This window comes from Pseudomonas sp. 8O (assembly GCF_902506495.1).
GTDB classification, from domain to species: domain Bacteria; phylum Pseudomonadota; class Gammaproteobacteria; order Pseudomonadales; family Pseudomonadaceae; genus Aquipseudomonas; species Aquipseudomonas chaetocerotis.
In genome coordinates this window covers 1-55623 of the sequence record NZ_LR733264.1, presented here as the reverse complement: position 1 = coordinate 55623, position 55623 = coordinate 1, and the positions used below count along the sequence as shown (strand labels likewise).

The following is a 55623-nucleotide window of genomic DNA, read 5'->3' as shown; positions in this document are numbered from 1 at the left end:
ATCGCACTCTCGGTGTGCCTGCTGCTGGCCGTCGAACGCGTACGTACCGAGGCACGTGCCAGCTTCGCCAACACCATCAGCGGCACCGATCTGATCGTCGGTGCCCGCTCGGGCAGCGTGAACCTGCTGCTGTACTCGGTGTTTCGCATCGGCAACGCCACCAACAACATCCGCTGGGACAGCTTCGAACACTTCGCCAACCACCGTCAGGTGAAGTGGGCCATTCCCATTTCCCTTGGCGATTCGCACCGCGGCTATCGGGTAATGGGCACCAGCACCGCCTATTTCGAGCATTACCGCTACGCCCGCAGCCAGGCGCTGAAGCTGGCACAGGGCCGCGAGTTTGCCGACGATCCCTTCGAAGTGGTGTTAGGCGCGGAGGTGGCGCAGGCGCTGGGCTACGGCCTCGGCGAGAAGATCGTCCTGGCACACGGCGTCGCCACCATCAGCCTGGTCAAGCATGACGACAAGCCGTTCACCGTGGTCGGTATCCTCGAACGCACCGGGACACCGGTCGACCGCACGCTGCACATCTCCCTGGCCGGGATGGAGGCGCTGCATATCGACTGGCAGAACGGCATGCCGGCACGCGGTGCTGCTCAGATCAGCGCCGATCAAGCCCGCACCATGGACCTGCAACCCAAGCAGATCACCGCGCTCATGCTCGGTCTCAACAGCAAGATCGCCACCTTCAGCCTGCAACGGGAAATCAATGAATTCCGCGGCGAGCCGCTGCTGGCGATCCTGCCGGGCGTCGCGCTGCAGGAACTGTGGAGCCTGATGGGCACCGCCGAGCAGGCGCTGTTCGTGGTCTCGCTGTTCGTCGTGTTGACCGGTCTGATCGGCATGCTCACGGCGATCCTCACCAGCCTCAACGAGCGTCGCCGGGAAATGGCCATCCTGCGCTCGGTGGGCGCCCGTCCCTGGCATATCGCCAGCCTGTTGGTGCTGGAGGCCTTCACCCTGGCGCTGGCCGGCGTGGCCTTCGGTGTCGCGCTGCTCTATCTGGGCATAGCCAGCAGCCAGGGTTTCGTGCAGGCCAATTACGGCCTGTACCTGGCACTCAATGCGCCGTCGAGTTACGAATGGAAACTGCTGGGTGGCATTCTCGCCGCAGCCGTGGCGATGGGCAGCGTACCGGCCTGGCGGGCCTATCGGCAGTCGTTGGCCGATGGGCTGTCGATCAGGCTCTGAGAGCCTGTTCGCGATCTGCTGCGCGTCGGCGCTACTGCGTTAAAAACAAGCTCGGAATGCTCATGTACAAAAGTACACTCCGCTTCCTCCCTTGTTTTTGCCTTGTATCGCTCTAGCTCGCAAGATCGTGAACAAGGCTCTAAGGGAAAGTTGAGAGCGCCTGTCGTACACTGCGCAGGCGCTCTTACTACGAGGTTCCTCATGTCCCGCCCCCTGCTCGCCACCCTGCTGCTGACCCTGGCACTGCCGCTGGCCGCCGCTGATGTGCGCGAACTCACCTGGTCCGAGCTGATTCCGCCGGATGCTCCGCCGCAGGTCATCGACCCCGCGCCGATCCATGATCTATCGCAATTGGCCGACGCCCTGGCCGAGTCCGGCCCGGCCGCGATGCAACAATCGCCAGCCGCACCGGTGGTCAAGGAACTCAATGGCCAGCAGGTGAAACTGCCCGGCTACATCGTGCCGCTGGACGTGACCGATGAAGGCCGGGTAGTGGAGTTTTTGCTGGTGCCCTACTTCGGCGCCTGCATCCACGTGCCGCCACCACCATCGAACCAGATCGTGCATGTCACCAGCGAGCTCGGTGTACTGCTCGACGCGCTGTACCAGCCGTTCTGGGTGGAAGGACCGCTGAAAACCGAGCACGTCAGCAGCGAACTGGCCGAGGTCGGCTACCAGATGGAAGCGAACAAGATCTACGCCTACGAGCTGCCCGATAGCTGAGCCCTGCCGGGCATTCGTAGGTGTGGCTGTGGGAGCAGCTTCAGCCGCGAAATGACTCGCGGATAAATCGGAACGCCTACAGATACGCCACCCAAGAAAAAAGCCAGACCCTGGGGCCTGGCTTTTTACTTGGTGCGCGCGGCGCATCCTACGGGCGGCGGCCACCCGCGTAGGGTGAGCCGCGCGCACCGACGAACGACTCAACTGCGACTGGCGACCCGGTTCTCCCGCTCGAAACGCAACTCGCTTTCGGCCCATTGCCGCCACGAACGCACCTTGGCTCGCTCGGCACCTCCACGTTCGGCTCGCGCCAGCGCATCCAGGCCGGCCTGCCAGCGCGACTGCTCCAGCTCCAGTTGAGCGACGTACAGCCAGTGCTTGCCGTTACCGCTTCGCTCGGCCAACGGCCGCAGCACGCGCACTGCAGCGGAGCGATCACGCGCCTGCCACCAGAACAGACCCAGGCGCTCCTGGCGCGCAGCGGTGTTGGCCAGCAGGCCGCTGTCGAGCATCCCGGCGAGCAGCTTGGCGCCCTGCCAGGGCTGATCCGCAGCACCGGCGAGCAACACCAGATTGTCCAGCTCCGACTCGCTGAAGCGTAGGCCTTTGCTGTGCGCCGCACGCAAGGTCGCCAGCGCCTTGTCGTTGCTGCCAGCCATCTGCTGCAGACCGGCCAGTTGGCGCCAGCCCTTGGCATCATTCGGCTGGCGCACCAGCAGTTGACGTTGCCAGCGCTCAGCCTGGGCGTAGCGTTTCAGATCGGCGTTGGCCCCCACCAGAAACTGCAGCCAGATGTCCGCCGCATTGGGATTGGCCTGCACGTAGCGCTCGGCCAGCGGCAACGCCTTGGCCGGCTGGTTCATGCCCTGGTAGGCCTGCACCAGCATCTGCAACACCTCCTCGGAGGCGCTGGCCTGATTCGGCGCCAGCAACTCGACGACCTTGGCGTAGCGGCGCTCGCCCAGGTTGAGCTTGGCCAGATTGAGGCGCTCGCCAGCCAGCATCTCAGCGTCCAGCTTGCCGCTGCGCACGGCCTTGTCCAACCAGTCGATGGCCTGGCCGTTGTTGCCGGCGGACCAGGCCACATAGGCCTTGCTGCGCCAGACCAGCGCTTCTTCGAAACTGCCACTCTTGGCCTGGACGCCATCGAGCGCACGCCTTGCGGCGGCATAGTCACCCTTCTGCTGCGCGGCCTGCGCCGTGTTCAGTGCCTTGAACACGGCCGGGTCCACGGTCTGCTGGGCCATGCCAGGCACGGCCGCAGCACTGAGCATCACGAGCAACAACCAACGGTACATGGTCAGCTCCTTTCCAGACGGAAGTAGAGGGTTTTAACCGCTTCGCGGTCCACCGCCAGGCCACCCTCGGTACGCGGCGCGAAGCGCCAGCGAGATGCGGCACGGCGCGCTTCGCGCTCGAAAACGTTACGCGGGTTGGCCTCCAGCACGCGGATGTTCTCCACGTTGCCGGAGCGATTGATGGTGAAAGCCAGTTTGACGAAACCTTCGATGCCACGCTGCAGCGCATAACGCGGGTATTCCGGACGCACGTCGTTGAGCGGCATGACTTCGCTCTCCATGCCGCCCATCTGCCCGCCGGATTCGGCGGCCTCGCTCGGCGGCGTCGGAGCCGGAGCACCCGGAGCAAGGCCGGAAAGGCTCGGTGCCGGCGCGCTGTTGACGGCAATACCACTGGCCAGGCTGGGCAGTTGGATATCCAGCGCCGGCAGGTTGGCATTCGGCGTGGCCGTTTGCGGCGTCGGCGGCGTGGGCGGCTGCGGCGTTTGCGGCTGCGGCGGCTGCGGTGCCTGCTGACGGGTACGGGTGGCCGTCTCGCTGGCGTTACCGTCCATGCGCACAAAATTGGCCACGCTGACCGGGTCCTGGTTCACCTTGGCGCTCGGCGGCGCGACCATGTACAGCATAAGGGCGAACAGCCCCAGGGCCATCAGGCAGGCACCAAGGAAAGACAGCGGCAGGCGCATCAGTTGACTCCGCTACCGGCAGCCAGGGCAACATCCTGCACGCCGGCCAGACGCGCCTGATCCATCACCTGGACGACCAGGCCGGTACGCGCATCCTGATCGGCCTGCACCACCACGGCGCCTTCCGGCTGATCGACGCGCATGCGCTCGACGTGAGCGCGCACGCTGCGGATGTCCACTGGCTGCTTGTCCATCCAGATCTGCCCGTCAGCAGTCACGGCGATGAGGATGTTGCCCTTGTCCTGCGGGCTGGCGGTTTCCGCCTGCGGGCGCTGCACCTCGACCCCTGACTCACGAATGAAGGAGCTGGTGACGATGAAGAAGATCAGCATGATGAAGACCACGTCGAGCATCGGCGTGAGGTCGATACCGGTGTCTTCGTCCTGCTGGTGGTGACGACGCATTCTCATGTTGGGCGATCTCAGTCGTGACGCAGCTGGTCGGCCAGCCGCTCGATGGCCTGGCTGGCTTCGCGTTCGAGACGCGCCAGGCTGAACAATCCAGGAATGGCCAGAACCATGCCGGCCATGGTCGGCAGGGTCGCCTGCCAGACGCCTGCGGCCATGCCGCGTGGGTTACCGGTGCCGTTGAGGGCGAGCACATCGAACACGGCGATCATGCCGAGCACCGTGCCAAGCAACCCCAGCAGTGGATACAGCGCCACCAGGGTCTTGCCCAGGCGCAGCGGCGCCGCCAGTTGCTGACGCGCCTGCGCCAGCCAGGCCAGGCGCACGGCGCGCTGCCAGTTGCCGTTGTCATCGGCGAGCACCTGTTGCCAGGCCTCGCGGCGCTCCTGCACCCAGCGCGGAAAAATCCTGCGCATGTACCAGAAACGCTCGAACACCAGGGTCCAGAACACCACGCAGAGCACCGCCAGCGCCCACATCACCACGCCGCCGGCGCCCATGAAGTCGAGCAGTGCATAGGCACTGTCGACTGCACGCAGCCAGAAGGCGAACAGATCAGTCACGGCGCGGCGCTCCCGACAGGTGCAGGGCAATCAGACCGGCGCTCTGCTGTTCCAGAATCTGGATCAGGCCCTTGCTGCGGCTGGCCAACAGGCTGTGCAGGAACAGCAGCGGGATGGCCACCACGAGACCGAGCACGGTGGTCACCAGCGCCTGGGAAATACCGTCTGCCATCAGGCGCGAATCGCCGCCACCACTCTGGGTGATGGCCTGAAAGGTCACGATCATGCCGGTCACGGTGCCCAGCAGGCCGAGCAGCGGTGCCACGGCGGCGAGCAGCTTGAGCAGGCCCTGGCCTTTCTCCAACGGCGGCGTCTCCTGCAGGATCGCTTCGTCGAGCTTCAGCTCCAGCGTCTCCAGGTCCGCCAGTTGCGGCTTGGCGCCCAGCACACCGATCACACGGCCCAGCGGGTTGTCATTGCGTGGTGCGCTGAGGTCATGCATCTGTGCCTTGACGCCACTGCCAACGCGGCCCAGATAGACCATGCGCCACACGGCCAGAAGCAGGCCGAAAGCACCCAGCGCGACGATCACCCAGCCGACCAGACCGCCTTGCTGCAGACGATCCCACAGGGTCGGCTGTTGTTGCAGTTGCGCCAGCAGGCTGCCACGGCTCGGGTCGATGGGCAGCGTGGCGAGTGCATCGGTGCTGCTCAGGTAGTCCTTGACCTGGCCCAGGCCAGACGGTTGACGCGGCGGCGCCACCAGTTGCCCGGCATCGGCGTCGTAGCGCAGGAAGGCATCTTCGCCATATACGGCGAACGCGCCGACACGCAGCACCTGCTGCTCCTGGCGCGAACCATCGGCATTCACCACCGGCAACTGCAGGCGTTCGATACGGCCGCTGGCAGCCAGGTCTTCGAGCAGCAGCATCCAATAGCCGTCGAGGTCTTCGGCGGACGGCAGCGAGCGGCTTTCAGCCAATGCCTTGAGGCGCTTCAGACGCTCCGGATACTGAGCGTTGAGCAGGCTATCCTGCCATTGCCCGGCAACATCACCGGCACTCTGGCGCACCACACCGAACAGTTCACCGAGGTGACCGACACGCTGCGCCAGCAGTTTTTCCTGCTCGGCCAGTTCGGCCTCCTGACGATCGAACTCGGCTTTCAGACGCTCGCTTTCGGCTTTCTGGGTATTCAGCGCAGAGCGGGCAGCGGCCAGCAGTTGCGCTTGCTCACTGCGCTTGGCGAGAAACGCCTGCTCGCGCTCCTGCATGGCGCTGACTTCGGCAGCGCGCTCGCTGCGAATGCGCTGCAGCAGTTGATCAGGGTTGAGGGTTTCGGCCACTGCGGCCAGTGCCGGCAACAGGCTGAGCGCCAGTACGGCTACAACACGACGACTCATTGTGCGGCCTCCTCGGCCAGGGTCTTGATCGGCAGAGACAGCACGGCGGGCGCCTGCTGCTGACGGGCAATGGCGATGGCCTGGGTCAGCGGACGACGCGCGCTGCCGTCGAGCACTTCCCAGGCCTTGGTCTGCGGGTTCCACCAGCCGCTCTCGTGGGCATCGAGGGTCTGGTAATAGAGCATGCTGCGGCCCAGACGCAAGAACTCGACGCTACGCGAGCCGCCATCGGCCTGGTTCAGCTCGCCACGCCAGGCTTCCAGGGTACGACCGTAGTCGCTCTCGATCTGGTAGGCCTCGAGGATTCGGCGATATTTGTCGGCCAGGCTGACGTCGGCACGCGGCAACAGATCCTGCAACTGAGCCAGGCGATCCTCGCGTTCTTCAGGCAGGAACGGCAGATCCGCGGCAATGAACTCGCCCAGTACCTCGACCATCTTGACCATCTGCGGGCTCACCGCTTCCTGGGTACGTTCGATGCCATCGAGCTGCTTCTGGTAACTGGCCAACTCCTGACGCTGGGCTTCGACCAGGTCACGAAGTTGACTGTTATAACCTTTCAAAGCCTCAGCCTGCTGCAAGGCATTTCGGTACTCATTGAGCATCTCGCGGCTGGCGTCATCCAGCTGTTCGACACGGCCCTGAGAGGCTTTCGCCTCGGCGGCCAGGCGCTGGCTTTCGTCAAGCGCAGCATCCAGCGGCGCGGCAAGCAGCGAGCCGCTGCTGAGCATCAGTGCCACGGCCAGGGAACGGAGGGGGAAGCGATTCATGCGCAGAGGGTCCTCGACAGACAGGCTTGCTTCAAAAAGAGAAACATTATCATCTACAGACGCATTCGAAGCAATGGACAAAACACCGCAACAGAGCGCGCCGATCTATTGAGCCAGGTCAAAAAGTGGATTGTTGCTTGGCTTAGCATTGATTTCAGCCAAAGACACAACCGACTCGAACTGGAGCTCGCTATGTACAAATCACTGTTCACTGCCTCGCTGCTGGCCCTGGCCATCGCCGCCCCCGTCGCCCAAGCCCACCAGGCTGGCGACATCCTCATCCGTGCAGGCGCTATAACTGTCAATCCGGAGGCCGACTCGTCCAGCGTCAAGGTCGATCGTGGCGGTCTCGCCGGCACCGACCTGGGCGGCAAGGCAACCCTGAACAGTGATACTCAGCTGGGTCTGAACTTCGCCTACATGCTCACCGACAATCTGGGCATCGAGTTGCTGGCGGCAACGCCGTTCGAACACGATGTGAAGATCAAAGGCACCGTCCTCGATGCAGCCAATGGCAAGCTGGGCTCGCTCAAGCACCTGCCACCGACCCTGAGCCTGGTGTACTACCCGCTGGACGCCAAGTCGGCCTTCCAGCCCTATGTTGGCGCCGGTATCAACTACACCTGGATCTTCGACGAGCACGTCGGCAGCGCTGCCAGCGCCAATGGCTTCAACAACTTCCGCGCCAAGAACTCCTGGGGTCTCGCCTGGCAGGTAGGCGCCGACTACATGCTGACCGACAGCCTGATGATCAACGCACAGGTGCGCTATATCGATATCGACACCACCGCTTACGTCGACAACACTGCGCTTGGCGTACGGGCCAAGGTCGACGTGGACGTCGACCCCCTCATCTACATGGTCGGCCTGGGCTACAAGTTCTGACAGCCCTCGCAGAAATGAAGAAGCCGGCAGATGCCGGCTTTTTCATTTCCCCGATGCGCAGCCCGAGCTACCTTTGGTGCGCACGGCGCACCCTACGGTGCGTGCTCCGGATAGCACGCCGATAGCCCGGCTATGCGTAGGGTGCGCCGCGCGCACCGATGAAGGCGCATTTTTCGCCGCGCACAGCGCATACGGAACGGCACAACCACGGGATCTAACCGTCGCGGCGCCTCACGTTTCCGGCAGCTTACAGCCCGAGCAGTTGGCGCAATCCTTCACGCAGCGGCGTCTGCTCTGGCATGCGGTAGTGAGCCTGCAAGCGCGCATTGTCAGCACGCGAATGGCGAATATCGCCAGCGCGTGCCGGTAAGTGCGTCACCGGCGGCAAACCGCCGCAAAGCACGCCGATCTCAGCCAGCAATTGATTGAGGCTTACCGCCTGGCTCCACCCCACATTGAGCGGATCACTCACCACCTGCTCGCTGAGCAAGCCCTGCATCAACAGCACGACCAGATCACCGACATAAAAGAAATCGCGAGTCTGCTCACCATCACCGAAGACGCTGATCGGCAGCCCCTGCTGCGCGCGCTGGGTGAAGATGCTGATCACCCCGGAGTACGGCGATGATGGATCCTGGCGCGGCCCGAAGATATTGAAGAAACGAAACACCGCCGGCTCCAGAGCATGCTGGCGGCGGTAGAAATCCAGGTAGTGCTCGCCGGCCAGCTTGTCGGCCGCATAGGGCGTCAGCGGCGCCTTGGCGGTCGCTTCGTCGATGGCTACGCCCTCGCCGTTGTTGCCATAGATGGCCGCGCTGGAGGCATAGACCACGCGTCGCACGCCATGCTGGCGCATGGCCTCGCAGACATTCAGGGTGCCGATGAAATTGCTCTGGTGCGTGGACACCGGATCATCCACCGAAGCCTGCACCGACGCTACCGCTGCCAGATGCGCCACACCTGCGCAACCAGCGACCGCCTGCGCGACCACCTCGGCATCGGCGACGTCGCCCTCGATGAAGCGCAAACGCGGGTTGTCCAGCGGCAGGTTGCTGCGCTTGCCCATGGACAGATTGTCCAGCACGCGCACTCCGTGCCCAGCGGCCAGCAAGGCGTCGACCAGGTTTGAACCGATAAAGCCCGCACCACCCGTTACGAGAAATTCAGCCATGGCGATAGTAACGATCCAGTAAGCTCGGCAGAGCAGAGCGCCAAGCGCGCGGCTTGATGCCGAAGGTGTGAAGAATCTTCTTGCAGGCCAGCACGGCGTGCTGCGGCTCATCGACTGCATCCGGACGAGCGGCGTGCGCTTGCGGCGCGACATCCTCGACCAGATTGCTGCGATAGTGACGCGCCTCACTCAGTACCGCCTGCCCCAGGCTCAGCGACGTACTCGCTTCATGGCCTCCGTAGTGATAGGTGCCCCACAGGGGCGACTCGCAATCGAGCTGCTTGAGCACCGCCAGAATCACCCGCGCGGCATCGTCCACCGGCGTCGGGTTACCGCGCCGGTCATCGGCGAGATAGAGGGCATCGTCGCGCTCGGCGCGCAGCAGAAAGCGCCCCAGTAGCCCCTCACGACTGTCATCGAGCAGCCAGCCAAAGCGCAGCAGCACATGACGCGGACAGATCGCTCGCACGCTCTGCTCCAGACGCCATAACGCCTGGCCACGCAGCCCGAGGGGGATCGGCTCTTCCTTTTCACTGTAAGCAGTAACCCGCGAACCATCGAAGACCCGATAGCTGGACGGCTGAAGTAACACGATGGAATGGTGCTGGCACAGCTCTGCCAGACGCTCCACCGCGCGCTCCTGCGTATGCAGGCGCGACTCAACCACCGACTCGGCCTGGAACCAGTCGAAGTAGTAGGCCAGGTTGATCAGTGCATCCGGGCGGGTCTCGTCGAGCAGTTCGGTCAGACTGGCGGCGTCCCAACCGTCTTCCGGCGGGCGTGGCGCGAGGAAGCCGATATCTTCCTCGGCGCCAAGACGGATCAGCGCTTGCCCCAGGGCGCTACCGCCGCCCAGCAGCATCAGGCGCATTCGCATGGTGGCTCGGGTGACTCCAGAATTGTTCTGCCAGCCGGTGTGGCGGCGATGATGGCCGATATTCTGCTGGTTTTACCCGGTGTCGTCACCCTGCAATCACGCGCTGCAGTGGATCGGTAGCAGGTTCTCCGGCTTGATCGAAGGCTTGCTGCGCCCGGGCGATCTCGGCGACATTGCGCTCCACCCAGTGGTCGATGGCGCGAATCGGCTCGCTGAGCGAATGCCCCAGCGGCGTCAACGAGTACTCCACGCGAGGTGGCACCTCGGCGTAGGCCTGGCGTGCGACTAGACCAAAGCGCTCCAGGCGGCGAATCGTCTGAATCAGCATCTTCTCCGAGATGCCCTCGACACGCCGACGCAACTCGGCGGTGCGCAAGGTGCCGCCATGCGCCAGCGCGTGGATCAGCAGCAGCGACCACTTGTCAGCGATCACTGCGAGCACATGGCGCGCTGGGCAAACGCCACTGAATACATTGCCGAGGCGGACGTCATCGGGCATCGCAGTGACTCCAATACTTACCAGTAGGTGGGTACTTGCTCAAAAGAAAGCAAAGAGTAAGCTCTTTCGCGCCCACCCTCCACCCATGAACACAAGGAATCTCGCATGAAGCTTTACTACAAAGCCGGCGCCTGCTCACTCTCGCCACACATCGCCCTGCGCGAAGCCGGTATCGAATTCGAGATGGAAGCGGTTGACCTTCAAACCAAGCGCACCGAGTCGGGCGCCGATTTCACCCAGATCAACGCCAAGGGTTATATCCCCGCCCTGGTACTGGACAACGGCAAGGTACTGACCGAAGGAGCGGCTATCGCGCAGTACATCGCCGACCTCAAGCCTGAAAGCGGCCTGGCGCCAGCCAATGGCAGCGAAGCGCGCTACCAGTTGCAGAGCTGGCTGAGCTTCATCTCCACAGAACTGCACAAACCGATGGGCAGCCTGTTCAATCCGACCCAGAGCGAAGACTGGAAAGCCGCAGCAAAGACGCTGCTGAGCAAGCGTCTGAACTGGCTCGTGATGGAGATGGGGGAGCGCGAATACCTGCTGGGTGAGCATTTCACCGTAGCCGATGGCTATCTGTTCACCGTACTGGGTTGGGCCGCTCCGGTCGGATTCTCACTCGAGCCGTGGCCAAGCTTGCAGGCCTACCGTGCGCGCATCGCTGCACGCCCGAAAGTGATCGAGGCGCTCAAGGCAGAAGGCCTGATCTGAGGCCTTAAAGAAAAACCCCGAGGTTAGCCTCGGGGTTTTCGTATCAGCTCGGTATCACGCGTCAGAACGGGATATCGTCATCAAAGCTGTCGTAGTCAGGCGCTGGCTGAGCCTGCTGCGGCGCAGGACGCTCCTGACGCGGGGCCTGCTGCGGCTCGCGCTGCGGGGCCGGACGCGATTGACGCGGAGCGCCGCCTTCATCACCGCTCGGACGACCGCCCAGCAGCTGCATGGTGCCCTGCATGTCGACGATGATCTCGGTGGTGTAGCGCTTGATGCCGTCCTTTTCCCACTCGCGGGTCTGCAGCTTGCCTTCGATGTACACCTGCGAACCCTTGCGCAGGTACTCGCCGGCGATCTCGGCGACCTTGCCGAACAGGGCGACGCGGTGCCATTCGGTCTTCTCGACCTTCTGCCCGGTCTGCTTGTCGGTCCACTGCTCGCTGGTGGCCAGGCTCAGGTTGGTGACCGCGTTGCCGCTGGGCAGGTAGCGTGTTTCCGGGTCCTGGCCGCAGGTACCGACCAGAATGACTTTGTTAACCCCACGGGCCATAACGTTCTCCTAGACTCGGCACGCCGCCGGTGCCGATATGATCAGGCTTTCCAGCGTCGTGCGATCCACTTGTTGGGTATCGACTTTGATATAGATGGCCGCTTCGTCGACCACCACCACGGCGTCCGCCACTCCCGGCGTTGCCTTGAGGCGTTCGACCAGTCCGACATCGGCCAGTGCCGCGGCATCGAGCGGCAGGCGCAAACTGGTCACGTACGGCGGTTCGCGCATAGTAACAGCAATAGCCAGCCAAATTGCACAGAGCGCGGCGCAGCCGATGAACACACTGCTCAGGCCTATGTGCTGGTAAAGCCAGCCGCCGAGAATGCCGCCCAGGGCTGCGCCGAGGAACTGGCTGGTGGAATAGACGCCCATCGCAGTGCCCTTGCCGCCTGCCGGCGCCACCTTGCTGACCAGTGACGGCAGCGAGGCTTCGAGCAGGTTGAAGGCGGTGAAGAACACCACGATACCCAGTACCAGCGCCCGCAGGCTGCTGCCGAAGAAGGCGAAGTAGAGCTCGCAAGCCAACAACACGCTGACGGCACCGAGCAGCACGCGCTTCATCTGGCGCTTTTTCTCGCCATAGATGATGAACGGCACCATGCCGAAGAAACCGATCAACAGCGCGGTGAGATACACCCACCAGTGCTCTTCCTTGACCAACCCGCCCTGCTCCACCAGCGCCAGCGGCAAGGCGACGAAACTGGCCATGAGCACCGCATGCAGAGCCAGGATGGCGAAGTCCAGACGCAGCAGGTCGGTGTGCCTGAGGGTCGGCCACAGCGCCTGCGCCGCCACGCCTGATTCACGATGCTGCAGCGGGCCAGCGTCTTTCGGCACGATGCCGGCGACGATCAGAATGCCGAGCAACGCCATCGCCGCCGTCGCCCAGAACAGACCGGACAGGCCGAAGGCGCGAGTCAGCAGCGGACCAACGACCATGGCCACGGCGAACGACAGGCCAATGCTCATGCCGATCATGGCCATGGCCTTGGTGCGATGCTGCTCACGGGTCAGATCCGACAACAGCGCCATTACCGCTGCAGAAATCGCACCGGCGCCCTGCAGCACACGCCCGGCGATCACGCCCCAGATCGAATCGGCATTGGCCGCCAGCACGCTGCCTGCAGCAAAAATCAGCAAGCCGGCGTAGATCACCGGGCGCCGGCCAATACGGTCACTGAGCATGCCGAAGGGAATTTGCAGCACAGCCTGGGTCAGGCCATAGGCACCGATGGCCAGGCCGATCAGCGCAGGCGTGCTGCCCGCCAGATCCATGCCGTAGGTGGCCAGCACCGGCAGCACCATGAACATACCCAGCATACGAAACGCGAACACCATAGCCAGGCCGCCGGCCGCGCGGGTCTCGCTACTACTCATGCGCTCGCTGTGCGGATCGTGCATCGAATAAACCCTGAGGAAATCAGCCGGCGATTCTAGCAGCCGTCGTCGTTTCGGCACAGGCGCACACTTTGCCGCAGGGTAGCGCCAGGCCCTATACTCGACCGTTTTCCGCCCGCCCAGCGAGGCCGTTGTAGGGAGCCTGTAAAAGCGTTAGCGAGGCAGCTAGCGCAAGGCGAAAGTAGGCGAAGAAGCGCAGCTTACGAGCTGTAAATGAGCATTCTGAGCCGGCTTTCAACGCAGCGCTTGCAACGCAGATAGCTTTTAGAGGTTCCCTAAGTGGACAATATTCTGATTCGTGGGGCCCGTACCCACAACCTGAAGAACATCGACCTGACCCTGCCGCGCGACAAACTGATCGTGATCACCGGTCTGTCCGGCTCCGGCAAGTCCTCTCTGGCTTTCGATACCCTTTACGCGGAAGGCCAGCGCCGTTACGTCGAGTCGCTGTCGGCTTATGCCCGGCAGTTTCTGTCGATGATGGAAAAGCCCGATGTCGACACCATCGAAGGCCTGTCACCGGCGATTTCCATCGAACAGAAATCCACCTCGCACAACCCGCGCTCGACCGTCGGTACCATCACCGAAATCTACGACTACCTGCGCCTGCTCTATGCCCGCGCCGGCATTCCGCGCTGCCCGGATCACGATGTGCCACTCGAAACGCAGACCGTCAGCCAGATGGTCGACCAGGTGCTGACCCTGCCGGAAGGCCGCAAGCTGATGCTGCTGGCGCCGGTGATCCGCGAGCGCAAGGGCGAACACCTGTCGGTATTCGAGGAGCTGCGCGCCCAGGGTTTCGTCCGCGCACGGGTCAACGGCAAGCTGTTCGAACTGGACGAGCTGCCCAAGCTGGATAAGCAGAAGAAGCACTCCATCGACGTGGTGGTGGACCGTTTCAAGGTCCGTGAAGACCTGCAGCAACGCCTGGCCGAGTCCTTCGAAACCGCGCTCGGCCTGGCCGACGGTATCGCCCTGATCGCCCCCATGGATGATGAGCCGGGCGAAGAGATCATCTTCTCCGCGCGCTTCGCCTGCCCGCATTGCGGCCACTCGATCAGCGAGCTGGAACCCAAGCTGTTCTCCTTCAACAACCCGGCCGGTGCCTGTCCGACCTGCGATGGCCTGGGCGTGAAGCAGTTCTTCGACGTCAAGCGCCTGGTCAATGGCGAACTGACCCTGGCCGAAGGCGCCATACGCGGCTGGGATCGGCGCAATGTCTACTACTTCCAGATGCTCGGTTCGCTGGCCGCGCACTACGGCTTCAGCCTTGAAGAGCCCTTCGACGAGCTGGCCGCCGAACACCAGAAAGTCATTCTGTTCGGCAGCGGTTCGCAGAGTGTCGATTTCAAGTACCTCAACGACCGCGGCGACATCGTCAAACGCTCGCACCCCTTCGAGGGCATCATCCCCAATCTCGAACGGCGCTACCGCGAGACCGAGTCGGCCAGCGTGCGCGAGGAGCTGGCCAAGTTCCTCAGCACCCAGCCCTGCCCCGATTGCCGTGGCACGCGCCTGCGCCGCGAGGCGCGACATGTGTGGGTCGGCGAGAAGACCCTGCCGGCAGTGACCGGCCTGCCGGTCGGTGACGCCTGCGATTACGTCGCCAACCTGCACCTGACCGGCCGTCGCGGCGAGATCGCCGAGAAGATCCTCAAGGAAATCCGCGAACGCCTGCAGTTCCTGGTCAATGTCGGCCTCGACTACCTGACCCTGGATCGCAGCGCCGACACCCTGTCCGGCGGCGAAGCGCAGCGTATCCGCCTGGCCAGCCAGATCGGTGCCGGCTTGGTGGGCGTGATGTACATCCTCGATGAGCCATCCATCGGCCTGCACCAGCGTGACAACGAACGCCTGCTGGGCACCCTCAACCATCTGCGCAACCTGGGCAATACGGTGATCGTGGTCGAACACGACGAAGACGCCATCCGCATGGCCGATTACGTGGTCGATATCGGACCGGGCGCTGGCGTACACGGCGGACGCATCGTGGCCGAAGGCACGCCGGACGAGGTGATGAATCACCCCGACTCGCTGACCGGCAAATACCTGTCCGGCCGCGAGAAGATCCGCTATCCAGCGCAGCGCACCCCGCGCGACAAAAAGAAATTGCTCAAGCTCAAGGGCGCACGAGGCAACAACCTGCGCAATGTCGATCTTGAGATTCCGGTAGGTCTGCTTACCTGCGTCACCGGCGTGTCCGGCTCGGGCAAGTCGACGCTGATCAACAACACCCTGTTCCCGCTGACCGCCACGGCACTGAACGGTGCGACCACCCTGGAAGCGGCGCCGCACGATTCCTTCGACGGCCTGCAGCACCTGGACAAGGTGGTCGACATCGACCAGAGCCCGATCGGCCGCACGCCGCGTTCCAACCCGGCCACCTATACCGGCCTGTTCACACCGATTCGCGAGCTGTTCGCTGGCGTGCCGGAATCGCGCTCGCGCGGCTACGGCCCCGGCCGCTTTTCCTTCAACGTCAAGGGCGGGCGCTGCGAAGCGTGCCAGGGCGACGGCGTGATCAAGGTGGAGATGCACTTCCTGCCGGACATCTACGTGCCGTGCGACGTGTGCAAGGGCAAGCGCTATAACCGCGAAACCCTGGAAGTGAAGTACAAGGGCAAGAGCATCACCGAAGTGCTGGACATGACCATCGAGGAGGCCCGCACCTTCTTCGACGCTGTACCGGCCATCGCCCGCAAGCTGCAGACGCTGATGGACGTCGGCCTGTCCTATATCAAGCTGGGCCAGAGCGCGACCACCCTGTCCGGCGGCGAGGCGCAGCGGGTCAAGCTGAGTCGCGAGCTGAGCAAACGCGATACCGGCAAGACCCTGTACATCCTCGACGAACCGACCACCGGCCTGCACTTCGCGGACATCCAGCAACTGCTGGATGTGCTGCACCGTCTGCGCGACCACGGCAACACCGTGGTGGTGATCGAGCACAACCTGGACGTGATCAAGACCGCTGACTGGTTGGTGGATCTTGGCCCTGAGGGCGGTTCCAAGGGTGGCATGATCATAGCCACCGGCACACCGGAAGACGTGGCCGACAACCCGGCATCGCATACCGGGCACTTCCTCAAGCCATTGCTGGAACGCGACCGCGCCTGACACGAAAGAGCCCCGCACATGCGGGGCTCTTTCATGATGGACAACCCACCGTAGGGTGCACCGCGCGCACCTCAGCCTAAGTATCGGTGCGCACGGCGCACCCTACATTACATCTGGCTCTGCAGGTACTTCTCCAGCCCCAGTTTGTCGATCAGTTGCAGCTGAATCTCCAGCCAGTAGGCGTGGTCTTCCTCGGTATCCTTGAGCTGGACCAGGAGGATGTCGCGGGTCTGATAATCCTGGTGTTTCTCGCACAGCTCGATGCCCTTGCTCAGGGCAGCGCGTACTTCGTATTCCAGGGCCAGATCCAGCTTCAGCGCTTCGGGCACGGTCTGCCCGTACTTGAAGGGGTTGGGTGCCATGTCCGGCACGCCCTCAAGAAAGATGATGCGCTTGAGCAGGGCATCGGCGTGCTGGGTTTCCTCTTCCATCTCGTGGTTGATGCGCTCGTAGAGTTTGCTGAAGCCCCAATCCTCATACAGCCGCGAATGGATGAAGTACTGGTCGCGCGCGGCCAACTCGCCCTTGAGCAGATGCTTGAGATAGTCGATGACTTCGGTATGGCCTTTCATGCCGGCAATCCTTGTTGCGTTCGTGAGCAGAGGGCAATGCTCCGCCTGAGGCCCGGTTCGGTCAAGCAAAAGCACAACGCCTCCACGAGGGAGGCGTTGCGGTTTACTGACGCACCACCGGTGCGCCACTCAGGCTCAGGCCAGATCGAAACGATCCAGGTTCATCACCTTGGTCCAGGCGGCAACGAAGTCCTTGACCAGCTTCTCCTTGCCGTCGGCACTGGCATAGACCTCGGCGTAGGCGCGCAGCACCGAGTTGGAGCCGAACACCAGGTCGTTGCGGGTGGCGGTGTACTTCACCTGGCCATCCTTGCGTGTACGCCCTTCGAAGACTTCGTTGCTGTCATCGGCGGCCTTCCATACGGTGCCCATATCCAGCAGGTTGACGAAGAAGTCATTGGACAGCACGCCGACCTTGTCGGTGAACACGCCATGCTGACTGCCGTCGTGGTTGGCACCCAGCACACGCAGACCACCGACCAGTGCAGTCATCTCCGGTGCGGTCAGCGTCAGCAACTGCGCCTTGTCCACCAGCATCGCCTCGGTGGGCACACCCAGGCTGCCTTTACTGTAGTTGCGGAAACCATCGGCAGCAGACTCCAGTACATCGAAGGAGTCGACATCGGTCTGATCCTGGCGCGCATCGACACGCCCCGGCGCGAAGGGTACGTCTACCGTCACACCGGCAGCCTTGGCAGCCAACTCGACACCGACATTACCGGCCAGCACGATCACGTCAGCCAGGGAGGCCTTGCCGGATGCCTGCTGGATTTCCACCAGTTTCGGCAGCACCTTGATCGCCCGCTGGTTGGCGGCCCAATCCTTCTGCGGTGCCAGCGCCAGGCGCGCACCGTTGGCACCACCGCGCTTGTCGCCACCGCGGAAGGTCGAGGCCGAAGCCCAGGCCACGGACACCAGATCACCAACCGACAGCCCGGAAGCGGCGATCTTCGCTTTCAGATCGGCAATATCGGCAGCGCTCGGGTTGTGGGTGGCAGCAGGCAGCGGGTCTTGCCAGATCAGGTCCTCTTTCGGCACTTCCGGGCCCAGGTAACGGGCTTTCGGCCCCATGTCGCGGTGGGTCAGCTTGTACCAGGCACGCGCGAAAGCATCGGCGAAGGCCTGCGGATCTTCATAGAAATGCTTGGAGATCTTGCCGAACTCCGGATCGAAGCGCAGGGTCAGGTCGGTGGTGAGCATGGTCGGCTTGTGGAATTTGCCCGGCACGTGCGCGTCCGGGATGATCTCCGGCGCATCCTTGGCTACCCACTGCTTTGCGCCGGCTGGCGACTTGGTCAGCTCCCATTCGAACTTGAACAGGTTCTCGAAGAAGTTGTTGCTCCACAGTGCCGGCGTCTTCGTCCAGGTCACTTCCAGGCCACTGGAAACCGTGTCCTTGCCGAAGCCACTGCCGAAGTTGCTGGTCCAGCCCAGGCCCTGGGCTTCGATAGGTCCGGCCTCGGGCTCCGGTCCCTTGTGCGACTCCGGCGCTGCGCCGTGTGCCTTGCCAAAGGTGTGGCCGCCAGCGATCAAGGCGACGATTTCCTCGTCGTCCATCGCCATGCGATAGAAGGTGGCGCGAATGTCTTTGGCCGCCAGCATGTAGTCGCCGCTGGCATTGGGACCTTCCGGGTTCACGTAGATCAGACCCATGTGGGTGGCGCCAAAGGGTGCGGTCAGCTCGCGTTCATCATTGACGCGCTTGGGATCGACACCCAGCCAGGCGACTTCGGCGCCCCAGTTGACGTCCTGATCCGGCTCCCATACGTCTTCGCGACCGGCACCAAAGCCGAAGGTGCGGAAACCCATGGATTCCAGCGCGACGTTACCGGCGAGGATGTACAGGTCGGCCCAGGAAATGGACTGGCCATACTTCTGCTTGATCGGCCACAGCAGGCGACGCGACTTGTCGATGTTGACGTTGTCCGGCCAGGAGTTGAGCGGCGCGAAACGCTGCTGGCCACGGCCGCCGCCGCCGCGGCCATCGGTGGTGCGATAGGTACCGGCAGAGTGCCAGGCCATGCGGATGAACTGCGGCCCGTAGTGACCGAAGTCGGCGGGCCACCAGTCCTGGCTGTCGGTCATCAGCCTGACCAGATCGGCTTTGAGCGCCTTGTAATCGAGCTTCTTGAAAGCTTCGGCGTAGTTGAATGTTTCACCCAGCGGATTGGATCGGTCGGAATGCTGATTGAGCAAATCCACACGCAGCTGGTTGGGCCACCAATCTTTGTTGGTCGTGCCACCACCAGCGACGTGGTTGAACGGACATTTACCTTGGTTCGACATGGTTCTCTCCTTCTCCTCATCGGGTCGGTCCCAGCAAGTGCGACCAACGATGGGACAAGCCTAGACCCGCTTTGCCAAGCGAACCAATTCATGAAGCATAACGACTCGATAGTTATTTTCTTTCGAGCACGCCATGAAAAAACGGGCAACCAGGGCCCGCTTTTCCAAGGATGAGCAACGAGATTCAGGCGACGATAATGAAGCCCACAAAAGCCACTGCGGCGGCGACCAGCGTATAAGGCAGCTGAGTGATCGCATGGCTGATCAGGTTGCAGCCCGAGCCCTGTGCCGCCAGCACAGTGGAGTCGCTGTAGAAGCAGGCCTGACTGCCAAAGGCGGCGGCCGACATCAGTGCACCGATCACCAATGGAATGTCCGCACCCAGGGCGTAGGCCAGGGGCATGACGATCGGGATGGTCACGGCGAAGATGCCCCAGGACGAGCCAGTGGCGAACGACAGCACCGCCATGCACAGGAACACCATGGCCGGCAGCATCTGCGGCGTCATGTAAGGTTTGAGCGTCTCGACCACGTACTGCGGCAGCATCAGTTGATCGCAGACATCCTTGAAGACGAAAGCCGCCACGCAGATGCCGATGGCCGGAAGCATCGTCTTGAAGCCGTCGACCATCTGATCGAGCATCTCTGACAGCGGCATCAAGCGCTGTACCAGATAGAACGGCAGAGTCAGCAACATGGTGGCGATCATGCCCATCCACACGTCGATGTCGAAATACACGGTGAAGCCGACCAGCATGGCCAGCGGCACCAGGAAGTTATGCAGCTTGCCCCCCTCCTTGTCGGCCCCCTCGAACTCCTCTTCCAGTGATTTCATCGAGTAATTGTGCTCGGGGCTCAGCTCGCCAACGTGCATGGCACCGGCGGAGCCGTGGCGCGCCTGCAACTCGGCCTTGCGCATCGGCCCGATATCCGGGAATAGCCCGGCAGCCACCAGCAGCACCAGCAGCACCGCAGCCCAGGCGTAGAGCATGTAGGGAATAGCCTGGATATAGACGTTGATGCCCTGACCACTCTCGGCGATGCCATTGTTCTCCAGCAGGCCGCCAAAGAACACCGCCCAGGTGGACAGCGGAACCAGTACGCAGATCGGTGCAGCGGTGGAATCCACCACGTAAGCCAGCTTTTCGCGCGAAACACTGAAACGGTCGGTGACGCGTTTCATGGTCTCGCCCACCGTCAAGGCATTGAGGTAGTCGTCGACGAAGATCACCACGCCGAGCACGAAAGTCATCAACAGCGAGGAGCGACGCCCCTTGGCCAGCTTCAGCGCGCTGCGACCGAAGGCCAGGGCACCACCGGTACGCACCAGCAGGGCGATCAACGCACCGAAGCTGCCGCACACCAGGATGAGCCAACCGATGGTTTCGTCCTGCATCACCTTCAGCGAGATTTCCGCGAAGCTACCCAGCGCATCCTGGGGCGAGAGCAGCAACAGACCGCTGCAGGCACCGACCAGCAAGGCAAGGATGGGGCGACGCAGCCAGATGGCGAGGGTCAGGACTACGACAGGAGGGATGAGACTCAAAGCAGTAGGTTCGGACATGATCAGCAATTGTTCTTGTTGGGGCCGGCACAGCGGCGAAGCGGAGACAGCCGCACCTTACCCGAGCCCCATGACGTACACAATATCAAACAATACGTGCGGAAAAATATTCACACCACTGACTAGCCACCTCCGGCTCGACAAATCACGGGCAACAAAAAACCGGGCACGAGGCCCGGTTTCTTGTACAACCAGCAACTTACTCGGCAGCTTCTACCGAACCGCCGACCGGACGGTCGACCAGTTCAACGTAAGCCATCGGAGCGTTGTCGCCAGCGCGGAAACCGCACTTGAGGATGCGCAGGTAGCCGCCGTTACGGGTGGCGTAGCGCTTGCCCAGATCGTTGAACAGCTTGCCTACGATGGCTTTCGAACGGGTACGGTCGAAGGCCAGACGACGGTTGGCAACGCTGTCTTCCTTGGCCAGGGTGATCAGCGGCTCGGCAACGCGACGCAGTTCCTTGGCTTTCGGCAGGGTAGTTTTGATCAGCTCGTGCTCGAACAGCGAGACCGCCATGTTCTGGAACATGGCCTTGCGGTGAGCGCTGGTGCGGCTGAGGTGACGGCCACTTTTACGATGACGCATGGTTCAATTCCTTACCAAACTTGTTCGTTCGGTGATGATGACGATCAGGCAGTGGCCTTATCGTCTTTCTTCAGACTTGCCGGCGGCCAGTTGTCGAGGCGCATACCGAGGGACAGACCGCGAGAAGCCAGAACATCCTTGATTTCGGTCAGGGATTTCTTGCCCAGGTTCGGGGTTTTGAGCAGCTCTACTTCGGTGCGCTGAATCAGGTCACCGATGTAGTAGATGTTCTCTGCCTTGAGGCAGTTGGCCGAACGTACGGTCAGTTCCAGGTCATCGACAGGACGCAGCAGGATCGGATCGATCTCGTCTTCCTGCTCGACCACCACTGGCTCACTGTCACCTTTGAGGTCGACGAACGCGGCCAGCTGCTGCTGCAGGATGGTCGCGGCACGACGGATAGCCTCTTCAGGGTCCAGAGTACCGTTGGTTTCCAGGTCGATAACCAGTTTGTCCAGGTTAGTACGCTGCTCGACACGGGCGTTTTCCACCACGTAAGCAACCCGACGCACAGGGCTGAACGAAGCATCCAGCTGCAAGCGACCAATGCTGCGGCTTTCATCTTCGTCGCTCTGACGCGCGTCAGCCGGCTCATAGCCGCGACCACGAGCCACGGTGAGCTTCATGTTCAGCGCGCCATTGGAGGCCAGGTTGGCGATTACGTGGTCGCCATTGACGATTTCGACATCGTGATCCAGCTGAATATCGGCAGCGGTAACTACGCCCGGGCCCTTCTTAGCCAGAGTCAGGGTCACTTCGTCACGGCCGTGCAGCTTGATAGCCAGACCTTTCAGGTTGAGCAGGATCTCGATTACATCTTCCTGCACACCTTCGATCGCGGAGTACTCATGGAGTACGCCATCGATCTCGGCCTCGACTACTGCACAGCCAGGCATGGAGGACAACAGGATGCGACGCAGCGCGTTGCCCAGGGTATGGCCAAAGCCACGCTCGAGGGGCTCGAGGGTGATCTTGGCGCGGGTCGAACTGACCTCCTGCACATCGATGTGACGGGGGGTCAGGAACTCATTTACCGAAATCTGCATGGATGCACCTATTTTCTAGCCCTTACTTGGAGTAGAGCTCGACAATCAGGCTCTCGTTGATGTCGGCGGACAGATCGCCACGAGCCGGTACGTTCTTAAACACACCAGACTTCTTCTCGGCGTCTACTTCTACCCACTCAACACGGCCACGCTGGGCGCAGAGCTCGAGAGCCTGAGCGATGCGCAGCTGATTGCGCGATTTCTCGCGAATAGCAACGACGTCGCCAGCCTTAACTTGGTAGGACGGTACGTTTACGGTCTGACCGTTGACGCTGATCGCTTTGTGCGAAACCAGCTGACGGGACTCGGCACGAGTAGCGCCAAAACCCATACGGTAAACCACGTTGTCCAGACGGCACTCCAGCAGTTGCAGCAGATTTTCGCCGGTGGCGCCTTTCTGGCTGGCAGCTTGCTTGTAGTAACCGCTGAATTGACGCTCCAGTACGCCGTAGATACGACGAACTTTCTGCTTCTCACGCAGCTGGGTGCCGTAGTCGGACTGACGGCCACGGCGCTGGCCGTGGATACCCGGGGCTGCTTCGATGTTGCACTTAGATTCAAGCGCGCGAACACCACTCTTCAGAAAGAGATCGGTGCCTTCACGACGAGACAGTTTGCACTTGGGACCAATGTAACGAGCCATTTCTCACTGTCTCCTGATTACACGCGACGCTTCTTCGGCGGACGGCACCCGTTGTGCGGGATTGGCGTCACGTCGGTGATGCTGGCGATTTTGTAGCCGCAGGCGTTCAGAGCACGCACGGCGGATTCGCGACCTGGGCCTGGACCTTTGACGTTGACGTCGAGGTTCTTCAGACCGTATTCCAGTGCAGCCTGACCAGCGCGCTCGGCGGCGATCTGGGCAGCGAACGGAGTCGACTTACGCGAGCCGCGGAAACCCGAACCACCAGAGGTAGCCCAGGACAGGGCGTTACCCTGACGGTCGGTAATGGTCACGATAGTGTTGTTGAAAGACGCGTGGATGTGGGCGATGCCATCAACCACTGTCTTTTTGACTTTTTTACGAGTACGAGCAGCAGGTTTTGCCATGACTAAATTCCTGTCGATTCGCGAATGCGATTACTTGCGGATCGGCTTACGCGGGCCCTTACGGGTGCGAGCGTTGGTCTTGGTACGCTGACCGCGAACCGGCAGACCTTTACGATGACGCAGGCCACGGTAGCAACCCAGATCCATCAAGCGCTTGATCTTCATATTCACTTCACGACGCAGGTCGCCTTCGGTATTCACCTTGGCTACTTCGCCACGCAGCTGTTCGATCTGCTCGTCAGTCAGATCCTTGATTTTCGCAGCCGGATTTACACCGGTAGCGGCACAGATTTTCTGTGCAGTGGTGCGACCAACACCAAAGATGTAGGTCAGCGAGATAACAGTGTGCTTGTTATCCGGAATGTTAACGCCTGCAATACGGGCCATTCAGTGGAACTCCAATTGACAGCTACCTACGCCCCGGAAGCCAAGAAATAGGGCGCGAGATATTAACGCTGTAATAACAAATAATCAACCCGGCAGCGCACTAGCTGCCGGGCTTATCACGCGTGGTTCACACTCAGCCTTGGCGCTGCTTGTGACGCGGCTCTGCGCTGCAGATCACCCGCACGACACCTTCGCGACGGATAATTTTGCAGTTACGGCACAGCTTTTTCACCGATGCACGAACTTTCATTACCAACTCCTCGAACCTTACGGGTGGATCAGCGGAGCATGCCGCTGCCATAGCCCTTCAGGTTGGCTTTCTTCATCAGGGAATCGTACTGGTGAGACACGAGGTGCGATTGCACTTGGGACATGAAGTCCATTACAACCACGACCACGATCAGCAACGAGGTCCCGCCAAGGTAGAACGGAACGTTGGCTGCAACCACCAGGAACTGGGGCAACAGGCACACGGCCGTCATGTACAGAGCACCGAACATGGTCAAGCGGGTCAGAACGCCATCGATATAGCGTGCAGACTGCTCACCCGGACGGATACCCGGAATAAAGGCACCGGACTTCTTCAGGTTTTCCGCTACGTCTTTCGGGTTGAACATCAGCGCTGTGTAGAAGAAGCAGAAGAAAATGATCCCTGCACTAAACAGCAGAATGTTCAACGGCTGACCAGGAGCGATAGCCTGCGAAATGTCCTGCAGCCAGCCCAAACCCTCGGACTGACCAAACCAGGCACCCAGCGAGGCCGGGAACAGCAGAAGGCTGCTGGCGAAAATGGCCGGGATTACGCCCGCCATGTTCACCTTCAACGGCAAGTGGCTGGTCTGCGCAGCGAAGACCTTGCGGCCCTGCTGACGCTTGGCGTAGTGCACCGCAATGCGACGCTGACCACGCTCAATGAACACCACGAAACCGATGATCGCTACTGCCAGCAGGCCGATGGCGATCAGAGCGAAAATATTGATATCGCCCTGACGAGCAGACTCGAAAGACTGCCCGATCGCCGACGGCAGACCGGCCACGATGCCTGCAAAAATCAGCATCGAGATACCGTTGCCGACACCGCGCTCGGTGATCTGCTCGCCCAGCCACATCATGAACATCGCGCCCGCCACGAAAGTGGTGATCGCCACGAAGTGGAAGCCGAAATCGACCGAGAACGCTACGCCCTGACTAGCCAGACCAACGGACATACCGATGGCCTGAACGAACGCCAGGACGAGAGTGCCGTAGCGGGTGTACTGGCTGATCTTGCGACGGCCAGCTTCACCTTCCTTCTTCAACTGCTCCAGCTGCGGGCTGACGGCGGTCATCAGTTGCATGATGATCGATGCCGAAATGTACGGCATGATCCCCAGCGCAAAGATGCTCATCCGCTCCAGCGCGCCGCCGGAAAACATGTTGAACAAGCTAAGAATGGTCCCCTCATTCTGCCGGAACAGATCCGCCAGTCGGTCTGGGTTGATGCCAGGAACCGGGATGTGCGCACCTATCCGGTAGACGATGATCGCCAGGAACAGGAAACGCAGACGAGCCCAGAGTTCGGACAACCCGCCACCTGCCAGCGCTGAGAGAGCACCTTGCTTAGCCATTTAGTCCTCGAACTTACCGCCAGCTGCTTCGATAGCCGCACGCGCACCCTTGGTGGCGGCGATACCTTTCAGGGTGACCGCACGGGTAACCTCACCGGACAGCATGACTTTCACACGCTGTACGTGATGGCCTACCAGATTGGCATCCTTCAGAGCCTGCAGAGTTACAACACCCTCTACCTTGTTAAGCTCGGAAGTACGCACTTCAGCGCGATCCATAGCCTTCAGGGAGACGAAGCCGAACTTCGGCAGACGGCGGTGCAGCGGCTGCTGACCACCCTCGAAGCCCGGAGCGATGGAGCCACCGGAGCGGGAGGTTTGACCTTTGTGGCCACGGCCACCAGTCTTACCCAGACCGCTACCGATGCCACGGCCCGGACGGTGCTTCTCGCGACGGGCACCCGGCGCGGAACGCAGATCGTTCAGTTGCATGATTAACCCTCCACCTTCAGCAGGTAGTAAGCCTTGTTGATCATGCCGCGGTTTTCCGGAGTATCCAGAACCTCTACGGTGTGACCGATGCGACGCAGGCCCAGGCCCTTGACGCAAGCTTTGTGATTGGCCAGACGGCCATTGGTGCTCTTGATCAGAGTCACTTTGACGGTATTAGCCATGGTTAGAGAATCTCCTCGACGCTCTTGCCACGCTTGGCCGCAACGGACGCTGGAGACTGCATGGTCTTCAGACCCTTGAAAGTGGCATGAACCACGTTCACCGGGTTGGTCGAGCCGTAGCACTTGGCCAGAACGTTCTGCACACCAGCCACTTCCAGCACGGCACGCATAGCGCCGCCGGCGATGATACCGGTACCTTCCGAAGCCGGCTGCATGAACACCTTGGAGGCGCCGTGAGCGGATTTGATCGGGTACTGCAGAGTGGTGCCGTTCAGATCAACTTGGATCATGTTGCGACGAGCGGCTTCCATCGCTTTCTGGATAGCAGCCGGAACTTCGCGGGACTTGCCACGGCCGAAACCGACGCGACCCTTGCCATCACCCACCACGGTCAGCGCGGTGAAAGTGAAGATACGGCCACCCTTTACGGTCTTGGCAACGCGGTTAACCTGAACCAGCTTCTCGATGTAGCCTTCGTCGCGCTTTTGGTCGTTATTTGCCATAACTTAGAACTCCAGCCCGCCTTCACGAGCAGCATCAGCCAGCGCCTTGACGCGGCCGTGGTACTTGAAGCCAGAACGGTCGAATGCCACCTGGGTCACACCAGCGGCTTTCGCACGCTCAGCAACCAGCGCACCAACTTTCTTGGCTGCGTCGACGTTGCCGGTGGCGCCATCACGCAGTGCTTTGTCCAAGGTAGAGGCGCTGGCCAGAACCTTGCTGCCGTCGGCCGAGATGACCTGGGCATAGATGTGCTGCGAAGAGCGGTACACGCACAGACGCACGGCTTCGAGCTCGTGCATTTTCAAGCGTGCTTTGCGAGCGCGACGCAGACGAGTAACTTTTTTGTCGGTCATTTCTCAGCCCCTTACTTCTTCTTGGCTTCTTTACGACGGACAACTTCATCCGCGTAACGAACGCCTTTGCCCTTGTAGGGCTCAGGACGACGGAAGTCACGGATTTCCGCAGCCACCTGACCCACCAGTTGCTTGTCGATACCCTTGATCAGGATTTCGGTCTGGTTCGGGGTTTCGGCCACGACGCCTTCCGGCAGTTCGTAGTCGATCGGGTGGGAGAAGCCCAGTGCGAGGTTCAGCACCTGGCCTTTGGCTTGAGCTTTGTAGCCCACGCCGACCAGTTGCAGCTTACGCTCGAAGCCTTGGCTGACACCGATGACCATATTGTTCACCAGGGCGCGAGTAGTACCGGCCATAGCGCGGTTCTGCTGATCGCCATTACGAGCAGCGAAACGCAGTTCGCTACCTTCCTGGATCACTTCAACGGACGAGTGAACGTTCAGTTCCAGAGCGCCCTTGGCACCCTTAACCGAGAGCTGCTGACCGGCGAGTTTGATCTCGACACCGGCAGGCAGCACAACGGGGTTCTTAGCAACGCGAGACATGCTTATCCCCCCTTAGAACACGGTGCAGAGCACTTCGCCGCCGACACCGGCAGCGCGCGCAGCGCGATCCGTCATCACACCTTTGTTGGTGGAGACGATGGAAACACCGAGACCGCCGCGAACCTTCGGCAGGTCATCGACGGATTTGTATTGACGAAGGCCAGGACGGCTCACGCGCTTGACTTCCTCGATGACCGGACGGCCTTCGAAGTACTTCAGCTCGATGGACAGTTGTGGCTTGGCTTCACCATTGACTTCATAACCCGCAATGTAACCTTCGTCTTTCAGAACTTTGGCTACTGCTACCTTCAGAGTGGAAGAAGGCATGCTTACGACGGACTTTTCAGCCATCTGGGCATTACGGATACGAGTTAGCATGTCCGCTAACGGGTCCTGCATACTCATGGGCTAGACGCTCCTGATACAAAAAGAACAGCCCGAGGGCTGTGGGATCATCCAAAAGCTCGGCATGGAAATACCAGGCTCAGGAGAGCCGGACATTCTAGAGACCGATCAAAAATGAATCAAGCCCCAAAAGGGGCTTGCTCATAAAAAGACAAAGCCGGCACTAGGCCGGCTTCGCTTTTACCTTACCAGCTGGCTTTCACCAGACCCGGTACGTCGCCACGCATAGCGGCTTCACGCAGTTTGTTACGCGACAGACCGAACTTGCGGTAAACGCCGTGCGGACGGCCGGTGATGCGGCAACGGTTACGCAGGCGCGAGGCGCTGGCGTCACGCGGCTGCTTCTGCAGTGCGACCTGGGCTTCCCAACGCGCTTCCGGACTGGTGTTCGGATTAGCGATGGTGGCTTTCAGCTCAGCACGCTTCTTGGCGTACTTGGCAACCGTCTGCTGACGCTTCAGCTCGCGGTTCTTCATGCTTGTCTTGGCCATTATCCAGACTCCGATCAGTTGCGGAACGGGAAGTTGAAAGCACGCAGCAGAGCGCGGCCTTCATCATCGTTACGGGCAGTGGTAGTCAGGGTGATGTCCAGACCACGCAGCGCATCGATTTTGTCGTAATCGATTTCCGGGAAGATGATCTGCTCTTTCACGCCCATGCTGTAGTTGCCACGGCCATCGAAGGACTTGGCATTCAGGCCGCGGAAGTCACGCACGCGCGGCAGGGAGATGGACAGCAGACGATCCAGGAACTCGTACATACGCTCGCGACGCAGAGTGACCTTGACGCCAATTGGCCAACCTTCACGAACCTTGAAACCTGCGATCGACTTGCGGGCATGAGTCACAACGACTTTCTGACCGGTAATCTTCTCGAGGTCGGCAACAGCGTTTTCGATGATCTTCTTGTCACCGATCGCTTCGCCCAGGCCCATGTTCAGGGTGATCTTGGTGATGCGCGGAACTTCCATCACGTTCGCCAGCTTCAGTTCTTCCTTCAGCTTGGGCGCGATTTCCTTCCGGTAAATCTCTTTCAGTCGTGCCATGGTATTTACCTACGGATTCTCAAGCGCCAACCGGCTTCTGGGTGGACTTGAAGACACGAATTTTCTTGCCGTCTTCGGTCTTGAAGCCAACGCGGTCAGCCTTGTTGGTTTCAGAGTTGAAGATGGCAACGTTGGAAGCGTGCAGAGGCGCTTCTTTCTCGACGATACCGCCTTGAACGCCCGACATCGGGTTCGGCTTGGTATGACGCTTCACCAGGTTGATGCCACCGACGACCAAACGGTCGTCAGCGAGAACCTTGAGCACCTTACCGCGCTTACCTTTGTCTTTGCCGGCGATCACGATGATCTCGTCGTCACGACGAATCTTTTGCATGTCGGATCTCCTTAAAGCACTTCAGGGGCGAGCGAGACGATCTTCATGAACTTCTCGGAACGCAGTTCACGGGTCACTGGCCCGAAGATACGGGTACCGATCGGCTCTTGCTTGTTGTTCAGCAGAACAGCAGCGTTGCCGTCGAAGCGGATGATCGAACCGTCGGCACGACGAACGCCGTGACGGGTGCGAACAACCACTGCGGTCATGACCTGACCTTTCTTCACTTTGCCGCGCGGAATTGCTTCCTTGACGGTGACCTTGATGATGTCGCCGATGCCGGCGTAGCGACGATGAGAGCCGCCCAGCACCTTGATGCACATAACGCGACGTGCACCACTGTTGTCAGCAACATCGAGCATGGATTGAGTCTGAATCATAAAATTTCTCCGACCCCTAGCCCTTAGACGTCAACTGCGCGTTCGACGACTTCAACCAGAGCCCAAGACTTGGTCTTGGACTGCGGACGGGTTTCGCGAATGGAAACCTTGTCGCCGATCTTGCACTGGTTGGTTTCGTCGTGAGCGTGCAGTTTGGTCGAACGCTTGACGTATTTACCGTAGATCGGGTGCTTTACACGGCGCTCGATCAGAACGGTGATGGTCTTGTCCATCTTGTCGCTGACAACACGGCCGGTCAGCGTACGGACTGTTTTTTCGGCTTCAGCCATGATCACTTACCTGCCTGCTGGTTGAGCACAGTTTTCACACGAGCGATGTCGCGCTTAACTTGCGAGAGCAGGTGAGACTGCCCCAACTGGCCAGTTGCTTTCTGCATGCGCAGATTGAACTGGTCGCGCAGCAGACCGAGCAATTGCTCGTTCAGTTGCTGTGCGGTTTTTTCACGAAGTTCGGTCGCTTTCATCACATCACCGTCCGCTTAACAAAGGTGGTGGCGAGCGGCAGCTTTGCAGCAGCCAGGGCGAAAGCCTCACGCGCCAGCTCTTCGGAAACGCCTTCGATCTCGTACAGGACTTTGCCTGGCTGGATCTGGGCTACCCAATATTCGACGCCACCCTTACCTTTACCCATCCGCACTTCGAGAGGCTTCTTGGTAACCGGCTTGTCCGGGAATACGCGAATCCAGATCTTGCCGCCACGTTTTACGTGACGAGTCAGAGCACGACGAGCGGACTCGATCTGACGGGCGGTGAGACGACCGCGGGCTACAGACTTCAGCGCGAACTCGCCGAAGCTGACCTTGCTACCGCGCTGAGCCAGACCACGGTTGTGGCCGGTCATCTGCTTGCGGAACTTCGTACGCTTTGGTTGCAACATGATGCGTACTCCTTATTTCTTAGCAGCTTTACGAGGAGCGGGCGCTTGCGGCTTCAGCTCTTCAGTGCGGCCACCAATGACCTCACCCTTGAAGATCCAAACCTTGACGCCGATCACACCGTAAGTGGTGTGCGCTTCGTAGGTGGCGTAATCGATATCTGCACGCAGGGTGTGCAGGGGCACACGACCTTCGCGATACCACTCGGTACGGGCGATTTCAGCGCCACCAAGACGACCACTCACCTGGATCTTGATGCCCTTGGCACCAATACGCATGGCGTTCTGTACAGCGCGCTTCATGGCGCGACGGAACATTACGCGACGCTCCAGCTGCTGAGCTACGCTCTGTGCAACCAGCATACCGTCGAGCTCCGGCTTGCGGATCTCTTCGATGTTGATGTGCACCGGCACACCCATTTGCTTGGTCAGGTCCTGACGCAGCTTCTCAACATCTTCACCTTTCTTGCCGATCACGATGCCGGGACGAGCGGTGTGGATGGTGATGCGTGCGGTTTGAGCCGGGCGAGCGATGTCGATACGGCTAACGGACGCGCTTTTTAGTTTGTCTTGCAGGTATGCACGAACCTTCAGGTCGGCGTTCAGGTAGTCGGCGTAAGTGCGACCATCTGCATACCAAACCGAAGTGTGATCCTTGACGATTCCCAGGCGGATGCCAACGGGATGTACTTTCTGACCCATCTGATCGACTCCGTTACTTGTCCGCAACCTTGACAGTGATATGGCAAGACCGCTTGACGATGCGATCAGCACGGCCTTTGGCACGCGGCATGATGCGCTTAAGCGAACGCCCTTCGTTGACGAAAACGGTGCTGACCTTCAGGTCATCAACGTCTGCGCCTTCGTTGTGCTCGGCGTTGGCAACGGCCGACTCCAGCACTTTCTTCATGATCTCGGCGGCTTTCTTGCTGCTGAAAGCCAGCAGGTTGAGCGCTTCGCCCACCTTCTTCCCGCGGATCTGGTCGGCGACCAGGCGAGCTTTCTGGGCGGAGATGCGAGCGCCCGACAACTTAGCGGCTACTTCCATTTCCAAACCCCTTAACGCTTGCCTTTCTTGTCGGCAACGTGACCACGATAGGTACGCGTGCCGGCAAATTCGCCCAGTTTGTGGCCGACCATGTCTTCGTTCACGAGAACTGGGACATGTTGACGACCGTTATGCACAGCGATGGTCAGACCGACCATCTGCGGCAGGATCATGGAACGACGCGACCAGGTCTTAACCGGTTTGCGTTCGTTCTTTTCCACCGCCGCTTCGACCTTCTTCAGTAGGTGAAGATCGATAAAAGGACCTTTTTTCAGAGAACGTGGCACTGTCGTATCCCTCTATTTACTTGCGACGACGGACGATCATGTTGTCGGTGCGCTTGTTAGCACGGGTTTTCGCGCCCTTGGTCGGGAAGCCCCATGGCGACACCGGATGACGACCACCGGAGGTACGACCCTCACCACCACCGTGCGGGTGATCAACCGGGTTCATGGCAACACCACGAACGGTCGGACGAACACCGCGCCAGCGCTTGGCACCGGCCTTACCCAGCGAACGCAGGCTGTGCTCGGAGTTCGAGACTTCGCCCAGGGTCGCACGGCACTCGGACAGGACTTTGCGCATTTCGCCGGAGCGCAGACGCAGAGTCACATAGGCACCTTCACGAGCGATCAGCTGAGCGGAAGCACCAGCAGAACGAGCGATCTGAGCACCCTTGCCCGGCTTCAGCTCGATACCGTGAACGGTCGAACCTACCGGAATGTTGCGCAGCTGCAGGCTGTTGCCCGGCTTGATCGGAGCCATGATGCCCGCAATCAGCTGGTCGCCAGCAGAAACGCCCTTCGGAGCGATGATGTAGCGACGTTCGCCGTCAGCGTATTTCAGCAGAGCGATGTGAGCAGTACGGTTCGGGTCGTATTCCACGCGCTCGACGGTGGCAGGAATGCCATCCTTGTCGTTGCGACGGAAGTCGACCAGACGGTAATGCTGCTTGTGACCACCACCGATATGACGGGTGGTAATACGGCCATTGTTGTTACGACCACCGGACTTCGACTTTTTCTCGAGCAGCGGAGCGTACGGAGCGCCTTTGTGCAGCTCCTGATTGACCACCTTGACCACAAAACGGCGGCCAGCGGAAGTCGGCTTGCATTTAACGATTGCCATGATGCACCCCTTCCTTACTCAGCACTGCTGGTGAAATCGAGTTCTTGGCCCGGCTGAAGGGAGATAACTGCCTTCTTCCAGTCGTTACGCTTGCCCAGACCGCGAGCGGTGCGCTTGCTCTTACCCAGAACGTTCTGAGTAGTAACGCGCTCAACCTTCACGCCGAACAGGCCTTCGACAGCCTTCTTGATTTCCAGCTTGGTCGCATCGGTAGCGACTTTGAAAACGAACTGACCTTGCTTGTCAGCCAGAACCGTGGCCTTCTCGGAGATGTGCGGGCCAAGCAGCACTTTGAATACGCGTTCCTGGTTCATCCCAGCAGCTCCTCGAATTTCTTCACGGCCGAAACGGTGACCAGCACCTTCTCGTACGCGATCAGGCTGACCGGATCGGAACCCTGGACGTCACGTACATCAACGTGCGGCAGGTTGCGGGCAGCCAGGTACAGGTTCTCATCGACAGCGTCGGATACGATCAGCACGTCGGTCAGGCCCAGGCCATTGAGTTTGGCCAGCAGGGTCTTGGTCTTCGGCGCATCAACGGCGAAGTCTTCGACCACGACCAGACGGTCGGTACGAACGAGCTCAGCAAGGATGGAGCGCAGAGCTGCGCGATACATCTTCTTGTTCAGCTTTTGATCATGGTTGCGGGTGGACGCTGCGAAGGTCACACCACCGCCACGCCAGATCGGACCACGAGTGGTACCAGCACGAGCACGACCAGTGCCCTTCTGACGCCAGGGGCGCTTACCGCCACCGGATACGTCGGAACGGGACTTCTGACCTTTGGTACCCTGACGGCCGCCAGCCATGTAGGCCACAACTGCTTGGTGAACCAGAGTCTCGTTGAACTCGCCACCGAAGGTCGCTTCGGACACTTCGATCGCCTGAGCGCCATTTACATTCAATTGCATCTCAGATTCTCCCCTTACGCCTTGGCAGCCGGACGAACGATAACGTCGCCGCCAGTAGCGCCAGGAACGGCACCCTTGACCAGCAACAGATTACGCTCGGCGTCTACGCGCACGACTTCCAGGGACTGCACGGTAACGCGCTCAGCACCCATGTGGCCGGACATCTTCTTGCCCTTGAATACGCGACCCGGGGTCTGGCACTGGCCAATGGAACCCGGAACACGGTGGGACACGGAGTTGCCGTGAGTGTTGTCCTGGCCGCGGAAGTTCCAACGCTTGATGGTACCGGCAAAGCCTTTACCTTTGGACTGACCGGTCACATCGACCAGTTGACCAGCTTGGAAAATTTCAGCGTTGATCAGATCGCCAGCCTGGTAGTCGCCTTCTTCAAGACGGAATTCCAGAACAGTCCGACCCGCCGCGACGTTCGCCTTGGCGAAGTGGCCAGCTTGAGCTGCTGTGACACGCGAAGCACGACGCTCGCCAACAGTGACTTGCACTGCGCGATAGCCATCGGATTCTTCGGTTTTAAACTGGGTGACGCGATTCGGCTCGATCTCGATGACCGTAACCGGAATGGAGACACCTTCTTCGGTGAAAATACGGGTCATACCCGCTTTACGACCGACTACACCAATAGTCATGTTGTAAACCTCATGAGTGTACGGGGCTTTCACCCGCTATGGCCGCCCATTTCAGAGCGTTACACGACTAAAACCGCCAGGTTTTAGCCGAGGCTGATCTGCACTTCCACGCCTGCCGCAAGGTCAAGCTTCATCAGCGCGTCAACGGTTTTATCCGTCGGCTGGACGATGTCCAGAACACGCTTATGAGTGCGGATTTCGTACTGATCGCGCGCGTCTTTGTTGACGTGCGGGGAGACCAGAACGGTAAACCGCTCCTTACGAGTAGGCAGAGGAATCGGACCACGCACCTGAGCACCAGTACGTTTCGCGGTTTCCACGATTTCCTGGGTAGATTGATCGATCAGGCGATGGTCAAAAGCCTTCAACCGAATACGGATTTGTTGGTTTTGCATTTTGACCTCAGATTCCAAGCTGCTAATCCCCACAGACGGACTACGCCCGCTCGAGGGAGGCGCAATTGTACGGATGCCCCCTGGGGGTGTCAACTTTTAACCAATCCAAAAGAAAAGGGCCCCGAAGGGCCCTTTTCCATACCGCAGATCGTTGATTACTCGACGATCTTGGCAACCACGCCAGCACCAACGGTACGGCCGCCTTCGCGAATCGCGAAACGCAGGCCATCTTCCATGGCGATCGGCTTGATCAGGGTGACAACCATTTTGATGTTGTCGCCCGGCATTACCATCTCAACGCCTTCCGGCAGTTCGCACGAACCGGTCACGTCAGTGGTACGGAAGTAGAACTGAGGACGGTAGCCCTTGAAGAACGGGGTGTGACGACCACCTTCTTCCTTGGACAGAACGTACACTTCAGCTTCGAACTTGGTGTGCGGCTTGATGGTGCCCGGCTTGGCCAGAACCTGACCACGCTCGACTTCATCACGCTTGGTGCCGCGCAGCAGCACGCCGCAGTTCTCACCAGCACGACCTTCGTCCAGCAGCTTGCGGAACATCTCAACGCCGGTGCAGGTGGTCTTGGTGGTCGGACGCAGACCAACGATTTCGATTTCTTCCTGGATACGGACGATACCGCGCTCTACACGACCGGTAACCACAGTACCGCGGCCGGAGATCGAGAATACGTCTTCGATCGGCATCAGGAACGGACGGTCGATGGCACGAACCGGCTCAGGGATGTAGGTATCCAGAGTTTCCACCAGGGTTTTCACCGCAGTGGTACCCATGCCGTTGTCGTCCTGGCCGTTCAGAGCCATCAGCGCGGAGCCGATGATGATCGGAGTGTCGTCACCCGGGAAATCGTAGGTGCTCAGCAGGTCGCGAACCTCCATCTCGACCAGCTCCAGCAGCTCAGCGTCGTCAACCATGTCAGCCTTGTTCAGGAAGACAACGATGTACGGTACGCCAACCTGACGGGACAGCAGGATGTGCTCACGAGTTTGCGGCATCGGGCCGTCGGCAGCCGAGCAGACCAGGATCGCGCCGTCCATCTGGGCAGCACCGGTGATCATGTTCTTCACGTAGTCGGCGTGACCCGGGCAGTCAACGTGCGCGTAGTGACGTACGGACGAATCGTACTCCACGTGTGCAGTGTTGATGGTGATACCACGAGCCTTCTCTTCCGGAGCGCTATCGATCTTGTCGAAGTCAACCTTGGCCGAACCGAAAACTTCGGAGCAGACGCGGGTCAGAGCAGCGGTCAGCGTGGTTTTACCGTGGTCAACGTGACCGATGGTGCCGACGTTGACGTGCGGTTTGTTACGTTCGAATTTTTCCTTAGCCACGACAGTAAACCTCTTACTTAAAGGGCGGGATTAGCCTTGTTTTTTAACCAGCGCTTCGACGATGTTCGCCGGAGCCTCTGCGTACTTGGAGAATTCCATGGAGTAGCTAGCGCGACCCTGGGACATGGAACGGACGTCGGTAGCGTAACCAAACATCTCGCCCAGCGGAACTTCGGCACGGATAACCTTACCGGACACCGAATCTTCCATACCCTGGATCAGACCACGACGACGGTTCAGGTCACCCATCACGTCACCCATGTAGTCCTCAGGAGTTACCACTTCTACCTTCATGATCGGCTCAAGCACCTTACCGCCACCCTTCTGGGCCAGCTGCTTGGTCGCCATGGAGGCAGCGATCTTGAACGCCATCTCGTTGGAGTCGACGTCGTGGTAGGAACCATCGAACACGGTAGCCTTCAGGCCGATCAGCGGATAGCCGGCAACGACGCCGTTCTTCATCTGCTCTTCGATACCCTTCTGGATCGCCGGGATGTATTCCTTCGGAACCACACCACCTACGACTTCGTTGGTGAATACCAGACCTTCGGTGATGTTGCCCTTGTCGTCCACGTCTGGAGTCGAGAAACGAATCCAGCAGTGACCGAACTGACCGCGGCCACCGGACTGACGAACGAACTTACCTTCGATCTCGACAGCGTCCTTGGTGATGGTTTCACGGTAGGAAACCTGCGGCTTGCCGATGTTGGCCTCGACGTTGAATTCGCGCTTCATGCGGTCAACGAGGATGTCCAGGTGCAGCTCACCCATACCGGAGATGATGGTCTGACCGGTTTCTTCGTCAGTCTTGACGCGGAACGACGGGTCTTCCTGAGCCAGCTTGCCCAGCGCGATACCCATCTTCTCCTGGTCAGCCTTGGTTTTCGGCTCTACAGCTACCGAAATGACCGGCTCCGGGAAGTCCATGCGCTCGAGGATGATCTGCTTGTCCGGATCGCACAGGGTTTCACCCGTGGTGACATCCTTCATGCCGATCAGAGCAGCGATGTCGCCAGCGCGTACTTCTTTGATCTCTTCACGCTGGTTGGCGTGCATCTGCACCATACGACCAACGCGCTCTTTCTTGCCTTTCACGGAGTTGATGACCGACTGGCCAGACTCCAGAACGCCCGAGTAGACGCGAACGAAGGTCAAGGTACCCACGAACGGGTCGGTAGCGATCTTGAACGCCAGAGCCGAGAACGGCTCGTTGTCGTCAGCATGACGCTCGTCGTAATCAGCCTCGGCGATTTCCTCTTTCGGCTTGTCAGCCAGATCCGGGTGAATACCCTTGATCGCAGGAATCTCGGTCGGAGCAGGCAGGAAGTCGATGACGGCATCGAGAACCAGGGGAACGCCCTTGTTCTTGAACGAAGAACCGCAGACAGCCGGCACGATCTCGCTCGCCAGAGTACGAGCGCGCAGACCAGCCTTGATCTCCTCGACGGACAGGTCACCTTCTTCAAGGTACTTGTTCATCAGCTCTTCGTTGGCTTCGGCAGCAGCCTCAACCATGTTCGAGCGCCACTCGTTGGCCAGCTCTACCAGCTCGGCAGGAATCTCTTCCTCACGATAGGTAGTACCCTTGTCGTCGTCGTTCCAGTAGATGGCCTTCATCTTGATCAGATCAACCTGACCTTCGAAGTTCTCTTCTGCACCGATGGCGATCTGAATCGGTACCGGAGTGTGACCCAGACGGTTCTTGATCTGACCAACGACGCGCAGGAAGTTGGCACCAGCACGGTCCATCTTGTTCACGTAGACGATACGCGGAACGCCGTACTTGTTGGCCTGACGCCATACGGTTTCGGACTGCGGCTCAACGCCCGAAGTACCGCAGAACACAACGACAGCACCGTCGAGTACGCGCAGCGAGCGCTCTACTTCAATGGTGAAGTCAACGTGACCGGGGGTATCGATGACGTTTACGCGGTAGTTGTCGTACTGACCAACCGAACCCTTCCAGAAGGTGGTGATAGCAGCAGAAGTAATGGTAATACCACGCTCCTGCTCCTGAACCATCCAGTCGGTGGTCGCGGCGCCATCATGCACCTCGCCCATCTTGTGGCTCAGACCTGTGTAGAACAGGATCCGCTCGGTAGTGGTGGTCTTGCCCGCGTCAACGTGGGCACAGATACCAATATTACGGTAGCGGTTAATTGCTGTATTACGAGCCATAAAGCCCTCGCAAGGTTAGTAGAGCCGGAATTAGAAGCGGTAGTGCGAGAAAGCCTTGTTGGCCTCAGCCATACGGTGCACGTCTTCACGCTTCTTGACAGCAGCGCCTTTGCCTTCAGCAGCATCCAGCAGCTCACCAGCCAAACGCAGAGCCATGGACTTCTCGCCGCGCTTGCGGGCGTAGTCTACGAGCCAGCGCATTGCCAGAGCGTTACGACGCGACGGACGAACTTCGACCGGAACCTGGTAGGTAGCACCGCCTACACGGCGGGACTTGACTTCGACCAGCGGAGCGATGGCGTCGAGAGCTTTCTCGAAGATCTCCAGGGGATCGCTGTTCTTGCGTGCTTTGACTGTGTCCAGAGCACCGTAAACGATGCGCTCGGCCACGGCCTTCTTGCCGCTTTCCATCACGTGGTTCATGAACTTGGCGAGAATCTGCGATCCGTACTTCGGATCGTCGAGAATCTCACGTTTTGCTGCTACACGACGTCTTGGCATGATAAGCCCTCAAACGGTCTTCAGGTTAGCCCGGGACTTTCGGCAAAAGCCGCGCCCGACCTTACTCTTATCGACTCAACTAAATATAAAGATTCAAGCGGCCTTATTTCGGACGCTTGGTACCGTACTTGGAACGACCCTGCTTACGGTCTTTGACGCCGGAGGTATCCAGCGAACCACGCACGGTGTGGTAGCGCACACCCGGAAGGTCTTTTACACGACCGCCACGGATCAGCACGACGCTGTGCTCTTGCAGGTTGTGGCCTTCACCACCGATGTACGAGGAAACCTCGAAACCGTTGGTCAGACGCACGCGGCATACTTTACGCAGTGCCGAGTTAGGTTTTTTCGGCGTGGTGGTGTACACGCGAGTGCACACGCCACGACGCTGCGGGCAGTTCTGCAGCGCAGGCACGTCGGATTTCTCGACGATACGCTTACGCGGCTGACGTACCAGCTGGTTGATAGTTGCCATCTACTAGCTCCACTGTTGTCTTTCGACGCTCACAAATAAAGATGGCAGAGCACAGCGCCCTGCCAAATTTAGGGGTGCATGAGTCTAAAGAGACTCACACCCCCAGTCAAGGCAAAGCCCCGCTAGCGAACCAGCGGGGCTTTGACTCAATTTCCGCTGGAGTTCAGCGCTTCGGTCAGTGCGGCTTCCACTTCACTGGCGCTGACACGTACCGGCTTGTCGGCATCACGCTTGCGCTTGCGCTCGCTGTGATAGGCCAGACCGGTACCGGCCGGGATCAGACGACCCACGACCACGTTCTCTTTCAGACCACGCAGGTAGTCGCGCTTGCCAGTAACCGCCGCCTCGGTGAGGACGCGAGTGGTTTCCTGGAAGGACGCTGCCGAGATGAACGACTCGGTGGACAGCGACGCCTTGGTGATACCCAGCAGTACGCGGGTGTACTTGGCGACGAACTTGTCCTCTTCGGCCAGACGCTCGTTCTCGCCCAGAACCTGGGTGAGCTCCATCTGATCGCCCTTGATGAAGGACGAATCGCCGGACTCGCTGACTTCAACCTTACGCAGCATCTGACGCAGGATGGTCTCGATGTGCTTGTCGTTGATCTTCACGCCCTGCAGACGGTAAACGTCCTGGATCTCGTTGACGATGTACTTGGCCAGCGCGCTCACACCCAGCAGGCGCAGGATGTCGTGCGGGTCGCTCGGACCGTCGGAGATGACTTCGCCGCGATTCACTTGTTCGCCTTCGAAGACGTTCAGGTGACGCCACTTCGGAATCAGCTCCTCGTACGGATCGCTGCCATCGGTCGGAGTGATGACCAGACGGCGCTTGCCCTTGGTCTCTTTACCGAACGAGATGGTGCCGCTGATTTCCGCCAGGATCGAAGCTTCCTTCGGACGACGCGCTTCGAACAGGTCGGCAACGCGCGGCAGACCACCGGTGATGTCGCGGGTCTTCGAGGTCTCTTGCGGGATACGGGCGATAACGTCACCGACCGCGATCTGCGCACCGTCAGCCACACCGACCAGGGCGTTGGCTGGCAGGAAGTACTGAGCGGGAACGTCGGTACCCGGCAGCAGCAGCTCCTTGCCGTTGGCATCGACCATCTTGATGGCCGGACGAATGTCCTTGCCAGCAGCCGGACGATCCTTCGGATCGAGAACCTCGATGTTGGTCAGACCGGTCAGTTCGTCGGTCTGACGCTTGATGGTGATGCCCTCCTCCATGCCGACGAAGGTCACGGTACCCTTCATTTCGGTCACGATCGGGTGGGTGTGCGGGTCCCACTTGGCGACGATGGCGCCAGCGTCGACCTTGTCGCCTTCCTTGACAGAAATCACGGCACCGTACGGCAGCTTGTAGCGCTCGCGCTCGCGACCGAACTCGTCAGCCACGGCCAGCTCGCCGGAGCGGGAAACCGCTACCAGGTTGCCGTCCACGCGCTCGACGTGCTTGAGGTTGTGCAGGCGGATCGCACCACCGTTCTTCACCTGGACGCTGTCGGCAGCCGAAGTACGGCTTGCAGCACCACCGATGTGGAAGGTACGCATGGTCAGCTGGGTACCCGGCTCACCGATGGACTGGGCAGCGATAACGCCGACCGCCTCACCGATGTTGACCTGATGACCACGGGCCAGATCGCGACCGTAGCACTTGGCGCAGATGCCGAAGCGGGTTTCGCAGGTGATCGGCGAACGCACGACCACTTCGTCGACGCTGTTCAGCTCGATGAACTCGACCCACTGCTCGTCGATCAGGGTACCGGCCGGGACGATGACGTCCTCGGTGCCTGGCTTGAACACGTCCTTGGCGATCACTCGACCCAGTACGCGCTCACCCAGCGGCTCGACGACGTCACCGCCTTCGATGTGCGGCGTCATCAGCAGACCGTGCTCGGTGCCACAATCGATCTCGGTCACCACCAGATCCTGCGCCACGTCGACCAGACGACGAGTCAGGTAACCGGAGTTCGCGGTCTTCAGTGCGGTATCCGCCAGACCTTTACGAGCACCGTGGGTGGAGATGAAGTATTGCAGAACCGACAGACCTTCGCGGAAGTTCGCGGTGATCGGCGTTTCGATGATGGAGCCGTCCGGCTTGGCCATCAGGCCACGCATACCAGCCAGCTGACGGATCTGGGCGGCGCTACCACGCGCACCGGAGTCCGCCATCATGTACATGGAGTTGAAAGACTCCTGCTCGACGGTCTTGCCTTCGCGATCGACAACCGGCTCTTTCGAGAGGTTGGACATCATCGCCTTGGACACTTCATCGTTGGCCTTCGACCAGAGGTCGATCACCTTGTTGTACTTCTCGCCCTGGGTAACCAGGCCGGAGGCGTACTGCGATTCGATTTCCTTCACTTCCTCGGTGGCGGCGTCGATGATGCGCGCCTTCTCGTCCGGGATGACGAAGTCGTTCACGCCAATCGACACACCGGAGATGGTCGAGTAAGCGAAACCGGTGTACATCAGCTGGTCGGCGAAGATGACGGTGTCCTTCAGACCAACGGTGCGGTAGCACTGGTTGATCAGCTTGGAGATCGCCTTCTTCTTCATCGACTGGTTGACCACGTCGTAAGACAGGCCGGCCGGTACGATCTGGAACAGCAGCGCGCGGCCGACAGTGGTGTCGACGATGCGGGTGTTCTTGGTGATGCTGCCGTCGCGGTCTTTGATGACCTCGTTGATACGCACTTTCACACGGGCGTGCAGGGAGGCTTCGCCGGCGCGGAATACGCGGTCGACTTCCTGCAGGTCGGCGAATACACGACCTTCGCCTTTGGCGTTCACGGCTTCACGGGTCATGTAGTACAGACCCAGTACAACGTCCTGCGACGGCACGATGATTGGCTCACCGTTGGCAGGCGACAGGATGTTGTTGGTCGACATCATCAGCGCACGCGCTTCGAGCTGGGCTTCCAGCGTCAGCGGCACGTGAACGGCCATCTGGTCACCGTCGAAGTCGGCGTTGTACGCGGCACAGACCAGCGGGTGCAGCTGGATAGCCTTACCTTCGATCAGTACCGGCTCGAACGCCTGGATGCCCAGACGGTGCAGGGTCGGCGCACGGTTGAGCAGTACGGGGTGTTCACGAATCACTTCAGCGAGAACGTCCCACACTTCCGGCAGCTCGCGCTCGACCATCTTCTTGGCAGCCTTGATGGTGGTCGCCAGACCACGCATTTCCAGCTTGCCGAAAATGAACGGCTTGAACAGCTCGAGGGCCATCTTCTTCGGCAGACCGCACTGGTGCAGACGCAGGGTCGGGCCGACGGTAATAACCGAACGACCGGAGTAGTCCACGCGCTTACCGAGCAGGTTCTGACGGAAGCGACCTTGCTTACCCTTGATCATGTCGGCCAGCGACTTCAGCGGACGCTTGTTCGAGCCAGTGATGGCGCGACCGCGACGGCCGTTGTCGAGCAGAGCGTCGACGGCTTCCTGCAGCATGCGCTTTTCGTTGCGCACGATGATGTCCGGCGCCGACAGGTCGAGCAGGCGCTTGAGACGGTTGTTACGGTTGATCACGCGGCGATACAGATCGTTCAGATCGGAAGTCGCGAAGCGGCCGCCGTCCAGCGGTACCAGCGGACGCAGATCCGGCGGCAGAACCGGCAGAACGGTCAGCACCATCCACTCAGGCAGGTTGCCGGAGTCCTTGAAGGCTTCCATCAGCTTCAGGCGCTTGGACAGCTTCTTGATCTTGGTCTCGGAGTTGGTCTGCGGAATCTCTTCACGCAGGCGGCCGATCTCGTGATCCAGGTCGATAGCGTGCAGCAGCTCGCGCACGGCTTCGGCGCCCATACGCGCGTCGAAGTCGTCACCGAACTCTTCGAGGGCTTCGAAGTACTGCTCGTCGTTCAGCAGCTGGCCCTTCTCGAGGGTGGTCATGCCCGGATCGATCACGACGTAGCTCTCGAAATAGAGCACGCGCTCGATATCGCGCAGGGTCATGTCCATCAGCAGGCCGATACGGGACGGCAGCGATTTCAGGAACCAGATGTGGGCGACCGGCGAGGCCAGTTCGATGTGCGCCATGCGCTCACGACGAACCTTGGCCAGGGCCACTTCAACGCCGCACTTCTCGCAGATCACACCGCGGTGCTTGAGGCGCTTGTACTTGCCGCACAGGCACTCGTAGTCCTTGACCGGGCCAAAGATCTTGGCGCAGAACAGGCCATCGCGCTCTGGTTTGAAGGTACGGTAGTTGATGGTTTCCGGCTTTTTAACTTCACCGAACGACCACGAACGGATCATCTCAGGCGAGGCCAATCCGATACGGATGGCGTCGAACTCTTCGATCTGACCCTGGTTTTTCAGCAAATTCAGTAGGTCTTTCAAGGCCTTTCCTCCTGGCGGAGCGGGCAGCGAGCTGGATTAGCCCCGCTGCCGATTCACGTCGTGTTATTCGGTTTCCAGATCGATATCGATACCGAGCGAACGGATCTCTTTGATCAGTACGTTGAAGGACTCGGGCATGCCCGGCTCCATACGGTGATCGCCATCCACGATGTTCTTGTACATCTTGGTACGGCCGTTCACGTCGTCCGACTTCACGGTCAGCATTTCCTGCAGGGTGTAGGCGGCGCCATAGGCTTCCAGTGCCCAGACCTCCATCTCCCCGAAACGCTGACCACCGAACTGCGCCTTACCACCCAGCGGCTGCTGGGTAACCAGGCTGTAGGAACCAGTGGAACGGGCGTGCATCTTGTCGTCCACCAGGTGGTTCAGTTTGAGCATGTACATGTAGCCGACGGTGGTCGGACGCTCGAACTGGTTACCGGTACGACCATCGAACAGGCGCATCTGGCCGCTCTCCGGCAGATCAGCCAGCTTCAGCATGGCCTTGATCTCGGTTTCCTTGGCGCCGTCGAACACGGCAGTCGCCATCGGTACACCGCCTTTGAGGTTCTTCGCCAACTCGAGAATCTCGGTATCGGAGAACTCGTCGAGGTTTTCCTGACGGCCACCGATCTCGTTGTAGATCTCAGCGAGGAACTTGCGCAGTTCGGCGATCTTGCGCTGCTCTTCGAGCATGCGGTTGATCTTCTCACCCAGGCCCTTGGCCGCGAGGCCCAGGTGGGTTTCGAGAATCTGACCGACGTTCATACGCGACGGAACGCCCAGCGGGTTCAGTACGATGTCGACCGGAGTACCGTTGGCGTCGTGCGGCATGTCTTCAACCGGCATGATCACCGAGACAACACCCTTGTTACCGTGACGACCGGCCATCTTGTCACCCGGCTGGATGCGACGGCGGATGGCCAGGTAGACCTTGACGATCTTCAGTACGCCCGGAGCCAGGTCATCGCCCTGCTGCAGCTTGCGCTTCTTGTCTTCGAACTTGTCGTCGAGCATCTGACGGCGGTCGGAGATGTAGGCCTGAGCCTTCTCCAGCTGCTCGTTCAGGGCGTCGTCGGCCATGCGCAGTTTGAACCACTGGCCACGCTCGAGACCGTCGAGGAACTCGTCGGTGATCGCGGTGCCTTTCTTCAGACCAGCGCCGCCTTCGGCGATAGCGCCAACCAGAGCGGAACGCAGACGCTCGAAGGTCGCGCCTTCGACGATGCGGAACTCTTCGTTCAGGTCCTTGCGGATCTCGTCCAGCTGCATCTTCTCGATGGACAGGGCGCGCGAATCGCGCTCCACGCCGTCACGGGTGAAGACCTGAACGTCGATGACGGTACCCTTGGTGCCAGTCGGCACACGCAGGGAGGTGTCCTTAACGTCAGACGCCTTCTCACCGAAGATCGCACGCAGCAGCTTCTCTTCCGGCGTCAGCTGAGTCTCGCCTTTCGGGGTGACCTTACCGACCAGGATGTCACCTGGGCCGACTTCGGCGCCGACGTAGACGATACCGGCTTCGTCCAGCTTGTTCAGAGCTGCTTCACCCACGTTCGGGATGTCAGAGGAGATTTCCTCTGGGCCGAGCTTGGTGTCACGCGCCACACAGGTCAGTTCCTGAATGTGGATGGTGGTGAAGCGGTCTTCCTGGACCACGCGCTCGGACAGGCAGATGGAGTCTTCGAAGTTGAAGCCGTTCCACGGCATGAACGCAACACGCATGTTCTGACCCAGCGCCAGTTCACCCATGTCGGTGGACGGGCCGTCAGCCATGATGTCGCTACGCGCAACCTTGTCACCTTTGCTCACCAGCGGACGCTGGTTGATGCAGGTGTTCTGGTTGGAGCGGGTGTATTTGGTCAGGTTGTAGATGTCGACACCGGCTTCGCCAGTTTCGACTTCGTCGTCGTTGACGCGAACCACGATACGGCTGGCGTCGACGGAGTCGATCACACCACCACGACGGGCCACGACGCAGACGCCGGAGTCACGGGCGACGTTGCGCTCCATGCCGGTACCTACCAGCGGCTTGTCGGCACGCAGGGTCGGTACAGCCTGACGCTGCATGTTCGAACCCATGAGTGCGCGGTTGGCGTCGTCGTGCTCGAGGAACGGAATCAGCGAGGCAGCGACGGAAACGACCTGCTTCGGCGACACGTCCATCAGGGTCACGTCTTCCGGCGCCTTGACGGTGAATTCGTTGAGGTGACGTACGGCTACCAGTTCGTCGATCAGCTGACCCTTGTCGTTCAGGGTCGCAGACGCCTGGGCGATAACGTGGTCGGCCTCTTCGATGGCGGACAGGAATACGATCTCGTCGGTGACCTTGCCTTCCTTGACCACGCGGTACGGGCTCTCCAGGAAGCCGTACTGGTTGGTGCGGGCGTAGGCAGCCAGCGAGTTGATCAGACCGATGTTCGGACCTTCCGGCGTTTCGATCGGGCACACACGACCATAGTGAGTCGGGTGTACGTCGCGGACTTCGAAGCCTGCGCGCTCACGGGTCAGACCACCTGGGCCGAGCGCGGAAACGCGGCGCTTGTGGGTGATCTCGGACAGCGGGTTGTTCTGGTCCATGAACTGCGAGAGCTGGCTGGAACCGAAGAACTCCTTCACCGCCGCCGCAACCGGCTTGGCGTTGATCAGGTCTTGCGGCATCAGGCCTTCGCTTTCGGCCATCGACAGACGTTCCTTGACCGCGCGCTCTACACGCACCAGGCCAACGCGGAACTGGTTCTCGGCCATCTCGCCGACGCAACGTACGCGACGGTTACCCAGGTGGTCGATGTCGTCGACGATGCCCTTGCCGTTACGGATGTCGACCAGGGTCTTCAGTACAGCAACGATATCTTCCTTGCTCAGCACGCCCGAACCTTCGATCTCGGTACGACCGATACGACGGTTGAACTTCATGCGGCCAACGGCAGACAGGTCGTAACGCTCGGCGCTGAAGAACAGGTTGTTGAACAGGGTCTCGGCAGCATCCTTGGTTGGCGGCTCGCCGGGACGCATCATGCGGTAGATCTCGACCAGCGCTTCCAACTGATTGGTAGTGCTGTCGATCTTCAGCGTGTCGCTGATGAACGGACCACAATCGATGTCGTTGGTGTACAGGGTCTCGAAGCGAACCACTTGAGCCTTGGACATCTTGACCAGCAGGTCGGCGGTCAGCTCGGTGTTGCACTCGGCGATGATCTCGCCGGTAGCCGGGTGCACGATCGCCTTGGCAGTGGTACGGCCAATGACGTAGTCGAGCGGAACTTCCAGCTCCTTGATACCAGCCTTGTCCAGCTGGTTGATGTGGCGAGCCGTGATACGACGGCCCTGCTCCACGATCACCTTGCCACTGCCGTCCTTGATGTCGAGGACGGCGATTTCGCCGCGCAGACGCTGTGGAACCAGCTCCAGGTTCAGGCTCTCGCCCTTCACGTGGTAGACGTTGGTGTCATAGAAGGCATCCAGCACTTCTTCAGTGCTGTAACCCAGTGCGCGCAGCAGGACGGAAGCCGGCAGTTTGCGGCGACGGTCGATACGCACGAATACCGCGTCCTTCGGATCGAACTCGAAGTCCAGCCAGGAGCCGCGGTAAGGGATGATGCGAGCGGAGTACAGCAGCTTGCCCGAGCTGTGGGTCTTGCCACGGTCGTGGTCGAAGAACACACCCGGCGAACGGTGCAGCTGGGACACGATGACGCGCTCGGTACCGTTGATGACGAAGGTACCGTTCTCGGTCATGAGCGGAATCTCGCCCATGTACACTTCTTGCTCTTTGATGTCCTTGATCGCTTTGTTCGACGATTCCTTGTCGAAAATGATCAGGCGCACTTTCACGCGCAGCGGCACGGCGAAGGTCACGCCACGCAGGACGCACTCCTTGACGTCGAACGCCGGCTCGCCCAGGCGATAGCCGACGTACTCCAGAGCGGCATTGCCGGAGTAGCTGATGATCGGGAATACCGATTTGAAGGCCGCATGCAGGCCGATGTCGCGGAATTGTTCCTTGCTCACCCCTTGCTGCAGGAATTCGCGGTACGAATCCAGCTGGATAGCCAGGAGGTAAGGCACATCCATGACATCCGGCAACTTGCTAAAGTCCTTGCGGATACGTTTTTTCTCAGTGTATGAGTAAGCCATCAGCGTTCCCCAGCTTGGTCACCTGCTTGTTTGGCCAGCGCCGGCGGCGGTGACCAGAAAATCGTGCAAACCCTCGGTTTGCGACCGCCTCTCGGGCGGGATCTTTTCGGCTCCAGGTCGGCTGTTGAACAGCCAACCTAGAACGGAAAAAGGCCGGTGGCAAAAGCCACCAGCCATCAGCCTTTCGCTCAACGCTTGGGCTGGAGACGCAAAGTCGAAATTACTTGACTTCGACTTTAGCGCCAGCTTCTTCCAGCTTCTTCTTGGCGTCTTCAGCAGCTTCTTTCGAAACGCCTTCAGCGACGACCTGAGGAGCGGTGTCAACCTTCTCCTTGGCTTCTTTCAGGCCCAGACCGGTCAGCTCGCGAACTGCCTTGATCACGTTGACTTTCTTCTCGCCGGCTTCAACCAGAACAACGTTGAACTCGGTTTGCTCTTCAACAACAGCAGCCGGACCAGCCGGGCCTGCAGCGGCAGCAGCAGCAGCGGTAACGCCGAAGGTTTCTTCCATCGCCTTGATCAGCTCAACGATTTCCATAACGGATTTCTGGCCGATTGCTTCGATGATTTGCTCGTTAGTCAGAGACATGACTATCAATTCCTGTATTGGGGTGACGGCCTACGCGACCATCAAATTAAACGTTTGATTTCGAAAGAGCTCACGCCGCCTCAGGCAGCAGCAGCTTCTTTCTGGTCGCGAATGGCTGCCAGAGTGCGAGCGAGTTTGCTGGTGGCGCCTTGAATAACGCTCATCAGCTGGGCGATGCCCTCGTCGCGGGTCGGCAGACTTGCCAGTACGTCGATCTGGTTTGCTGCGAGGTACTTGCCCTCGAACGCAGCTGCCTTGATCTCGAACTTGTCCTGACCCTTGGCAAAATCCTTGAACAGACGAGCAGCAGCGCCCGGGTGTTCGTTGGAGAATGCGATCAGGGTCGGGCCTTTGAACACGTCGTTGAGCACGTCGAACTGAGTGCCTTCAACGGCGCGCTTGAGCAGGGTGTTACGCACGACTTTCACGTACACACCAGCTTCGCGGGCCTCTTTACGGAGTCCGGTCATTGCGCCGACAGTCACGCCACGGGCATCAGCCACGACAGCGGACAGACCGGCTTTGGCAGCCTCGTTGACTTCAGCGACGATGGCCTTCTTGTCTTCGAGTTTAATTGCCACGGGTTTACTCCTGGTTTTTACCGTATCGCCGAACCGGAGTTCGGCGGCGTTTTGGTGTCTGATTCGGTAACGAATCGGGAGCACCATCTGCGTAGGCCATCAGGCGAACCTGACATTTAAAACGCGAGTCACCTACGGTCTTGGATAGCCCCCGCCAGGCAGGGACCCCAATTTTTCAAAGCCGGCAGCTCACGGCTACCGGCCCAATCACTTACGCGTCGAGCGAAGCCTGATCGATGATCAGACCCGGACCCATGGTGGTGCTCAGGGTCACGCGCTTGACGTAGATGCCTTTCGAGGTCGACGGCTTCAGACGCTTCAGGTCGGACAGCAGGGCTTCCACGTTCTGCTTCAGCGCAGCGGCTTCGAAGCCGACCTTGCCAACGGAGGTGTGGATGATGCCGTTCTTGTCGGTACGGAAACGCACCTGACCAGCCTTGGCGTTCTTGACAGCGGTAGCGACGTCCGGAGTAACGGTGCCGACTTTCGGGTTCGGCATCAGACCGCGCGGGCCCAGTACCTGGCCCAGCTGGCCAACGACGCGCATGGCGTCCGGGGAAGCGATGACCACGTCGTAGTTCAGATCGCCTGCCTTCATTTCGGCAGCCAGATCGTCCATACCAACCTTGTCGGCACCGGCAGCCAGAGCAGCTTCAGCGCCCGGACCCTGGGTGAACACGGCAACGCGTACGGTCTTGCCAGTGCCGTTCGGCAGAACGGTGGCGCCACGTACGACCTGGTCGGATTTACGCGGATCTACGCCCAGGTTCACAGCGACGTCGAAGGACTCGGTGAACTTGACGGCAGACAGCTCGGCCAGCAGGCCGGCAGCTTCTTCGAAGGTGTAGGCCTTGCCGGCTTCAACCTTGGCCGCGATGGCCTTTTGGCGCTTGGTCAACTTAGCCATTACACACCCTCCACGTTCAGGCCCATGCTACGAGCGGAGCCGGCGATGGTGCGCACGGCCGCATCCAGGTCAGCGGCAGTCAGATCAGCCTGCTTGGTCTTGGCGATCTCTTCCAGCTGAGCACGGGTAACGGTGCCTACTTTAACGGTGTTCGGACGAGCGGAACCGCTGGACAGGCCTGCAGCCTTCTTCAGCAGTACCGATGCCGGGGTGCTCTTGGTTTCAAAGGTAAAGCTGCGGTCGCTGTAAACGGTGATGATCACAGGAGTCGGCAGACCAGGTTCCATGCCCTGAGTCTTGGCGTTGAACGCCTTGCAGAATTCCATGATGTTCACGCCGTGCTGACCCAGAGCGGGACCGACGGGTGGCGACGGGTTTGCCTGACCGGCTTTAACCTGCAGCTTGATATAAGCCTGAATCTTCTTAGCCATTAGCTACTCCAATTTCGGGTTCGAACGCCTGACGGCTCCCCGAGGTTACTTACGCATTTATCCCAGTGACGACAAAACCCCGCAGCCTAAGGCTGCGGGGTGAGGGATGCTTATGTCAGTTATGCCTTCTCGACCTGACTGAACTCCAGCTCGACCGGGGTGGAGCGACCGAAGATGGTCACAGCAACCTGGATGCGGCTCTTTTCGTAATTCACTTCTTCGACCACGCCGCCGAAATCGGCGAACGGGCCATCGACAACTCGCACCATCTCGCCCGGCTCGAACAGAGTCTTCGGCTTGGGCTTGTCACCGCTATCGGCGACACGACGCAGAATGGCTTCTGCTTCTTTCTCGGTGATCGGCGCCGGCTTGTCGGCCGTACCACCAATGAAACCCATGACGCGCGGCGTATCCTTGATCAAGTGCCAAGTCGCCTCGTTCATTTCCATCTGCACCAAAACATAGCCAGGGAAGAACTTGCGCTCACTCTTGCGCTTCTGACCATTGCGCATCTCGACCACCTCTTCGGTGGGAACGAGAATCTCGCCAAAGTCATCTTCCATACCAGCCAGTTTCACGCGCTCGATGAGCGAGCGCATCACATGCTTCTCGTAACCCGAGTAAGCATGCACGACGTACCAACGCTTAGCCACGAGACACCCTTAACCAACAATCAGGGAAACAAGCCAACCGAGCAGGGAATCGAGACCCCACAACAGCAGCGCCATCACCAGGACCACTGCAACCACGATCAAAGTGGTCTGCATGGTTTCCTGACGGGTCGGCCAAACGACTTTACGAATCTCGACGCGCGCCTCTTTCAGCAGTACCGCGAACGCCTGACCACGAGCAGTCTGAAATGCCACGAAAGCAGCACCAGCACCCAACGCAACCAAACCCAGAACACGATACAGAACCGGCTCAGCAGAGAAGTACTGATTACCCACAACACCCACAACAACCAGGGCAGCGACAACCAGCCACTTGACCAGATCAAAGCGAGAGTCTTTGGCTTCAGCCTTAACATTCATTCGAGAGGATCCTGTGAAAGACACGCCAGATTCGTTAGAAAATGGCAGGTCAGGAGGGAATCGAACCCCCAACCTGCGGTTTTGGAGACCGCCGCTCTGCCAATTGAGCTACTGACCTAAAACAAAATCAGGCCGACCATTATGCCGGCCTGAGAGGAACAGATCAACCGATTACTCGACGATCTTGGCAACCACGCCAGCACCAACGGTACGGCCGCCTTCGCGAATCGCGAAACGCAGGCCATCTTCCATGGCGATCGGCTTGATCAGGGTGACGACCATTTTGATGTTGTCGCCCGGCATTACCATCTCAACGCCTTCCGGCAGTTCGCACGAACCGGTCACGTCAGTAGTACGGAAGTAGAACTGAGGACGATAGCCCTTGAAGAACGGGGTGTGACGACCACCTTCTTCCTTGGACAGAACGTACACTTCAGCTTCGAACTTGGTGTGCGGCTTGATGGTGCCCGGCTTGGCCAGAACCTGACCACGCTCGACTTCATCACGCTTGGTGCCGCGCAGCAGCACGCCGCAGTTCTCACCAGCACGACCTTCGTCCAGCAGCTTGCGGAACATCTCAACGCCGGTGCAGGTGGTCTTGGTGGTCGGACGCAGACCAACGATTTCGATTTCTTCCTGGATACGGACGATACCGCGCTCTACACGACCGGTAACCACAGTACCGCGGCCGGAGATCGAGAATACGTCTTCGATCGGCATCAGGAACGGACGGTCGATGGCACGAACCGGCTCAGGGATGTAGGTATCCAGAGTTTCCACCAGGGTTTTCACCGCAGTGGTACCCATGCCGTTGTCGTCCTGGCCGTTCAGAGCCATCAGCGCGGAGCCGATGATGATCGGAGTGTCGTCACCCGGGAAATCGTAGGTGCTCAGCAGGTCGCGAACCTCCATCTCGACCAGCTCCAGCAGCTCAGCGTCGTCAACCATGTCAGCCTTGTTCAGGAAGACAACGATGTACGGTACGCCAACCTGACGGGACAGCAGGATGTGCTCACGAGTTTGCGGCATCGGGCCGTCGGCAGCCGAGCAGACCAGGATCGCGCCGTCCATCTGGGCAGCACCGGTGATCATGTTCTTCACGTAGTCGGCGTGACCCGGGCAGTCAACGTGCGCGTAGTGACGTACGGACGAATCGTACTCCACGTGTGCAGTGTTGATGGTGATACCACGAGCCTTCTCCTCCGGAGCGCTATCGATCTTGTCGAAGTCAACCTTGGCCGAACCGAAAACTTCGGAGCAGACGCGGGTCAGAGCAGCGGTCAGAGTGGTTTTACCGTGGTCAACGTGACCGATGGTGCCGACGTTGACGTGCGGTTTGTTACGTTCGAATTTCTCTTTAGCCATCTTGACCGTCTCCTAGCGAAGAATTGAGCAAGCCATGCCGCCATTAAAACAAAGGCAGATACTTTCATATCTGCCTTCATTAGATGGAGCTCATGAGCGGATTTGAACCGCTGACCTCACCCTTACCAAGGGTGTGCTCTACCAGCTGAGCTACATGAGCCAAACTCTGTTGCGCCAACCACAAACTGGAGCGGGTAGCGGGAATCGAACCCGCATCATCAGCTTGGAAGGCTGAGGTTCTACCACTGAACTATACCCGCGGAGCTTGCAGCTCACGCTGAATCTGGTGGAGGGGGAAGGATTCGAACCTTCGAAGTCGATGACGTCAGATTTACAGTCTGATCCCTTTGGCCGCTCGGGAACCCCTCCAAAGTGAGGCGGCATTTTCTAGATCTGCCACCCTGCTGTCAAGCTTTTTCTCATTAAAATCTTGAGGTTAGCTACTTTGACAACATCTTCGTCGGGAACCAACTTTGACCACCCTGCGAAGCGGGCGCCATTCTATGCAAACTACTGGAGCAATGCAACGCCTTCACAAGGCATTAATTGATGCTGCAAACCTTCGAAGTCACCTGCGAGCCGCCCAAGCAAAAATTCGTCAGCCAAACGCCGACTTTCTGGAGCCACACGCACCCAGAAACTGCGATGCGCACGCGAGAGCTCGCGAATCTGCGGCTCGTAACCCACGTCACGCAAACGCTGCATGACGCTATCGGCTGAGTCACTGCGAGGGAATATGCCGAGCGATATGCCATTCGCCAGATCGCCCTGAGTGATGATGTAGCTATCGATGCGCCGAGCCTGCAGTTCACGCAACTGCCTCAGCGAGGCCTGCCGGGAAGCCAGAGGCGGCAGATAAACCCAATACTCGACACCTGCCGCCGCATCGACACCGCGCACTTCAGCCTGTATGTCCAAGCTCAGTAGACGCTGCTCCACGACCCTAGCCCTCGCCTCCTCCTCGAAACTCCCGAGATAAAGGCAAACAGCCGCCTCTGGAGCAGCCGCATCAGCCGGCGCCGGCGAATCCGCACGCGAGCGTGGCGCATCGGCCTCACTCAATAACCGGATATCTTTACGCGCCGCCTGATAAGCACCTGCCGGAGCCACCTCTTTGGCACGCAAGGGGGCCTGCTGCTGATGCCAGACGTAATAGAAGGCGTTAAGCAGCAGGAGCAATAGCAGAATCCAGCGCATGCTCGCCTCAGCTCAAGGGACAGGCGATAGCCAGTCCGACAAATACCAGATCAGGAACAACCTGCGCTCCCGGGACCACATCTCGCACCAGGCCCGCATCGCCTCCAGTCAGAAAGACCTCGAAGCCCTCGGGAAAACGAGCCTGCGCCTGCAGCAACTGCTCGGCAACAAAACCGCGCAACATCAATACGCAACCGCGCTCGACAGCCTCGGCAGTGGAGCGCCCTGGCTCAAGTTCCTGCAGAGCAGCAAGCGCCACCTGACGGTCGTAGCGAATACGCCGAGTGTGCGTACTCAACTGATCACGCATCAACGGCAACCCAGGACAGATAAAACCACCCTGGTGCATACCATCGGCCGATATGAAGTCTGCGGTTACCGCCGTTCCAAGATCCACCACCAGGCAAGCGCGCTGTCCTAGATGATAGGCACCCAGCACAGCCAGCCAACGATCCAGACCAAGACGCCGGAAGTCTTCGTAACCGTTATGCACCACCCCGACCTGACTGGCAGATTGAGCACAGACCGCATCCACACCCAGGGACTCACGCAGGCGCGCAACCAACTGTTCAGTCTCGGCATCGCTACGCACACTGACCAGGCGACAGCGACTTACCCGCAACCCAGGCGCAGCAGCCAACGAGTCGAAGAGCGCGGCATCGGAGTCGACCACGCCAGCAAGAAGGCGCTGCGCTCCATCCACGGAGATCACCCGCCACTTGATAAAGCTATTACCGCAGTCGAGCTCAAGAATCATGTTGCAACCTCAGGCTCAACTCGCCCCCACTGAAGGAGCGATCGACGCCATCTACGCTCAGCCTGATAGCGCCTCGCTCATCAACCCCAAGCACGACACCCAGAGTCGCATTATTTCCTGCCATCAACGCCACAGGGCGTCCGCGCCATGCATGCAACGCTTCCCACTCCGCGCGCAAACCGGCAAACCCGCGCTGCCAATGAATGGAAAGGCAATCTCGAAGCTGCAGCAACAACTCGGCGGCCAACTCATTACGGTCGAGCATCCGCCCAAGGCACTGACGCACTGAGGTCCAGGGCTGGTCGATAACAGCGGGCGCATCGACCGCCATATTGACGTTGATACCAATTCCAATCACAACATGACAGACATCTGCCGGATCCCCGGCCAGCTCCAGGAGAATCCCGGATATCTTGCGACCATCGACCAAAACATCATTCGGCCATTTGAGGCGCGCGCCGTCGATGCCACAGGATTGCAGGGCCTTAGCGACAGCAAGCCCCACAGTCAGACTCAAGGCTTCCACCTGACTCATGCCACCGTCTACACGCAGAGCGATACTGCAATAAAGGTTCTCGGCAAAAGGACTGGCCCAAACGCGCCCCCGCCGACCACGCCCAGCAGTCTGGCGCTCAGCAAGCAGAACGAAAGGCGCACGCGCTCCAGCATCGAGGCGGCGGAATATCTCGGCATTCGAGGAGTCCACACTGGGCTCGACTGTGACTGGCCACTCCAAGTCATCAGCACCACGGGATATTTTCTCTGCATCGAGCAAGCTTATGGGCGAAGACAGCCGATAGCCTCGACCTGGAACCTTGAACACCTCGATCCCCAGTTCGGCCTCCAGGCCTTGCAGTTGCTTCCAGATGGCGCTGCGACTTATCCCAAGCTTCGCCCCCAGGGCTTCACCGGAATGGAATCGACCGTCCTGTAGAAGTTTCAACAATTCCAGCATGCCAGGCCCCGCTAAGAACAAGGCTGGCATGATAACGACGAGGCTTCAGCTTGCATAGAAAACGGGGAGCAGAAGAAAGCGCATAGAGGAAAGATAACTACCACAGAGCAAGATCCACCCGAGAGAGCCAGCAACCAAAACCAACAGCGACAAGACCACCTTCAAGGCGGCCTTTTATTGATTCCGATAAAGCGCCGCCAGCCCCGTAGGGTGCGCCGTGCGCACCGGCATGTCGGCGTCATTGGTGGTGCGCGTAGCGCACCCTACGCGAAGCGTTGTTTTCCGGCGCACAAAGAAGAAACCCCAGACCGCGTTGGCGATCTGGGGTTT

The 55623-nt window shown here is 59.9% G+C and carries 63 protein-coding genes and 4 tRNA genes (1 of these 67 only partly in view); 5 read left to right on the top strand and 62 right to left on the bottom strand.

The window, feature by feature from the left end; all coding sequences use genetic code 11:
• On the top strand, positions 1–1194 hold the 3' portion of the coding sequence (locus tag GV002_RS03045) for an ABC transporter permease (RefSeq protein WP_160016984.1). The gene continues 72 nt to the left of window position 1, outside the view; only the last 1194 of its 1266 coding nucleotides appear in the window; its start codon lies beyond the left edge, outside the window; it ends in the stop codon at positions 1192–1194.
• Between the two features lie 201 nt (positions 1195–1395).
• Positions 1396–1917: a DUF3299 domain-containing protein gene (locus GV002_RS03040; RefSeq protein WP_160016983.1), complete on the top strand. Its 522-nt coding sequence runs from the start codon at positions 1396–1398 to the stop codon at positions 1915–1917.
• A gap of 200 nt (positions 1918–2117) precedes the next feature.
• Here the strand turns inward: GV002_RS03040 and GV002_RS03035 are convergent, their stop codons facing one another.
• From GV002_RS03035 to GV002_RS03010, 6 genes are read right to left on the bottom strand one after another with little or no spacing between them, the layout of a single operon-like run.
• Positions 2118–3215, bottom strand: coding sequence for a tetratricopeptide repeat protein (locus tag GV002_RS03035; protein WP_160016982.1), 1098 nt, complete (start codon positions 3213–3215; stop codon positions 2118–2120).
• 2 nt (positions 3216–3217) lie between these two features.
• Positions 3218–3901, bottom strand: coding sequence for an energy transducer TonB (locus GV002_RS03030; protein WP_160016981.1), 684 nt, complete (start codon positions 3899–3901; stop codon positions 3218–3220).
• Complete coding sequence (locus tag GV002_RS03025; protein ID WP_021489595.1) at positions 3901–4311, bottom strand: ExbD/TolR family protein; 411 nt, start codon at positions 4309–4311, stop codon at positions 3901–3903. Before GV002_RS03025 ends, GV002_RS03030 begins: the two co-directional genes overlap by 1 nt.
• A gap of 11 nt (positions 4312–4322) precedes the next feature.
• The gene (locus GV002_RS03020; protein WP_074682460.1) at positions 4323–4871 is read right to left on the bottom strand and encodes a MotA/TolQ/ExbB proton channel family protein; all 549 of its coding nucleotides are present in this window, start codon (positions 4869–4871) and stop codon (positions 4323–4325) included.
• On the bottom strand, positions 4864–6213 hold the full coding sequence (locus GV002_RS03015) for a MotA/TolQ/ExbB proton channel family protein (RefSeq protein WP_160016980.1): 1350 nt from the start codon (positions 6211–6213) through the stop codon (positions 4864–4866). The genes GV002_RS03020 and GV002_RS03015 overlap by 8 nt, the downstream gene beginning before the upstream one ends.
• Positions 6210–6983, bottom strand: a complete 774-nt coding sequence (locus GV002_RS03010; protein WP_079782694.1) for a DUF3450 domain-containing protein — start codon at positions 6981–6983, stop codon at positions 6210–6212. Before GV002_RS03010 ends, GV002_RS03015 begins: the two co-directional genes overlap by 4 nt.
• A 192-nt stretch (positions 6984–7175) precedes the next feature.
• Between GV002_RS03010 and GV002_RS03005 the strand changes: the two genes are divergently transcribed.
• Positions 7176–7868, top strand: coding sequence for an OmpW/AlkL family protein (locus tag GV002_RS03005; RefSeq protein WP_074858075.1), 693 nt, complete (start codon positions 7176–7178; stop codon positions 7866–7868).
• 247 nt (positions 7869–8115) lie between these two features.
• On the opposite strand, the gene GV002_RS03000 is transcribed toward GV002_RS03005, so the two are convergent.
• The 3 genes from GV002_RS03000 to GV002_RS02990 all read right to left on the bottom strand — a co-directional run bounded on the left by GV002_RS03000 (position 8116) and on the right by GV002_RS02990 (position 10415).
• The gene (locus GV002_RS03000) at positions 8116–9039 is read right to left on the bottom strand and encodes an NAD-dependent epimerase/dehydratase family protein (RefSeq protein ID WP_074858072.1); all 924 of its coding nucleotides are present in this window, start codon (positions 9037–9039) and stop codon (positions 8116–8118) included.
• Positions 9032–9916 (bottom strand): sugar nucleotide-binding protein, encoded by an 885-nt coding sequence (locus tag GV002_RS02995; RefSeq protein ID WP_074858069.1) that lies wholly within the window; start codon positions 9914–9916, stop codon positions 9032–9034. The genes GV002_RS03000 and GV002_RS02995 overlap by 8 nt, the downstream gene beginning before the upstream one ends.
• Before the next feature lie 85 nt (positions 9917–10001).
• Positions 10002–10415 (bottom strand): winged helix-turn-helix transcriptional regulator, encoded by a 414-nt coding sequence (locus GV002_RS02990; RefSeq protein ID WP_108233736.1) that lies wholly within the window; start codon positions 10413–10415, stop codon positions 10002–10004.
• 105 nt (positions 10416–10520) lie between these two features.
• Between GV002_RS02990 and gstA the strand changes: the two genes are divergently transcribed.
• Positions 10521–11126 carry a glutathione transferase GstA gene (gstA, locus tag GV002_RS02985; protein WP_160016979.1) on the top strand — a complete coding sequence of 202 codons (606 nt, stop codon included), beginning with the start codon at positions 10521–10523 and terminating at the stop codon, positions 11124–11126.
• Between the two features lie 61 nt (positions 11127–11187).
• Here gstA and GV002_RS02980 read toward each other — a convergent pair whose 3' ends face one another.
• Together GV002_RS02980 and GV002_RS02975 are read right to left on the bottom strand one after the other, a co-directional pair.
• Complete coding sequence (locus tag GV002_RS02980) at positions 11188–11679, bottom strand: single-stranded DNA-binding protein (protein ID WP_003463262.1); 492 nt, start codon at positions 11677–11679, stop codon at positions 11188–11190.
• Between the two features lie 9 nt (positions 11680–11688).
• Entirely contained in the window at positions 11689–13083 is a 1395-nt protein-coding gene (locus GV002_RS02975) for an MFS transporter (protein WP_160016978.1), read from the bottom strand.
• A gap of 276 nt (positions 13084–13359) precedes the next feature.
• On the opposite strand from GV002_RS02975, the gene uvrA reads away from it, so the two are divergent.
• On the top strand, positions 13360–16194 hold the full coding sequence (uvrA, locus tag GV002_RS02970; protein ID WP_160016977.1) for an excinuclease ABC subunit UvrA: 2835 nt from the start codon (positions 13360–13362) through the stop codon (positions 16192–16194).
• A 107-nt stretch (positions 16195–16301) separates the two neighbouring features.
• On the opposite strand, the gene bfr is transcribed toward uvrA, so the two are convergent.
• The 51 genes from bfr to birA all read right to left on the bottom strand — a co-directional run bounded on the left by bfr (position 16302) and on the right by birA (position 55293).
• Positions 16302–16766: a bacterioferritin gene (bfr, locus tag GV002_RS02965; RefSeq protein WP_160016976.1), complete on the bottom strand. Its 465-nt coding sequence runs from the start codon at positions 16764–16766 to the stop codon at positions 16302–16304.
• A 135-nt stretch (positions 16767–16901) separates the two neighbouring features.
• Positions 16902–19052, bottom strand: a complete 2151-nt coding sequence (gene katG / locus GV002_RS02960; RefSeq protein WP_160016975.1) for a catalase/peroxidase HPI — start codon at positions 19050–19052, stop codon at positions 16902–16904.
• A gap of 184 nt (positions 19053–19236) precedes the next feature.
• Positions 19237–20616, bottom strand: a complete 1380-nt coding sequence (locus GV002_RS02955) for a Na+/H+ antiporter NhaC family protein (protein ID WP_160016974.1) — start codon at positions 20614–20616, stop codon at positions 19237–19239.
• A gap of 199 nt (positions 20617–20815) precedes the next feature.
• Positions 20816–21202: a 50S ribosomal protein L17 gene (gene rplQ, locus GV002_RS02950; protein WP_003243945.1), complete on the bottom strand. Its 387-nt coding sequence runs from the start codon at positions 21200–21202 to the stop codon at positions 20816–20818.
• A gap of 44 nt (positions 21203–21246) precedes the next feature.
• On the bottom strand, positions 21247–22248 hold the full coding sequence (gene rpoA / locus GV002_RS02945) for a DNA-directed RNA polymerase subunit alpha (RefSeq protein WP_099526271.1): 1002 nt from the start codon (positions 22246–22248) through the stop codon (positions 21247–21249).
• 22 nt (positions 22249–22270) lie between these two features.
• Positions 22271–22891, bottom strand: coding sequence for a 30S ribosomal protein S4 (gene rpsD, locus GV002_RS02940; protein ID WP_074682440.1), 621 nt, complete (start codon positions 22889–22891; stop codon positions 22271–22273).
• A gap of 17 nt (positions 22892–22908) precedes the next feature.
• Positions 22909–23298: a 30S ribosomal protein S11 gene (gene rpsK / locus GV002_RS02935; RefSeq protein ID WP_003243933.1), complete on the bottom strand. Its 390-nt coding sequence runs from the start codon at positions 23296–23298 to the stop codon at positions 22909–22911.
• 30 nt (positions 23299–23328) lie between these two features.
• Positions 23329–23685, bottom strand: coding sequence for a 30S ribosomal protein S13 (gene rpsM / locus GV002_RS02930; protein ID WP_003463275.1), 357 nt, complete (start codon positions 23683–23685; stop codon positions 23329–23331).
• A 133-nt stretch (positions 23686–23818) separates the two neighbouring features.
• A complete protein-coding gene (gene rpmJ, locus GV002_RS02925) occupies positions 23819–23935 on the bottom strand; it encodes a 50S ribosomal protein L36 (RefSeq protein ID WP_002555468.1) in 117 nt (38 codons plus the stop codon).
• A gap of 28 nt (positions 23936–23963) precedes the next feature.
• On the bottom strand, positions 23964–25292 hold the full coding sequence (secY, locus tag GV002_RS02920; RefSeq protein WP_036999706.1) for a preprotein translocase subunit SecY: 1329 nt from the start codon (positions 25290–25292) through the stop codon (positions 23964–23966).
• Entirely contained in the window at positions 25293–25724 is a 432-nt protein-coding gene (gene rplO / locus GV002_RS02915; RefSeq protein ID WP_017675610.1) for a 50S ribosomal protein L15, read from the bottom strand.
• A gap of 2 nt (positions 25725–25726) precedes the next feature.
• A complete protein-coding gene (gene rpmD, locus GV002_RS02910; RefSeq protein WP_003243922.1) occupies positions 25727–25906 on the bottom strand; it encodes a 50S ribosomal protein L30 in 180 nt (59 codons plus the stop codon).
• Between the two features lie 2 nt (positions 25907–25908).
• The gene (gene rpsE, locus GV002_RS02905) at positions 25909–26409 is read right to left on the bottom strand and encodes a 30S ribosomal protein S5 (RefSeq protein ID WP_074918509.1); all 501 of its coding nucleotides are present in this window, start codon (positions 26407–26409) and stop codon (positions 25909–25911) included.
• A 3-nt stretch (positions 26410–26412) separates the two neighbouring features.
• The gene (rplR, locus tag GV002_RS02900) at positions 26413–26763 is read right to left on the bottom strand and encodes a 50S ribosomal protein L18 (RefSeq protein ID WP_017675612.1); all 351 of its coding nucleotides are present in this window, start codon (positions 26761–26763) and stop codon (positions 26413–26415) included.
• Between the two features lie 11 nt (positions 26764–26774).
• Positions 26775–27308, bottom strand: coding sequence for a 50S ribosomal protein L6 (gene rplF, locus GV002_RS02895; protein WP_017675613.1), 534 nt, complete (start codon positions 27306–27308; stop codon positions 26775–26777).
• A 12-nt stretch (positions 27309–27320) separates the two neighbouring features.
• Positions 27321–27713, bottom strand: coding sequence for a 30S ribosomal protein S8 (gene rpsH, locus GV002_RS02890; protein WP_003243915.1), 393 nt, complete (start codon positions 27711–27713; stop codon positions 27321–27323).
• Between the two features lie 185 nt (positions 27714–27898).
• Positions 27899–28204, bottom strand: a complete 306-nt coding sequence (gene rpsN / locus GV002_RS02885; protein ID WP_003463288.1) for a 30S ribosomal protein S14 — start codon at positions 28202–28204, stop codon at positions 27899–27901.
• 14 nt (positions 28205–28218) lie between these two features.
• A complete protein-coding gene (gene rplE, locus GV002_RS02880; RefSeq protein WP_017675614.1) occupies positions 28219–28758 on the bottom strand; it encodes a 50S ribosomal protein L5 in 540 nt (179 codons plus the stop codon).
• A 19-nt stretch (positions 28759–28777) separates the two neighbouring features.
• Positions 28778–29092, bottom strand: a complete 315-nt coding sequence (rplX, locus tag GV002_RS02875) for a 50S ribosomal protein L24 (RefSeq protein ID WP_017675615.1) — start codon at positions 29090–29092, stop codon at positions 28778–28780.
• Positions 29093–29103: 11 nt separating this feature from the next.
• Positions 29104–29472, bottom strand: a complete 369-nt coding sequence (gene rplN, locus GV002_RS02870; RefSeq protein ID WP_003243907.1) for a 50S ribosomal protein L14 — start codon at positions 29470–29472, stop codon at positions 29104–29106.
• A 23-nt stretch (positions 29473–29495) separates the two neighbouring features.
• Entirely contained in the window at positions 29496–29762 is a 267-nt protein-coding gene (rpsQ, locus tag GV002_RS02865) for a 30S ribosomal protein S17 (RefSeq protein ID WP_026088453.1), read from the bottom strand.
• A gap of 2 nt (positions 29763–29764) precedes the next feature.
• Positions 29765–29956, bottom strand: coding sequence for a 50S ribosomal protein L29 (gene rpmC / locus GV002_RS02860; protein WP_003463299.1), 192 nt, complete (start codon positions 29954–29956; stop codon positions 29765–29767).
• Positions 29956–30369 carry a 50S ribosomal protein L16 gene (gene rplP / locus GV002_RS02855; protein WP_003243901.1) on the bottom strand — a complete coding sequence of 138 codons (414 nt, stop codon included), beginning with the start codon at positions 30367–30369 and terminating at the stop codon, positions 29956–29958. Before rplP ends, rpmC begins: the two co-directional genes overlap by 1 nt.
• A gap of 12 nt (positions 30370–30381) precedes the next feature.
• Positions 30382–31068 carry a 30S ribosomal protein S3 gene (gene rpsC, locus GV002_RS02850; RefSeq protein WP_017675617.1) on the bottom strand — a complete coding sequence of 229 codons (687 nt, stop codon included), beginning with the start codon at positions 31066–31068 and terminating at the stop codon, positions 30382–30384.
• A gap of 13 nt (positions 31069–31081) precedes the next feature.
• Entirely contained in the window at positions 31082–31414 is a 333-nt protein-coding gene (gene rplV, locus GV002_RS02845) for a 50S ribosomal protein L22 (protein ID WP_003103908.1), read from the bottom strand.
• Positions 31415–31425: 11 nt separating this feature from the next.
• Entirely contained in the window at positions 31426–31701 is a 276-nt protein-coding gene (rpsS, locus tag GV002_RS02840; protein WP_017675618.1) for a 30S ribosomal protein S19, read from the bottom strand.
• A 16-nt stretch (positions 31702–31717) separates the two neighbouring features.
• Complete coding sequence (rplB, locus tag GV002_RS02835) at positions 31718–32542, bottom strand: 50S ribosomal protein L2 (RefSeq protein ID WP_017675619.1); 825 nt, start codon at positions 32540–32542, stop codon at positions 31718–31720.
• Positions 32543–32556: 14 nt separating this feature from the next.
• Positions 32557–32856, bottom strand: coding sequence for a 50S ribosomal protein L23 (rplW, locus tag GV002_RS02830; RefSeq protein ID WP_003463306.1), 300 nt, complete (start codon positions 32854–32856; stop codon positions 32557–32559).
• Positions 32853–33455 carry a 50S ribosomal protein L4 gene (rplD, locus tag GV002_RS02825; protein ID WP_036999711.1) on the bottom strand — a complete coding sequence of 201 codons (603 nt, stop codon included), beginning with the start codon at positions 33453–33455 and terminating at the stop codon, positions 32853–32855. Before rplD ends, rplW begins: the two co-directional genes overlap by 4 nt.
• A gap of 14 nt (positions 33456–33469) precedes the next feature.
• On the bottom strand, positions 33470–34099 hold the full coding sequence (rplC, locus tag GV002_RS02820) for a 50S ribosomal protein L3 (protein ID WP_017675621.1): 630 nt from the start codon (positions 34097–34099) through the stop codon (positions 33470–33472).
• Positions 34100–34182: 83 nt separating this feature from the next.
• A complete protein-coding gene (gene rpsJ, locus GV002_RS02815) occupies positions 34183–34494 on the bottom strand; it encodes a 30S ribosomal protein S10 (RefSeq protein WP_003186070.1) in 312 nt (103 codons plus the stop codon).
• A 155-nt stretch (positions 34495–34649) separates the two neighbouring features.
• Positions 34650–35843, bottom strand: a complete 1194-nt coding sequence (gene tuf, locus GV002_RS02810; protein ID WP_084331690.1) for an elongation factor Tu — start codon at positions 35841–35843, stop codon at positions 34650–34652.
• 30 nt (positions 35844–35873) lie between these two features.
• A complete protein-coding gene (fusA, locus tag GV002_RS02805; RefSeq protein WP_160016973.1) occupies positions 35874–38021 on the bottom strand; it encodes an elongation factor G in 2148 nt (715 codons plus the stop codon).
• Positions 38022–38051: 30 nt separating this feature from the next.
• Positions 38052–38522, bottom strand: a complete 471-nt coding sequence (gene rpsG, locus GV002_RS02800) for a 30S ribosomal protein S7 (protein WP_003246741.1) — start codon at positions 38520–38522, stop codon at positions 38052–38054.
• Positions 38523–38625: 103 nt separating this feature from the next.
• On the bottom strand, positions 38626–38997 hold the full coding sequence (gene rpsL / locus GV002_RS02795; protein WP_003463319.1) for a 30S ribosomal protein S12: 372 nt from the start codon (positions 38995–38997) through the stop codon (positions 38626–38628).
• Between the two features lie 146 nt (positions 38998–39143).
• Positions 39144–43343: a DNA-directed RNA polymerase subunit beta' gene (rpoC, locus tag GV002_RS02790; RefSeq protein ID WP_160016972.1), complete on the bottom strand. Its 4200-nt coding sequence runs from the start codon at positions 43341–43343 to the stop codon at positions 39144–39146.
• Between the two features lie 63 nt (positions 43344–43406).
• Positions 43407–47480: a DNA-directed RNA polymerase subunit beta gene (gene rpoB / locus GV002_RS02785; protein WP_160016971.1), complete on the bottom strand. Its 4074-nt coding sequence runs from the start codon at positions 47478–47480 to the stop codon at positions 43407–43409.
• A gap of 220 nt (positions 47481–47700) precedes the next feature.
• Entirely contained in the window at positions 47701–48069 is a 369-nt protein-coding gene (gene rplL, locus GV002_RS02780; RefSeq protein WP_037001817.1) for a 50S ribosomal protein L7/L12, read from the bottom strand.
• 80 nt (positions 48070–48149) lie between these two features.
• Positions 48150–48650, bottom strand: coding sequence for a 50S ribosomal protein L10 (gene rplJ, locus GV002_RS02775; RefSeq protein ID WP_037001815.1), 501 nt, complete (start codon positions 48648–48650; stop codon positions 48150–48152).
• Positions 48651–48861: 211 nt separating this feature from the next.
• Complete coding sequence (rplA, locus tag GV002_RS02770) at positions 48862–49557, bottom strand: 50S ribosomal protein L1 (protein WP_017675626.1); 696 nt, start codon at positions 49555–49557, stop codon at positions 48862–48864.
• Complete coding sequence (rplK, locus tag GV002_RS02765; RefSeq protein ID WP_021488823.1) at positions 49557–49988, bottom strand: 50S ribosomal protein L11; 432 nt, start codon at positions 49986–49988, stop codon at positions 49557–49559. Before rplK ends, rplA begins: the two co-directional genes overlap by 1 nt.
• Positions 49989–50107: 119 nt before the next feature.
• On the bottom strand, positions 50108–50641 hold the full coding sequence (nusG, locus tag GV002_RS02760; RefSeq protein ID WP_004373446.1) for a transcription termination/antitermination protein NusG: 534 nt from the start codon (positions 50639–50641) through the stop codon (positions 50108–50110).
• 9 nt (positions 50642–50650) lie between these two features.
• Positions 50651–51019, bottom strand: coding sequence for a preprotein translocase subunit SecE (gene secE, locus GV002_RS02755; RefSeq protein WP_160016970.1), 369 nt, complete (start codon positions 51017–51019; stop codon positions 50651–50653).
• A gap of 42 nt (positions 51020–51061) precedes the next feature.
• A tRNA-Trp gene (locus GV002_RS02750) sits at positions 51062–51137 on the bottom strand.
• 53 nt (positions 51138–51190) lie between these two features.
• Positions 51191–52384, bottom strand: a complete 1194-nt coding sequence (tuf, locus tag GV002_RS02745; RefSeq protein ID WP_084331690.1) for an elongation factor Tu — start codon at positions 52382–52384, stop codon at positions 51191–51193.
• An 84-nt stretch (positions 52385–52468) separates the two neighbouring features.
• A tRNA-Thr gene (locus tag GV002_RS02740) sits at positions 52469–52544 on the bottom strand.
• Positions 52545–52570: 26 nt separating this feature from the next.
• Positions 52571–52644: transfer RNA gene (locus GV002_RS02735), tRNA-Gly, on the bottom strand.
• 24 nt (positions 52645–52668) lie between these two features.
• Positions 52669–52753: transfer RNA gene (locus tag GV002_RS02730), tRNA-Tyr, on the bottom strand.
• 141 nt (positions 52754–52894) lie between these two features.
• Complete coding sequence (locus GV002_RS02725) at positions 52895–53581, bottom strand: SPOR domain-containing protein (RefSeq protein ID WP_160016969.1); 687 nt, start codon at positions 53579–53581, stop codon at positions 52895–52897.
• A gap of 7 nt (positions 53582–53588) precedes the next feature.
• Positions 53589–54338, bottom strand: a complete 750-nt coding sequence (locus GV002_RS02720; RefSeq protein ID WP_160016968.1) for a pantothenate kinase — start codon at positions 54336–54338, stop codon at positions 53589–53591.
• Positions 54328–55293 (bottom strand): bifunctional biotin--[acetyl-CoA-carboxylase] ligase/biotin operon repressor BirA, encoded by a 966-nt coding sequence (gene birA, locus GV002_RS02715; protein ID WP_160016967.1) that lies wholly within the window; start codon positions 55291–55293, stop codon positions 54328–54330. The genes GV002_RS02720 and birA overlap by 11 nt, the downstream gene beginning before the upstream one ends.
• Positions 55294–55623: the final 330 nt, after the last annotated feature.

What these genes read in the sequence shown, in the direction of transcription:
- GV002_RS03040 (WP_160016983.1), top strand. Translation starts at nt 1,396, where the DNA reads ATGTCCCGCCCCCTGCTCGCCACCCTGCTGCTGACCCTGGCACTGCCG.
- GV002_RS03035 (WP_160016982.1), bottom strand. Translation starts at nt 3,215, where the DNA reads ATGTACCGTTGGTTGTTGCTCGTGATGCTCAGTGCTGCGGCCGTGCCT.
- GV002_RS03030 (WP_160016981.1), bottom strand. Translation starts at nt 3,901, where the DNA reads ATGCGCCTGCCGCTGTCTTTCCTTGGTGCCTGCCTGATGGCCCTGGGG.
- GV002_RS03025 (WP_021489595.1), bottom strand. Translation starts at nt 4,311, where the DNA reads ATGAGAATGCGTCGTCACCACCAGCAGGACGAAGACACCGGTATCGAC.
- GV002_RS03015 (WP_160016980.1), bottom strand. Translation starts at nt 6,213, where the DNA reads ATGAGTCGTCGTGTTGTAGCCGTACTGGCGCTCAGCCTGTTGCCGGCA.
- GV002_RS03010 (WP_079782694.1), bottom strand. Translation starts at nt 6,983, where the DNA reads ATGAATCGCTTCCCCCTCCGTTCCCTGGCCGTGGCACTGATGCTCAGC.
- GV002_RS03005 (WP_074858075.1), top strand. Translation starts at nt 7,176, where the DNA reads ATGTACAAATCACTGTTCACTGCCTCGCTGCTGGCCCTGGCCATCGCC.
- GV002_RS03000 (WP_074858072.1), bottom strand. Translation starts at nt 9,039, where the DNA reads ATGGCTGAATTTCTCGTAACGGGTGGTGCGGGCTTTATCGGTTCAAAC.
- GV002_RS02995 (WP_074858069.1), bottom strand. Translation starts at nt 9,916, where the DNA reads ATGCGAATGCGCCTGATGCTGCTGGGCGGCGGTAGCGCCCTGGGGCAA.
- GV002_RS02990 (WP_108233736.1), bottom strand. Translation starts at nt 10,415, where the DNA reads ATGCCCGATGACGTCCGCCTCGGCAATGTATTCAGTGGCGTTTGCCCA.
- gstA (WP_160016979.1), top strand. Translation starts at nt 10,521, where the DNA reads ATGAAGCTTTACTACAAAGCCGGCGCCTGCTCACTCTCGCCACACATC.
- GV002_RS02980 (WP_003463262.1), bottom strand. Translation starts at nt 11,679, where the DNA reads ATGGCCCGTGGGGTTAACAAAGTCATTCTGGTCGGTACCTGCGGCCAG.
- GV002_RS02975 (WP_160016978.1), bottom strand. Translation starts at nt 13,083, where the DNA reads ATGCACGATCCGCACAGCGAGCGCATGAGTAGTAGCGAGACCCGCGCG.
- bfr (WP_160016976.1), bottom strand. Translation starts at nt 16,766, where the DNA reads ATGAAAGGCCATACCGAAGTCATCGACTATCTCAAGCATCTGCTCAAG.
- katG (WP_160016975.1), bottom strand. Translation starts at nt 19,052, where the DNA reads ATGTCGAACCAAGGTAAATGTCCGTTCAACCACGTCGCTGGTGGTGGC.
- GV002_RS02955 (WP_160016974.1), bottom strand. Translation starts at nt 20,616, where the DNA reads ATGTCCGAACCTACTGCTTTGAGTCTCATCCCTCCTGTCGTAGTCCTG.
- rplQ (WP_003243945.1), bottom strand. Translation starts at nt 21,202, where the DNA reads ATGCGTCATCGTAAAAGTGGCCGTCACCTCAGCCGCACCAGCGCTCAC.
- rpoA (WP_099526271.1), bottom strand. Translation starts at nt 22,248, where the DNA reads ATGCAGATTTCGGTAAATGAGTTCCTGACCCCCCGTCACATCGATGTG.
- rpsD (WP_074682440.1), bottom strand. Translation starts at nt 22,891, where the DNA reads ATGGCTCGTTACATTGGTCCCAAGTGCAAACTGTCTCGTCGTGAAGGC.
- rpsK (WP_003243933.1), bottom strand. Translation starts at nt 23,298, where the DNA reads ATGGCAAAACCTGCTGCTCGTACTCGTAAAAAAGTCAAAAAGACAGTG.
- rpsM (WP_003463275.1), bottom strand. Translation starts at nt 23,685, where the DNA reads ATGGCCCGTATTGCAGGCGTTAACATTCCGGATAACAAGCACACTGTT.
- rpmJ (WP_002555468.1), bottom strand. Translation starts at nt 23,935, where the DNA reads ATGAAAGTTCGTGCATCGGTGAAAAAGCTGTGCCGTAACTGCAAAATT.
- secY (WP_036999706.1), bottom strand. Translation starts at nt 25,292, where the DNA reads ATGGCTAAGCAAGGTGCTCTCTCAGCGCTGGCAGGTGGCGGGTTGTCC.
- rplO (WP_017675610.1), bottom strand. Translation starts at nt 25,724, where the DNA reads ATGCAACTGAACGATCTGCGTTCCGCGCCGGGTGCCCGTCGCGAGAAG.
- rpmD (WP_003243922.1), bottom strand. Translation starts at nt 25,906, where the DNA reads ATGGCTAATACCGTCAAAGTGACTCTGATCAAGAGCACCAATGGCCGT.
- rpsE (WP_074918509.1), bottom strand. Translation starts at nt 26,409, where the DNA reads ATGGCAAATAACGACCAAAAGCGCGACGAAGGCTACATCGAGAAGCTG.
- rplR (WP_017675612.1), bottom strand. Translation starts at nt 26,763, where the DNA reads ATGACCGACAAAAAAGTTACTCGTCTGCGTCGCGCTCGCAAAGCACGC.
- rplF (WP_017675613.1), bottom strand. Translation starts at nt 27,308, where the DNA reads ATGTCTCGCGTTGCTAAGAACCCCGTTGTGCTGCCTGCCGGTGTCGAG.
- rpsH (WP_003243915.1), bottom strand. Translation starts at nt 27,713, where the DNA reads ATGAGTATGCAGGACCCGTTAGCGGACATGCTAACTCGTATCCGTAAT.
- rpsN (WP_003463288.1), bottom strand. Translation starts at nt 28,204, where the DNA reads ATGGCCAAGACAAGCATGAAGAACCGCGAGCTGAAGCGTCAGCAGACG.
- rplE (WP_017675614.1), bottom strand. Translation starts at nt 28,758, where the DNA reads ATGGCACGACTGAAAGAGATTTACCGGAAGGAAATCGCGCCCAAGCTG.
- rplX (WP_017675615.1), bottom strand. Translation starts at nt 29,092, where the DNA reads ATGCAAAAGATTCGTCGTGACGACGAGATCATCGTGATCGCCGGCAAA.
- rplN (WP_003243907.1), bottom strand. Translation starts at nt 29,472, where the DNA reads ATGATTCAGACTCAATCCATGCTCGATGTTGCTGACAACAGTGGTGCA.
- rpsQ (WP_026088453.1), bottom strand. Translation starts at nt 29,762, where the DNA reads ATGGCTGAAGCCGAAAAAACAGTCCGTACGCTGACCGGCCGTGTTGTC.
- rpmC (WP_003463299.1), bottom strand. Translation starts at nt 29,956, where the DNA reads ATGAAAGCGACCGAACTTCGTGAAAAAACCGCACAGCAACTGAACGAG.
- rplP (WP_003243901.1), bottom strand. Translation starts at nt 30,369, where the DNA reads ATGTTGCAACCAAAGCGTACGAAGTTCCGCAAGCAGATGACCGGCCAC.
- rpsC (WP_017675617.1), bottom strand. Translation starts at nt 31,068, where the DNA reads ATGGGTCAGAAAGTACATCCCGTTGGCATCCGCCTGGGAATCGTCAAG.
- rplV (WP_003103908.1), bottom strand. Translation starts at nt 31,414, where the DNA reads ATGGAAGTAGCCGCTAAGTTGTCGGGCGCTCGCATCTCCGCCCAGAAA.
- rplB (WP_017675619.1), bottom strand. Translation starts at nt 32,542, where the DNA reads ATGGCAATCGTTAAATGCAAGCCGACTTCCGCTGGCCGCCGTTTTGTG.
- rplW (WP_003463306.1), bottom strand. Translation starts at nt 32,856, where the DNA reads ATGAACCAGGAACGCGTATTCAAAGTGCTGCTTGGCCCGCACATCTCC.
- rplD (WP_036999711.1), bottom strand. Translation starts at nt 33,455, where the DNA reads ATGCAATTGAATGTAAATGGCGCTCAGGCGATCGAAGTGTCCGAAGCG.
- rplC (WP_017675621.1), bottom strand. Translation starts at nt 34,099, where the DNA reads ATGACTATTGGTGTAGTCGGTCGTAAAGCGGGTATGACCCGTATTTTC.
- rpsJ (WP_003186070.1), bottom strand. Translation starts at nt 34,494, where the DNA reads ATGCAAAACCAACAAATCCGTATTCGGTTGAAGGCTTTTGACCATCGC.
- fusA (WP_160016973.1), bottom strand. Translation starts at nt 38,021, where the DNA reads ATGGCTCGTAATACAGCAATTAACCGCTACCGTAATATTGGTATCTGT.
- rpsG (WP_003246741.1), bottom strand. Translation starts at nt 38,522, where the DNA reads ATGCCAAGACGTCGTGTAGCAGCAAAACGTGAGATTCTCGACGATCCG.
- rpsL (WP_003463319.1), bottom strand. Translation starts at nt 38,997, where the DNA reads ATGGCAACTATCAACCAGCTGGTACGTCAGCCGCGTAAGCGTATCGTC.
- rpoB (WP_160016971.1), bottom strand. Translation starts at nt 47,480, where the DNA reads ATGGCTTACTCATACACTGAGAAAAAACGTATCCGCAAGGACTTTAGC.
- rplL (WP_037001817.1), bottom strand. Translation starts at nt 48,069, where the DNA reads ATGTCTCTGACTAACGAGCAAATCATCGAAGCAATCGGCCAGAAATCC.
- rplA (WP_017675626.1), bottom strand. Translation starts at nt 49,557, where the DNA reads ATGGCTAAGTTGACCAAGCGCCAAAAGGCCATCGCGGCCAAGGTTGAA.
- rplK (WP_021488823.1), bottom strand. Translation starts at nt 49,988, where the DNA reads ATGGCTAAGAAGATTCAGGCTTATATCAAGCTGCAGGTTAAAGCCGGT.
- secE (WP_160016970.1), bottom strand. Translation starts at nt 51,019, where the DNA reads ATGAATGTTAAGGCTGAAGCCAAAGACTCTCGCTTTGATCTGGTCAAG.
- tuf (WP_084331690.1), bottom strand. Translation starts at nt 52,384, where the DNA reads ATGGCTAAAGAGAAATTCGAACGTAACAAACCGCACGTCAACGTCGGC.
- GV002_RS02725 (WP_160016969.1), bottom strand. Translation starts at nt 53,581, where the DNA reads ATGCGCTGGATTCTGCTATTGCTCCTGCTGCTTAACGCCTTCTATTAC.
- GV002_RS02720 (WP_160016968.1), bottom strand. Translation starts at nt 54,338, where the DNA reads ATGATTCTTGAGCTCGACTGCGGTAATAGCTTTATCAAGTGGCGGGTG.
- birA (WP_160016967.1), bottom strand. Translation starts at nt 55,293, where the DNA reads ATGCTGGAATTGTTGAAACTTCTACAGGACGGTCGATTCCATTCCGGT.